Annotated in this window: 49 protein-coding genes (2 of these 49 only partly in view); 34 read left to right on the top strand and 15 right to left on the bottom strand. The window is 75.9% G+C overall.

Translation table 11 applies throughout. The annotated features are described in order from the left end of the window. Positions 1-380, bottom strand: the 5' portion of a protein-coding gene (locus ACI780_RS04390) for a hypothetical protein (protein WP_457001034.1). 67 nt of this gene lie to the left of the window's left edge; 380 of the gene's 447 nt are visible here — the first part of the coding sequence; the start codon lies at positions 378-380; its stop codon lies off the left edge, out of view. Further along, a complete protein-coding gene (locus ACI780_RS04385; RefSeq protein ID WP_457001032.1) occupies positions 373-738 on the bottom strand; it encodes a hypothetical protein in 366 nt (121 codons plus the stop codon). The genes ACI780_RS04390 and ACI780_RS04385 overlap by 8 nt, the downstream gene beginning before the upstream one ends. Positions 739-800: 62 nt before the next feature. Here ACI780_RS04385 and ACI780_RS04380 point away from each other — a divergent pair, with 62 nt between their 5' ends. Continuing rightward, entirely contained in the window at positions 801-1,616 is an 816-nt protein-coding gene (locus ACI780_RS04380; RefSeq protein WP_457001030.1) for a PaaX family transcriptional regulator C-terminal domain-containing protein, read from the top strand. Between the two features lie 71 nt (positions 1,617-1,687). Here ACI780_RS04380 and ACI780_RS04375 read toward each other — a convergent pair whose 3' ends face one another. Beyond that, entirely contained in the window at positions 1,688-2,680 is a 993-nt protein-coding gene (locus ACI780_RS04375) for an aldo/keto reductase (RefSeq protein ID WP_457001028.1), read from the bottom strand. Between the two features lie 293 nt (positions 2,681-2,973). Here ACI780_RS04375 and ACI780_RS04370 point away from each other — a divergent pair, with 293 nt between their 5' ends. Both ACI780_RS04370 and ACI780_RS04365 read left to right on the top strand, forming a co-directional pair. Beyond that, complete coding sequence (locus ACI780_RS04370; RefSeq protein ID WP_457001026.1) at positions 2,974-3,864, top strand: DUF222 domain-containing protein; 891 nt, start codon at positions 2,974-2,976, stop codon at positions 3,862-3,864. 10 nt (positions 3,865-3,874) lie between these two features. Continuing rightward, positions 3,875-4,462 carry an HNH endonuclease signature motif containing protein gene (locus ACI780_RS04365; RefSeq protein WP_457001024.1) on the top strand — a complete coding sequence of 196 codons (588 nt, stop codon included), beginning with the start codon at positions 3,875-3,877 and terminating at the stop codon, positions 4,460-4,462. Positions 4,463-4,520: 58 nt separating this feature from the next. Here the strand turns inward: ACI780_RS04365 and ACI780_RS04360 are convergent, their stop codons facing one another. Continuing rightward, complete coding sequence (locus ACI780_RS04360) at positions 4,521-5,192, bottom strand: hypothetical protein (RefSeq protein ID WP_457001022.1); 672 nt, start codon at positions 5,190-5,192, stop codon at positions 4,521-4,523. Positions 5,193-5,321: 129 nt separating this feature from the next. On the opposite strand from ACI780_RS04360, the gene ACI780_RS04355 reads away from it, so the two are divergent. The 18 genes from ACI780_RS04355 (at position 5,322) to ACI780_RS04270 (ending at position 25,006) form a co-directional block, all read left to right on the top strand. Beyond that, entirely contained in the window at positions 5,322-7,103 is a 1,782-nt protein-coding gene (locus tag ACI780_RS04355) for an N-acetylglutaminylglutamine amidotransferase (protein WP_457001020.1), read from the top strand. A gap of 9 nt (positions 7,104-7,112) precedes the next feature. Then, positions 7,113-8,876 (top strand): N-acetylglutaminylglutamine synthetase, encoded by a 1,764-nt coding sequence (gene ngg / locus ACI780_RS04350; RefSeq protein ID WP_457001018.1) that lies wholly within the window; start codon positions 7,113-7,115, stop codon positions 8,874-8,876. A 159-nt stretch (positions 8,877-9,035) separates the two neighbouring features. Further along, positions 9,036-10,082, top strand: a complete 1,047-nt coding sequence (locus ACI780_RS04345) for a TerC family protein (protein ID WP_457001016.1) — start codon at positions 9,036-9,038, stop codon at positions 10,080-10,082. A gap of 91 nt (positions 10,083-10,173) precedes the next feature. After that, positions 10,174-10,548 (top strand): fluoride efflux transporter CrcB, encoded by a 375-nt coding sequence (gene crcB, locus ACI780_RS04340; RefSeq protein WP_456871245.1) that lies wholly within the window; start codon positions 10,174-10,176, stop codon positions 10,546-10,548. Further along, positions 10,545-10,919, top strand: coding sequence for a fluoride efflux transporter FluC (locus tag ACI780_RS04335; protein ID WP_457001013.1), 375 nt, complete (start codon positions 10,545-10,547; stop codon positions 10,917-10,919). Before crcB ends, ACI780_RS04335 begins: the two co-directional genes overlap by 4 nt. A gap of 37 nt (positions 10,920-10,956) precedes the next feature. Next, positions 10,957-12,348: an alpha,alpha-trehalose-phosphate synthase (UDP-forming) gene (locus tag ACI780_RS04330; RefSeq protein ID WP_456871247.1), complete on the top strand. Its 1,392-nt coding sequence runs from the start codon at positions 10,957-10,959 to the stop codon at positions 12,346-12,348. After that, positions 12,345-13,088, top strand: a complete 744-nt coding sequence (gene otsB / locus ACI780_RS04325; protein WP_456871248.1) for a trehalose-phosphatase — start codon at positions 12,345-12,347, stop codon at positions 13,086-13,088. Before ACI780_RS04330 ends, otsB begins: the two co-directional genes overlap by 4 nt. Before the next feature lie 319 nt (positions 13,089-13,407). Then, positions 13,408-15,009, top strand: a complete 1,602-nt coding sequence (locus ACI780_RS04320) for a methyl-accepting chemotaxis protein (protein ID WP_457001010.1) — start codon at positions 13,408-13,410, stop codon at positions 15,007-15,009. A 373-nt stretch (positions 15,010-15,382) separates the two neighbouring features. Next, positions 15,383-16,984, top strand: a complete 1,602-nt coding sequence (locus tag ACI780_RS04315) for a methyl-accepting chemotaxis protein (protein ID WP_456871251.1) — start codon at positions 15,383-15,385, stop codon at positions 16,982-16,984. A gap of 134 nt (positions 16,985-17,118) precedes the next feature. Continuing rightward, positions 17,119-19,446: a chemotaxis protein CheA gene (locus ACI780_RS04310; RefSeq protein WP_457001008.1), complete on the top strand. Its 2,328-nt coding sequence runs from the start codon at positions 17,119-17,121 to the stop codon at positions 19,444-19,446. A 1-nt stretch (position 19,447) separates the two neighbouring features. Then, complete coding sequence (locus ACI780_RS04305) at positions 19,448-19,900, top strand: chemotaxis protein CheW (protein WP_457001006.1); 453 nt, start codon at positions 19,448-19,450, stop codon at positions 19,898-19,900. A 157-nt stretch (positions 19,901-20,057) separates the two neighbouring features. Then, entirely contained in the window at positions 20,058-20,948 is an 891-nt protein-coding gene (locus ACI780_RS04300) for a hypothetical protein (RefSeq protein ID WP_457001004.1), read from the top strand. Between the two features lie 370 nt (positions 20,949-21,318). Continuing rightward, on the top strand, positions 21,319-22,428 hold the full coding sequence (locus tag ACI780_RS04295; RefSeq protein ID WP_457001002.1) for a protein-glutamate methylesterase/protein-glutamine glutaminase: 1,110 nt from the start codon (positions 21,319-21,321) through the stop codon (positions 22,426-22,428). After that, positions 22,425-23,249: a CheR family methyltransferase gene (locus ACI780_RS04290; RefSeq protein ID WP_456871632.1), complete on the top strand. Its 825-nt coding sequence runs from the start codon at positions 22,425-22,427 to the stop codon at positions 23,247-23,249. Before ACI780_RS04295 ends, ACI780_RS04290 begins: the two co-directional genes overlap by 4 nt. Then, positions 23,246-23,635, top strand: coding sequence for a response regulator (locus tag ACI780_RS04285; RefSeq protein ID WP_456871633.1), 390 nt, complete (start codon positions 23,246-23,248; stop codon positions 23,633-23,635). The genes ACI780_RS04290 and ACI780_RS04285 overlap by 4 nt, the downstream gene beginning before the upstream one ends. Then, on the top strand, positions 23,632-24,159 hold the full coding sequence (locus ACI780_RS04280; protein ID WP_457000999.1) for a chemotaxis protein CheX: 528 nt from the start codon (positions 23,632-23,634) through the stop codon (positions 24,157-24,159). Before ACI780_RS04285 ends, ACI780_RS04280 begins: the two co-directional genes overlap by 4 nt. Further along, positions 24,156-24,518: a response regulator gene (locus ACI780_RS04275; RefSeq protein ID WP_089406307.1), complete on the top strand. Its 363-nt coding sequence runs from the start codon at positions 24,156-24,158 to the stop codon at positions 24,516-24,518. Before ACI780_RS04280 ends, ACI780_RS04275 begins: the two co-directional genes overlap by 4 nt. Further along, the gene (locus ACI780_RS04270; RefSeq protein ID WP_456871635.1) at positions 24,515-25,006 is read left to right on the top strand and encodes a hypothetical protein; all 492 of its coding nucleotides are present in this window, start codon (positions 24,515-24,517) and stop codon (positions 25,004-25,006) included. Before ACI780_RS04275 ends, ACI780_RS04270 begins: the two co-directional genes overlap by 4 nt. 45 nt (positions 25,007-25,051) lie before the next feature. Here the strand turns inward: ACI780_RS04270 and ACI780_RS04265 are convergent, their stop codons facing one another. Both ACI780_RS04265 and ACI780_RS04260 read right to left on the bottom strand, forming a co-directional pair. After that, entirely contained in the window at positions 25,052-25,510 is a 459-nt protein-coding gene (locus ACI780_RS04265) for an ATP-binding protein (protein WP_457000997.1), read from the bottom strand. Positions 25,511-25,595: 85 nt separating this feature from the next. Continuing rightward, positions 25,596-27,275 (bottom strand): SpoIIE family protein phosphatase, encoded by a 1,680-nt coding sequence (locus ACI780_RS04260; protein ID WP_457000995.1) that lies wholly within the window; start codon positions 27,273-27,275, stop codon positions 25,596-25,598. A 176-nt stretch (positions 27,276-27,451) separates the two neighbouring features. Here ACI780_RS04260 and ACI780_RS04255 point away from each other — a divergent pair, with 176 nt between their 5' ends. Beyond that, positions 27,452-29,227: a SpoIIE family protein phosphatase gene (locus tag ACI780_RS04255; RefSeq protein ID WP_456871638.1), complete on the top strand. Its 1,776-nt coding sequence runs from the start codon at positions 27,452-27,454 to the stop codon at positions 29,225-29,227. Here ACI780_RS04255 and ACI780_RS04250 read toward each other — a convergent pair whose 3' ends face one another. Together ACI780_RS04250 and ACI780_RS04245 are read right to left on the bottom strand one after the other, a co-directional pair. Next, positions 29,228-30,142: an alpha/beta fold hydrolase gene (locus tag ACI780_RS04250; RefSeq protein WP_457000992.1), complete on the bottom strand. Its 915-nt coding sequence runs from the start codon at positions 30,140-30,142 to the stop codon at positions 29,228-29,230. A gap of 17 nt (positions 30,143-30,159) precedes the next feature. Beyond that, positions 30,160-30,927 carry a ZIP family metal transporter gene (locus tag ACI780_RS04245; protein ID WP_456871640.1) on the bottom strand — a complete coding sequence of 256 codons (768 nt, stop codon included), beginning with the start codon at positions 30,925-30,927 and terminating at the stop codon, positions 30,160-30,162. Positions 30,928-31,092: 165 nt separating this feature from the next. Between ACI780_RS04245 and ACI780_RS04240 the strand changes: the two genes are divergently transcribed. Together ACI780_RS04240 and ACI780_RS04235 are read left to right on the top strand one after the other, a co-directional pair. After that, positions 31,093-31,704: a TMEM175 family protein gene (locus tag ACI780_RS04240; protein WP_456871641.1), complete on the top strand. Its 612-nt coding sequence runs from the start codon at positions 31,093-31,095 to the stop codon at positions 31,702-31,704. Between the two features lies 1 nt (position 31,705). Beyond that, entirely contained in the window at positions 31,706-32,722 is a 1,017-nt protein-coding gene (locus ACI780_RS04235) for an alcohol dehydrogenase catalytic domain-containing protein (protein WP_457000989.1), read from the top strand. A gap of 85 nt (positions 32,723-32,807) precedes the next feature. Here the strand turns inward: ACI780_RS04235 and ACI780_RS04230 are convergent, their stop codons facing one another. Together ACI780_RS04230 and ACI780_RS04225 are read right to left on the bottom strand one after the other, a co-directional pair. Beyond that, the gene (locus tag ACI780_RS04230; protein ID WP_457000987.1) at positions 32,808-33,995 is read right to left on the bottom strand and encodes an AAA family ATPase; all 1,188 of its coding nucleotides are present in this window, start codon (positions 33,993-33,995) and stop codon (positions 32,808-32,810) included. Positions 33,996-34,049: 54 nt separating this feature from the next. After that, positions 34,050-34,649, bottom strand: coding sequence for a TetR/AcrR family transcriptional regulator (locus ACI780_RS04225; RefSeq protein WP_456871644.1), 600 nt, complete (start codon positions 34,647-34,649; stop codon positions 34,050-34,052). Positions 34,650-34,721: 72 nt separating this feature from the next. On the opposite strand from ACI780_RS04225, the gene ACI780_RS04220 reads away from it, so the two are divergent. From ACI780_RS04220 to ppk2, 5 genes are all read left to right on the top strand, one after another. Then, positions 34,722-35,438: a GAP family protein gene (locus ACI780_RS04220; RefSeq protein WP_456871645.1), complete on the top strand. Its 717-nt coding sequence runs from the start codon at positions 34,722-34,724 to the stop codon at positions 35,436-35,438. Between the two features lie 99 nt (positions 35,439-35,537). Beyond that, positions 35,538-35,906 (top strand): phage holin family protein, encoded by a 369-nt coding sequence (locus ACI780_RS04215; RefSeq protein WP_457000984.1) that lies wholly within the window; start codon positions 35,538-35,540, stop codon positions 35,904-35,906. Positions 35,907-35,975: 69 nt separating this feature from the next. Beyond that, positions 35,976-40,865 carry an NAD-glutamate dehydrogenase gene (locus ACI780_RS04210; protein WP_457000982.1) on the top strand — a complete coding sequence of 1,630 codons (4,890 nt, stop codon included), beginning with the start codon at positions 35,976-35,978 and terminating at the stop codon, positions 40,863-40,865. 172 nt (positions 40,866-41,037) lie between these two features. Then, entirely contained in the window at positions 41,038-41,754 is a 717-nt protein-coding gene (locus ACI780_RS04205; protein ID WP_457000980.1) for a 1-acyl-sn-glycerol-3-phosphate acyltransferase, read from the top strand. Between the two features lie 21 nt (positions 41,755-41,775). After that, positions 41,776-42,792, top strand: a complete 1,017-nt coding sequence (gene ppk2 / locus ACI780_RS04200; protein WP_456871650.1) for a polyphosphate kinase 2 — start codon at positions 41,776-41,778, stop codon at positions 42,790-42,792. 72 nt (positions 42,793-42,864) lie between these two features. On the opposite strand, the gene ACI780_RS04195 is transcribed toward ppk2, so the two are convergent. Beyond that, positions 42,865-44,301 (bottom strand): amidase, encoded by a 1,437-nt coding sequence (locus ACI780_RS04195; protein WP_457000978.1) that lies wholly within the window; start codon positions 44,299-44,301, stop codon positions 42,865-42,867. A gap of 52 nt (positions 44,302-44,353) precedes the next feature. Here ACI780_RS04195 and ACI780_RS04190 point away from each other — a divergent pair, with 52 nt between their 5' ends. Continuing rightward, the gene (locus tag ACI780_RS04190) at positions 44,354-46,042 is read left to right on the top strand and encodes a DEAD/DEAH box helicase (RefSeq protein ID WP_456871652.1); all 1,689 of its coding nucleotides are present in this window, start codon (positions 44,354-44,356) and stop codon (positions 46,040-46,042) included. 15 nt (positions 46,043-46,057) lie between these two features. Here ACI780_RS04190 and ACI780_RS04185 read toward each other — a convergent pair whose 3' ends face one another. The 4 genes from ACI780_RS04185 to ACI780_RS04170 form a co-directional block, all read right to left on the bottom strand. Beyond that, positions 46,058-46,507, bottom strand: coding sequence for an iron chaperone (locus tag ACI780_RS04185; RefSeq protein ID WP_457000975.1), 450 nt, complete (start codon positions 46,505-46,507; stop codon positions 46,058-46,060). A gap of 93 nt (positions 46,508-46,600) precedes the next feature. After that, on the bottom strand, positions 46,601-49,213 hold the full coding sequence (locus ACI780_RS04180) for a SpoIIE family protein phosphatase (protein ID WP_457000973.1): 2,613 nt from the start codon (positions 49,211-49,213) through the stop codon (positions 46,601-46,603). A 150-nt stretch (positions 49,214-49,363) separates the two neighbouring features. Next, on the bottom strand, positions 49,364-50,110 hold the full coding sequence (gene yaaA / locus ACI780_RS04175) for a peroxide stress protein YaaA (RefSeq protein ID WP_457000971.1): 747 nt from the start codon (positions 50,108-50,110) through the stop codon (positions 49,364-49,366). Between the two features lie 70 nt (positions 50,111-50,180). Beyond that, positions 50,181-51,278, bottom strand: coding sequence for a spore photoproduct lyase family protein (locus ACI780_RS04170; RefSeq protein WP_457000969.1), 1,098 nt, complete (start codon positions 51,276-51,278; stop codon positions 50,181-50,183). Positions 51,279-51,562: 284 nt separating this feature from the next. Between ACI780_RS04170 and ACI780_RS04165 the strand changes: the two genes are divergently transcribed. The 4 genes in view from ACI780_RS04165 to ACI780_RS04150 are tightly spaced (each overlapping or abutting the next) and all read left to right on the top strand, a layout consistent with a single transcriptional unit that may run on beyond the window. After that, on the top strand, positions 51,563-53,125 hold the full coding sequence (locus tag ACI780_RS04165) for an MFS transporter (RefSeq protein WP_456871657.1): 1,563 nt from the start codon (positions 51,563-51,565) through the stop codon (positions 53,123-53,125). Further along, complete coding sequence (nhaA, locus tag ACI780_RS04160; RefSeq protein ID WP_457000967.1) at positions 53,122-55,845, top strand: Na+/H+ antiporter NhaA; 2,724 nt, start codon at positions 53,122-53,124, stop codon at positions 55,843-55,845. Before ACI780_RS04165 ends, nhaA begins: the two co-directional genes overlap by 4 nt. Beyond that, positions 55,842-57,536: an FAD-dependent oxidoreductase gene (locus ACI780_RS04155; protein WP_456871659.1), complete on the top strand. Its 1,695-nt coding sequence runs from the start codon at positions 55,842-55,844 to the stop codon at positions 57,534-57,536. Before nhaA ends, ACI780_RS04155 begins: the two co-directional genes overlap by 4 nt. Further along, positions 57,533-57,671 carry the 5' portion of an ATP-binding protein gene (locus ACI780_RS04150; protein WP_457000964.1) on the top strand. 1,316 nt of this gene lie beyond the right edge of the window, so 139 of the gene's 1,455 nt are visible here — the first part of the coding sequence; it begins with the start codon at positions 57,533-57,535; its stop codon lies beyond the right edge, outside the window. The genes ACI780_RS04155 and ACI780_RS04150 overlap by 4 nt, the downstream gene beginning before the upstream one ends.

The raw sequence follows: 57,671 nt of genomic DNA, 5'->3' as shown, positions 1-57,671 counted from the left end.
CGCAGCCAGAGCAGGCCGAGCACGGGGAGCACCAGCGGCACGAAGCCGTAACCGCGCCCGAACGCCGACCACACCGTCTCGTCGGGGAAGGCCGCGCGGTCGAGCAGCGACAGGGCCCCCACCACCAGCACCCCGGCCAGCTCGACGCTGATCGCGACGAGCGCCACCCGGCGGCCACCGCGGGCCAGCGCCACCGTGGCCACGACGTAGACCGCCGCGGCGAACGCGGACAGCAGGTAGGCGACCGGGGCCTCGTCGAAGCGGGTGGCCAGCTGCACGGTCGCGCGGGCGCCGGCGGCGAGGGCGAAGACCGCGTAGACGGCGACCAGCACCCGCCCGGGCCCGGTCGCCGTCCCGCCGGTCGCCGTCGGCTCAGGCACCCGGGGCCTCCCACAGCTGCACCAGCCGCCAGACCATGACCAGGGTGACCAGGGCGGCGACGGCGAGCACGGTCCCCGCCCAGCGGCTGGGCTCGGTGCGCGACCACAGCACCCCGGCCACCGGCAGCAGCACGACGCCGCCGAGGTAGCCGAGGAAGGTGGCCGTCTCCGGCGGCCGCTCACCGCCGGCCAGCGCCACCCCGGCGACGGCGGCCTGCACGAGCAGCACGACCTCGAGCACCGCGGCGCCGGCGAGGTGGAGCAGGCCGATCCGCCGGTGGGCGAGGGTCGAGGCCAGCCCGGCGAGGGCGACGACGACGGCGACCGCCGTGGCCGACCAGACGAGGGTGGCGTTCATCGGACCCATGATCGCGCGTCCGCCGGGAGGGGTGGGTCGAGGGCACGGGGTAGGAGGAGGGCATGACCGTCCGCGACCTGGTGGTGGACCTCTGCGCCGAGCACCTCGACGTCCTCGGCAGCGACCCGGTGTCGCTGCAGACGCTGGTCGGGCTGCTGGCCGCGTGCGGGGTGGCCGAGCCGAGCACGCGCCTGGCCGTGGCGGCGCTGCGGCGGGCCGGGTGGCTGACCGGGTCCCGGCGGGGGCGGGAGACGCTGGTGACCCCGACGGCGGTGCTGCGGGAGGCGGTGGCCGCCCGCGACGAACGCGTCGCGCGCCGGACGGGCCCGTGGGACGGGCAGTGGCGGATGGTCGTCTACGGCGTCCCGGAGACCGACCGGGCCGCCCGCGAGCGGGTGCGCCGCAGCCTGGCCCGCGCGGGGTTCGGCCCGCTCGCGCCGGCCACCTGGGTCTCGCCGCACCGGGCGGCGCTGGAGGAGGTGGGCGCCGAGCTGGCCGGCGAGCGCACCTCGCGGCTGGACCTGCTCACCGCGAGCGTCGCCGACCCGCGGCTGTCCGACGTCGACCTCGCCGCCCGCTGCTGGGACCTCCCCCGGCTGGCCGCCGGGTGGACTCGGGTGCTCGACCGGCTGCGCGCCGTCTCCGGCGCGGTCCCCGAGGGCCCGGCCGCGCTCGCCCTGCACCTGCGGCTGCACGCCGAGCTGCGCGCCGTCGTCACCGGCGACCCGCTGCTCCCCCCGGCGCTGCAGCCGGAGGCCTGGCCCGCCCGCGAGGTCCGCGACGCGTGGGCCGACACCGGCGCCCGGCTGGCGGCCGCGGCCCGCGCGCACGTCGCCGACGTCCTCGGCGCCGTGGGGATCCGCCCCGCCGTCGCGTGACGAAGGACCCTCCTGCCCCCCACCCCTCGCGCGCTCGGGGCGGGACCCTGCAGGAGGGCCGTTCCCTCACCTCACCTGTGGACGGTGGACATGTCGGGGTAGCGGTCGCCGACGGCGGCACCGACGGGCGCGGCCTCGTCGAGGCGGCGCAGGTCGTCGTCGGAGAGTGCGACGTCGGCGGCCGCGGCGTTCTCCTCCAGGTAGCGCACCCGCTTGGTGCCGGGGATGGGGACGACGGCCGGGTTGTCCCCGCGGTCGCTCTGCGCCATCACCCACGCGAGAGCCAGCTGCGACGCCGTCGCCCCTTTCTCGTCGGCGATCTCGCGGACCCGGTCGACCAGGCGCAGGTTCTGCTGGAACGCCTCGCCCTGGAAGCGCGGGTTGTGCCGGCGGAAGTCGTCGGGGGCGAGGTCGTCGACGCTGCGGATCTGCCCGGACAGGAACCCGCGGCCGATCGGCGAGTAGGCGACGAACCCGATGCCGAGCTCGCCGCAGGTGGCCAGCACGCCGTTCTCCTCGGGGTCGCGGCTCCACAGCGAGTACTCGGTCTGCACCGCGGCCACCGGCTGGACGGCGTGGGCGCGGCGGATCGTCTCCGGCGCGGCCTCGGAGATGCCCGCGGCGCGCACCTTGCCCGCCTCGACGAGCTCCCGGATCGCGCCCCACGTCTCCTCGACGGGGACCCGGGTGTCCACCCGGTGCTGGTAGTAGAGGTCGATGACGTCGACGCCGAGCCGCTCCAGCGAGGCGTCACAGGCGCGGCGCACGTAGTCGGGGCGGCCGTTGATGCCGCGGAACGAGCCGTCCTCGCCTCGCTCGTTGCCGAACTTGGTCGCCAGCACCACCTCGTCGCGGCGGCCCGCGATGGCCTTCCCGACCAGCCGCTCGTTGGTGAAGGGGCCGTACATGTCGGCGGTGTCGAGGAAGGTGACGCCGAGGTCGAGGGCGCGCTGGATGGTGCGCTCGGCCTCGGCCTGGTCGCCGGTGCCGTAGAACTCGCTCATCCCCATGCAGCCCAGCCCCATGGCCGGGACGGACAGGGACCCGAGGGTGCGTGTCTGCATGACCCCTCGCTGCCCGCCGGGTGCCCGCTGCAACCGACCGCCGGAGGACCCTTCCGTTCCGGCGTCGACGCCGGCCGGATGGGGCGGACCGCCGGGACCCTGCTCGCGGCGGTCCGGCGCGGACAGGACGGGCGCCGCACGGCGTAGGCCGGCTCCGGGGATGCCGTGGAGTCGCCGACTGCCGGGATGTGGCGTCCGCTGGCGGGGCGACTGCTGGCCTGTCCGTCACGACGACGGGTCATCTGGCTCCTGACCTGCGAAAACTGTCGTACCGCGTCCGTAGGTTCGGGGTCGTGGAGGTCGCGGAGTACGTGTCACAAGTGGAGCGGGCGCTCGCCGGGTGGCTCGTCGAGCGGCCCGTACAGGTGCCGCGGCTGCCGGTGGCGGCGCTCTCCGATGAGCAGGCCGCCGTCGAGCTGCAGCGGCTGCAGGCCCGCAAGGCGATGGAGGCCGCCTACGAAGCCGAGCTGGTGCTGCGGCTGGCCGAGGCCCGCCCCTCCGACGACGACCCCGCACCCGGCACCCCGGGCGCCAGGCGCCGCGGGTCGTGGGCGCCGGACACCGAGCTGCCGGGGGTGTCGGAGTTCTTCACCGCCGAGCTGGCGCTGGTGCTCAACTGCGGCCGGGGCACGGCCAACCACCTGGCCACCCGCGCCTGGACCTACCGCGAGCGGCTGCCCGCCACCTGGGCGGCGCTCGCCGCTGGCGAGCTTGACGAGGCGCGCGCCAGGGCGCTGGCCGACGTGCTGCAGCACACCGCCCCGGCCCTGGCCCGCCGGATCGAGGCGGTGGTGCTGCCCGAGGCCGCCGACCTGACCGTCGGCAAGCTGAAGAAGCGGGCGCTGGAGCTGCTGCTGGAGGTCGACTCAGGCGCGGTCGACGAACGGCGGAAGACCGCCGAACGGCGCTCGGACGTGCGCGTCTATCCGTCCCCCAGCGACGGGATGAGCACGCTGGCCGCCGACCTGCCCACCGACGTGGCCGCGGCCTGCCACGCGACCGTCGACGCGCTGGCCCGGATGCTCAAGGCCGACGGCGATCCGCGGCCGATCGGGCAGCTGCGCACCGCCGTGTTCGCCGACCTGCTGCAGCGCCCCTGGCAGGCCGGGCACGGCGGTCACCGCCCACCTGCACATCGTCGCCACGCTGGCGTCGCTGGCCGGCCGCTCGGACCAGGCCGGTGAGGTGAACGGGTTGCCGATCACCGCCGCGCACCTGCGCGCGCTGCTGCACCAGTTGGACGCCCTCGGCGTGCAGGCCCCCGACGGTGGCACGGTGACCGTCGCGCTGACCGAGGAGGACGGCAGCCTGCGGGCCACCGCCACCCTCGATCGGCTGCGCCGGCTGGCCGCCCGCGGCTGCCCCGACCACCCCGCGGACGCCGAGTGCGGGTGCCCCGTGCTCGACCGGCCGGCGGGCCGGGACGGCTACACCCCCTCGGCGGCGCAGCAGGCGTTCGTGCGCACCCGCGACCGCACCTGCCGGATGCCGACCTGCGGGCAGCGGGTCGGCTGGGCCGACGCCGACCACGTCCTCCCGCACGCCGCCGGTGGGGCCACCGACTGCGCCAACCTGTGCTGCCTGTGCCGCTCGCATCACCGGGTGAAGACCTTCGCCCGCGGCTGGCGCTTCGAGATGGGTCCCGACGGAACGCTGACCGTCACCACCCCGTCCGGCATCACCCGCACGACCCGGCCACCGGGCCTGCGACCACCACCGCCACCTGAACCACCACGAGTGGACGAACCGGCCCAGCCGGACGACGACCCACCGCCCTTCTGACCCAGACGGTGCGGGGGAGGCCGGCTGTCCGGCGGCCCGACACCCGGTCCGTACGGCGCTACGCCCAGCGGGCCAGGGCCGTGCTCGTCCCCGGCGCCACCACCGTGAACCCGGCGTCCACGACCTCCACCGGAGCGCCCCCGCGCAACCGCGACCAGCGCGCGACGTCGGGGTGCTCCACCACCACCGGGAAGCCGGCGCCGGACCAGGCGGCCAGCCGGCCGGCGGGCATCCGCAGCGCGGTCAGCTGGGCGGCGTGACCGCAGGCGGCCGCGGCCTTGCCGAGGGGCAGGAACGGCTCCGGGCAGACCGACACCACCACCGCGCCGCCGGGCTCCGGGTCCACCGCCGGGCACGCGTCCGGGTCGTCGAGCTCGCTGCCCGACAGCTGCAGCCGCGCGACCTCCGGTGGCAGCGCGTCGAGCGCGGTCGGCACCAGCGCCCGGACCTCGGCCCTCCGCGCCGCCACCGTGACCCCGGGCAGGGCCGCGACCCGCTGCCACGCCACGCCCCGAGCGCGCCGGCAGTGCTTGCGGATCGCCCCGTCGGTCCACCGCCGGACCCGGGGCCACCACTCCCCGCCGGGCTGCGCCCGGTCGTCGGCGAGCAGCCGCACGACGGCCACCGCCGCGGCCTCGCAGACGGCGCTGCGGGTCGGGGGCGCGCTCCGCTCCACGCGTGCCACCAGCTGCACGGCCCACGGCGCCTCGCCCTCCGGGTCTGCGTACACGACCCCACCCTGCCGGACCGGCACGGGCGACCCCGCCCCGGTTCCACGTGGAACCGCGGGTGTTGCGCCGGTGTGAACAACCCACCCGACGCGTCGCGTGAGCCTGCCGACTGGGGTTGGATCGAACCCATGTGCGGCCTCTCCGGCGAGATCAGGTTCGACGGCTCCCTGGCCGACACCACCGCGGTCGCGCGGATGGTCGAGGCACTGGTCCCCCGCGGACCGGACGGCCAGGGCCAGTGGAGCGCCGGACGCGTCGCGTTCGGCCACCGGCGGCTGTCGGTCATCGACCTGTCCCCCAGCGGCTCCCAGCCGATGGTCGACAGCGAGCTGGGCCTCGAGGCGGTGTTCAACGGCTGCATCTACGACTACAAGGAGCTGCGCGCCGAGCTCGAGGGCCACGGCTACCGCTTCTTCTCCACCAGCGACACCGAGGTCCTGCTCAAGGGCTACCACCACTGGGGCGTGGACTTCGTCGACCACCTGCACGGCATGTTCGTCGTGGTCATCCACGAGCGCGACACCGGCCGCGTGGTCATGGCCCGCGACCGGCTGGGCATCAAGCCGCTCTACCTCGCCGAGACGCCGGGACGGCTCCGGTTCGCCTCGTCGCTGCCCGCGCTGCTGCGCGCCGGCGACGTCGACACCTCCATCGACCCCGTCGCGCTGCACCACTACCTCACCTGGCACGCCGTCGTCCCCGCGCCGCGCACGCTGCTCAACGGCGTCCGCAAGCTGCCGCCGGCGACCGTGCGGGTGATCGAGGCCGACGGCAGCAGCCGCGAGCACCGCTACTGGGAGCCCACCTACGAGCGCCGCCCGGAGCACGAGCGCTGGTCGGCGCGCGACTGGGAGGACGCGATCGAGGAGGCGCTGCGGGTCGCCGTCCGCCGTCGGCTGGTCTCCGACATCCCGGTCGGCGTCCTGCTCTCCGGCGGCCTGGATTCCAGCCTCATCGTCGGCCTGCTCGCCCAGGAGGGGCAGACGGGGCTGGCCACCTACTCGATCGGCTTCGAGACCGTCGGCGGTCACGCGGGCGACGAGTTCCGCTACTCCGACGTCATCGCCGAGCGGTTCGAGACCGACCACCACCGCATCCGGGTGTCCTCCGACGAGCTCGCCGCGGCGCTGGGCCACGCGATCGGCGCGATGGCCGAGCCGATGGTCAGCCACGACGTCGTCGCGTTCGACCTGCTCTCCGAGCGGGTCAGCCAGACGATCCGGGTGGTGCAGTCCGGCCAGGGCGCCGACGAGGTCTTCGCCGGCTACCACTGGTACCCACCGCTGGCCGACGTCGGCCGCGAGGAGGCCGTCGAGCGGTACGCGAGGGCGTTCTTCGACCGCGGACCGCAGGACATGCGGGCGCTGGTCGGCGAGCGGTACGCCCTCGACGGCGACCCGAGCCTGGAGTTCGTCCGCGACCACATGTCCCGGGCGGGCGCGCAGACCGCCGTCGACGCCGCCCTGCGCCTCGACAGCGAGGTCATGCTCGTCGACGACCCGGTCAAGCGGGTGGACAACATGTCCATGGCCTGGGGCCTGGAGGCCCGGGTGCCCTTCCTCGACCACGACCTGGTGGAGCTGGCCGCCGCCTGCCCGCCGGAGCTCAAGCTCGCCGACGGCGGCAAGGGCGTGCTCAAGGCGCTCGGGCGCCGGATCGTCCCGCCGGAGGTCATCGACCGGCCCAAGGGCTACTTCCCGGTGCCGGCGATCACCCACCTCGAGGGCAAGGTGCTCGGCCTGGTCAGGGACGCCCTGTCCAGCGAGGCCGCCCGCGAGCGGGCGCTGTTCCGGCCCGAGTACGTCTCCCGGCTGCTCGACGACCCCAACGGCGAGCTCACGCCGCTGCGCGGCAACAAGCTCTGGCAGCTCGGGCTGGTGGAGCTCTGGCTGCAGAGCCACGGGGTCTGAGGAGGTCCCGTGGCCCCGCCCCGGCTCGCCGGACTCCGCCGCCGCTCGACCGCGGCGCACCCGACCCCCGACCTGACGCGGCGCAGCTGGCAGAAGCCCTCCGAGCGCGAGCTCGCAGGGATGGACACCGACGTCGTCCTCGACCTCGCGTGGGGCCGGCTGGTGTTCGGCCAGACCTTCGCCGAGATGCGCCGCATCCTCGACGCCCTGCGGGACGAGGGGTCCGGCCGGCGCGACATCTGCATCTACGCGCGCGACCCGCACGTGCTCGTCGGCCTGGCCCCCGACGAGCTGTTCATCGACCCCAGCTACACCTACCGGCTCGACCTCCACCGCTACCGCGCCCGGCCCGAGCTCATCCGCGGCGTCTTCGTCCGCACGGTGACCGCGCTGGAGGAGATGCAGGCGATCAACGAGATCTACGCCCGCAACGGCATGGTGACCGGCGACCCCGAGACCATGTGGGCCAACCACCGGACCCGTTCCTTCACCTACCTGGTCGCCGAGGACCGGCGCACCCGCCAGATCGTCGGCACCGTCACCGGCGTCGACCACGTGCTCGCCTTCGGCGACCCGGAGGGCGGGACCAGCCTGTGGTGCCTGTCCGTGGACGCGCAGACCGCGCCCGCGGGCACCGGCGAGGCGCTGGTGCGGGTGCTCGCGGAGCGCTACGTCGGCCGCGGCCGCTCCTACGTGGACCTCTCGGTCATGCACGACAACGCCGCGGCCATCGCGCTGTACCGCAAGCTCGGCTTCGCCCGCGTGCCGGTCCTCTGCGTCAAGCGCAAGAACCCGATCAACACACCGCTGTTCGCCGCCCGCCCGGCGGGCCTCGAGCAGCTCAACCCCTACGCGCGCATCGTCGCCGACGAGGCGCTGCGCCGCGGCATCCGCGTCGAGGTCACCGACGCCGAGTTCGGCGAGCTGCGGCTGTCGCTGGGCGGGCGGCAGGTCCTCACCCGCGAGTCGCTGTCGGAGTTCACCACCGCCGTCGCGATGAGCCGCTGCGACGACAAGCGGGTGACCCGCCGCATCGTCGAGGACGCCGGCGTGCGCGTGCCCCGCGGCGTCACCGTCCCCGAGGACGACCCCGGCCCGGCCCGCGAGCTGCTCGCCGAGTGCGGGCAGCTGGTGGTCAAGCCCGCCCGCGGCGAGCAGGGCAAGGGCATCACCGTCGGCGTGACGACGTCCGAGGAGCTCGACCGCGCCGTCGCCGCCGCCCGGCTGTTCTGCCCCGACGTGCTCGCCGAGGAGCTCGTCCCGGGCGAGGACCTGCGGGTGGTGGTCATCGACCACGAGGTCGTCGCCGCCGCGGTGCGCCGGCCGGCCGAGGTGGTCGGCGACGGCCGCCGCACCGTCACCGACCTGGTGCGCGCCGCCAGCCGGCGGCGCGAGCGCGCGACCGGCGGCGAGTCGCGCATCCCGCTCGACGACACCACCGCCGACGTCGTCCGCGCCGCCGGCCACGCGATGGACGACGTCCTGCCCGACGGCGCGCGGCTGCAGGTGCGGCGGACGGCGAACCTGCACACCGGCGGCACGATCGAGGACGTCACCGACCGGCTGCACCCCGACGTCGCCGAGGCGGCGGTGCGGGCCAGCCGCGCGATCGGCATCCCGGTCACCGGCATCGACTTCCTGGTGCCCGACGTCGAGGGTCCCGACGCGGTGTTCGTCGAGGCGAACGAGCGCCCCGGCCTGGCCAACCACGAGCCGCAGCCCACCGCCGCCCGCTTCGTCGACCTGCTCTTCCCGGAGACCCGCAGCCGGTAGCGCGGACACCGGAAGTCTGCTTCACTGGTTGGTGGGAGGGGAGTATCCCCGCAGCGCTCCCGTCGTCAGGACGGCCCCGTGGGAGGGGTCCGGCGGAGCGGGCCCCGCGTGGGCCGGGAGAGACCTCCGGTTGGTGCACCACCGACTGGAGGCGTGTCCGTGGACGTCCCCTTCTGGCTCTGGCTCGCCGTGCTCGGCCTCATCGTCGGCATGCTGGCCGTCGACCTCTTCGCCCACCGCCGCGCGCACGTCATCGGCGTGCGCGAGGCCGCCGCGTGGTCGGTCGTGTGGGTGCTCATCGGCGTCGGCTTCGGCGCCTGGGTGTGGGCGACCTACGGCGCCGAGCTCGGCCAGCAGTACTACGCCGGCTACCTGATCGAGAAGTCGCTCGCCGTCGACAACGTGTTCGTGTGGGCGATCGTCTTCACGTTCTTCGCCGTGCCCCGGGAGTACCAGCACCGGGTGCTGTTCTTCGGCGTGCTCGGCGCCCTGGTCCTGCGCGGCGCGTTCATCGCCGGCGGCGCCGCGCTCATCGAGAGCTTCGAGTGGGTGCTCTACCTGTTCGCCGCGTTCCTGCTGGTCACCGGGTACCGGATGCTGCGGCAGCGCGACGAGCACGTCGACCCCTCCCGGTCGCGGACGCTGCGGCTGTTCCGCCGGTTCGTGCCGATGACCGACGCCTACCACGGCCAGCGGTTCCTGGTCCGCCGCGGCGGCGTCCTGCTGGCCACTCCCCTGCTCGCCGTGCTGGTGCTCGTCGAGGTCACCGACGTCGTGTTCGCCGTCGACTCGATCCCGGCGATCTTCGCCGTCACCGACGAGCCGTTCCTCGTCTTCACCGCCAACGCCTTCGCGATCCTGGGCCTGCGGGCGATGTACTTCCTGCTCGCCGACCTGATCCACCGCTTCGTGTACCTCAAGACCGGGTTGGCCCTGGTGCTCGTGTGGGTGGGCGTCAAGATGCTGCTCAAGATCGACGTCTACTACATCCCGACCACCGTGAGCCTCGCGGTGATCGCCACCATCCTCGCCGTCTCGGTGTGGGCCAGCCTGCGCGCCACCCGCGGTGAGGGGCGCCGCGCCGTCGAGGCGCCGGCCACTCCCCCGTTCCGCGTGGCCACCGACGACGAGCTGGCCGAGGTCGAGCCGCTGTGGCGGCGGCGCCGCGCCCGGCGCGACACCCCGGAGCCGGCCGGCACCCCCTGACCGGATCACCGGCCCAGGCATTGGAAGCTCTCCCCACGTCCTCGGCCCCGAGACGTGGGGAGAGCTTCCTATGCCTGCAAGGGGTGGGCGCGTGGGATACCTGCTGGCCGCGGTCGGCGGTGCCGTGGGCGCGCTGGCCCGCTGGGGCGTGTCGGCGGCCCTCCCCGTCCGGGACGGCGGCTGGCCCTGGGCGACGCTGCTGGTCAACCTCACCGGCTGCCTGCTCATCGGCGTGCTGCTCGGCGCCCTCGCCCGCCGCTCCCCCGAGCCGGCGTGGGCCCGGCCGTTCCTCGCCGTCGGCGTCCTCGGCGGCTACACCACCTGGTCGGCCTTCGCCGTCGAGGTCGTGGCGCTCACCGACGCCGGGGCCGTGGCGACGGCGGCCGGCTACCTGCTCGCCTCCGTCCTCGGCGGGGTGCTCGCCGTGGCCGCTGGCGTGCGGGTGGCGCGGCGGGGACGCCCGTGACGCCGCTGCTCGTCGTCGCCGGTGCGCTGGCCGGCGCGCCGCTGCGGCTGCTGGCCACCCGGCTGGCCGCCCGCGCCGGCCGCGACCCCGCGCTCGGCACGCTGGCGGTCAACGTCGCGGGCGGTGCCGTCCTCGGGGTGCTGCTCGGGCTGGGCGGGGTGCCGGGCTGGGTGCTCGCGCTGGTCGGCACCGGGTTCTGCGGCACGCTCACCACCTTCTCCACCCTCGGCGCCGACGTCGTGCGGCTGGTGGAGGAGCGCACGCTCGGCCGCGCGGTGGGCTACCTCGCCGCCACCCTCGTGCTCGGCCTCGCCGCGGCCGCGGCCGGCTGGCTGCTGGCCGGGGGTGCCACCGCGACGCCGTCTGGTTAGGGTCGGAACCGGTATGGCCGGAGCAGACGCGGGAGACGTGCAGGCGGACAGCCCGGTCGTCGTGGTGGCCAACCGGCTGCCGGTCGACCAGGTCACCGACCCCGACGGGACGACGCGCTGGCAGCGCAGTCCCGGCGGGCTGGTGACCGCGCTGGAGCCGTTCGTGGCCGGGCGCGGCGGGGCCTGGGTCGGCTGGTCGGGCACCGCCGGCGAGGCGCCCGAGCCCTTCGAGTCCGGCGGGATCTCGCTGGTCCCGGTCGAGCTCTCCGAGGAGGAGGTCGACCGCTACTACGAGGGCATGTCGAACGCCTCGCTGTGGCCGCTGTACCACGACGTGGTCGAGAAGCCGGAGTACCACCGCACCTGGTGGGACACCTACGTGCAGGTCAACAAGCGCTTCGCCGACCGGACCGCCGAGGTCGCCGCCGAGGGCGCCATCGTCTGGGTGCACGACTACCAGCTGCAGCTGGTCCCGGCGATGCTGCGCCAGCGCCGTCCCGACCTCACGATCGGCTTCTTCCTGCACATCCCGTTCCCGCCCTACGAGCTGTTCACCCAGCTGCCGTGGCGCTCGGCGATCGTCGAGGGGCTGCTCGGCGCCGACCTCGTCGGCTTCCAGCTGCCGAGCGCGGCGGCGAACTTCGTCCAGCTCGCCCGGCGGCTGCACGAGCTGCCCACCCGCGGCGCGACCATCGAGTACGACGGCCGGGTGGTGACCGCGCGGGCGTTCCCCATCTCCATCGACGTCGCCGCCTTCGACCGGCTGGCGAACTCACCGGAGGTCCTGGCCCGGGCCAAGGAGATCCGCACCGAGCTCGGCGACCCGGAGAAGATGATCCTGGGCGTCGACCGGCTCGACTACACCAAGGGCATCAGCGTCCGGCTCAACGCCTTCCAGGAGCTGCTGGAGGACGGCGCGGTCGAGGCGCCCGGCACCGTGCTGGTCCAGGTGGCCACGCCCAGCCGGGAGCGGGTCGAGCACTACGTGCACATGCGGGAGACCATCGAGCAGCAGGTCGGGCACATCAACGGCGTGTTCGGCTCGATCGGCGGGCCGGCGGTGCACTACTTCAACCAGTCGATGCCGCGCGAGGAGCTCGCCGCCCTCTACCGCGCCGCCGACGTCATGCTCGTGACGCCCTACCGCGACGGCATGAACCTGGTCGCCAAGGAGTACGTGGCCGCCCGCAGCGACCTCGGCGGCACGCTGGTCCTGTCGGAGTTCGCCGGCGCCGCCGCCGAGTTCCGGCAGGCCTTCCTGGTCAACCCGCACGACATCACGGGCGTGAAGAACCAGCTGCTGCGGGCGCTGCGCGCCGAGCCGGCCGAGGCCGCCCGCCGGATGCGCGCCATGCGGCGGCACCTGGTCAAGCACGACCTCGACCACTGGGCGTCGTCGTTCTTCGACGCCCTGCGCGCGCAGGCGTGAGCGCCGTCCCGGCCGGTCTCGCCGCGGCGCTGACCGAGCTGGCCGCCCGCCGGCCGCTGCTGGTGGCCACCGACTACGACGGCGTCCTCGCCCCGCTGGTCGACGACCCCTCGGCCGCGGTCCCCTCCCCCGGCGTCGACGAGGCCCTGGCCCGCGTCGCCGCGGCCGCGGGGGTCACCGTCGCGCTGGTGAGCGGGCGCGGCGTCGACGACCTGCGGCGGGTCAGCGGCCTCGCCGGCCCCTACCGGTTCGTCGGCAGCCACGGCGCCGAGTACGGCGGCCCGCTGACCGGCGAGCTGGCCGGCCGCCGCGACGCGGTCGCCGAGCGGATGGCCCCCCTGGTCGCCGCCGTCCCCGGGGCCCGGCTGGAGGTCAAGCCGGCCAGCGTCGCCGTGCACGTGCGGCAGGTCGCCGACCGGGCCGCGGCCGCCGCGCTGCTGGCGGAGGCCGGTGCGGCGGCGGATCCGTCACTGACGCAGAAGCCCGGCAAGGACGTGCTCGAGCTCGCCGTCACCGACGCCGACAAGGGCAGTGCCGTCACCCGGCTGCGGGAGGACCTCGGCGCCGCCGCCGTCGTCTACCTCGGCGACGACGTCACCGACGAGGACGCCTTCCGCCGGCTCGGGCCCGCCGACGTCGGGGTCAAGGTCGGCGACGGCGAGACGGCCGCGGGGCACCGGGTCACCGACCCCGCCGCCGCGGTCGCCGTCCTCCGGCTGCTCGCCGACCTGCTCGGCTGACCCGTACGCGGCGCGTCGCGTCACCCGCCCGGGTGACCGGCGGGCCCTCGCGCCGCCACCGCTCCCCCGCCGGTCGACACGTCGACGGCTCCTCCCCCGCCACCTGCGCGGACACGCCCGCCGCACCCCGCCGCCGGCCGGTCGCCCGAGCCGGCCGGTCGACCTGACGACGGCGACGCGGGCGGTCACCGTCCGCCGCGCAACGATCCGTCCGACCGTGCCCCGCGCGCCGCGGCGGGACGCGGCGCGGGCCCCACCATTCCCCCTGCACGCCAGTCACACCCGTCGCAGCGTGCACAGGAAGCCCAGGAGGCCCCACGTGAACGCCGCGTCCCGCCCGCGCACCGGCCCCGCCGGCTGGTACGCCGACCGCCCGCTGTCGGTCAAGTTCGGCGCCCTGGTCGCCGTCGGCACGCTGTCCCTCGGCGGGCTGCTGGGCTCGACCGTCCTGGGCAACGCCGCCATCCGGGACGCCCAGCACGACGCCGAGGCGCTCGACCGCGCCCAGGTGCTGGTCCTGCAGCTCGACACCCGGGCCAGCGAGCTCAAGGTCGACGGCTTCAAGGCCGTGGTGCGGGAGGACCCGGCCGAGCAGCTCGCCGAGCTCGCCGAGGACGTCGCCACCCCCGAGGCGATGCTCGAGGAGCTCGCCACCGCGGAGCTGACCGGGGACGCCGCCGCGGCCGTGGCCGAGCTGGAGGGGACCTACGGCGAGTACACGGCCGCCATCAGCGCGTTCGTCGACCGCGCCGTCGCCGACCAGGCCGGCGCCCGGGCGGACTGGGAGGGCATCCAGGCCGCCAACGACCTCACCGACGACGCCGTCGGCGCCGCGGTGGACACCCTCGCGACCGAGTCGGCCGCCGCCACCGACGCGATGGAGGCGACCGTCTCGCGGTACGAGCGGATCGGCCTGCTCGTGGCGGTCGCCGGCTTCCTGCTGCTGGCCGGCCTCAGCTGGCTGACCGCCCGCTCGGTCATCCGTCCGGTGCGCAGCGTCCAGGCCTCCCTCGAGGCGCTGGCGGAGGGCGACCTGACCCGGGACAGCGGGGTGTCCTCGCGGGACGAGGTCGGCCGCATGGCCGACGCTCTGCACCGGGCGCAGGCCGGCCTGCGCGAGGTCATGGGCTCGGTCGCGTCCTCGGCGGACGCGGTCGCGGCCAGCTCGGAGGAGCTGAGCGCGTCCTCGGCGCAGATCTCCGCCTCGGCGGAGGAGACCTCCGCGCAGTCCGGGGTGGTGTCCGGTGCCGCCGAGGAGGTGTCCCGGTCGGTGCAGACGGTCGCCGCCGGTGCCGAGCAGATGGGCGCGTCCATCCGGGAGATCGCCACCAACGCCGCCGAGGCCTCCGCCGTCGCCGCCCGCGCCGTCACCGCCGCGGAGACCACCACCGCCACCGTCACCAAGCTCGGTGAGTCCTCCGTGGAGATCGGCAACGTGGTCAAGGTGATCACCTCCATCGCCGAGCAGACCAACCTCCTCGCGCTGAACGCGACCATCGAAGCCGCGCGCGCCGGGGAGGCCGGCAAGGGCTTCGCCGTGGTGGCCAACGAGGTCAAGGAGCTGGCCCAGGAGACGGCCAAGGCGACCGAGGACATCGCCCGCCGCGTGCAGGCCATCCAGGGCGACACCACGGCGGCGGTGACCGCGATCGGCGAGATCAGCTCGATCGTCGCCCAGATCTCGGACCGGCAGACCACCATCGCCAGCGCCGTCGAGGAGCAGACCGCGACGACGAGCGAGATGTCGCGGTCGGTGGCCGAGGCCGCGCAGGGGTCGGGGCAGATCGCGGACAACATCGCCGGGGTCTCCGGTGCCGCCGACGCCACCACCCAGGCGCTCACCCAGACGCGCACCGCCGTCGACGAGCTCGCCCGGATGGCCGCCGACCTGCGCGCCGGCGTCGCCCGCTTCACGTACTGAGCGCACTCCTCCGGTCTCCGGGGACCATTCTCCGGAATGGTCGCCGACCCGGACAGCCGGGGAGAGAGAACGGGCCGGCGTCGTCGCCACGGTGACGGTTCCGGCCCGTTCTCGCGCGGGAAACCGCATGTCGACACGGCGTCCCGGCCTGCCCGGCACCAGGTGGGGCCGTGTCGACAAGGGTAGCTGAATGGCGCTCCGAAATGACCTGCCAGCCATTCTGCTCCGTGCCCGGATCGTTACCGACACACCATTTCCGGACGGAGACGGTCTCCATTCCCGTCCGCCACATTGGATGCACGACGGCGTGACCGACCGCGGCCGTTCCTCCCCGTTCCCCGACGGGCCCCACCTCGAGAGCAGGAGCTGATCCATGAGCACCGCCCGTACCGGCCGTTCCGGCGGCTGGTTCGCCGACCGCCCGGTCGCCGTCAAGATCGGCGCCGCCGTCGCCGTCCTCGCCCTCGTCGCCGTCGCGATGTCCGTCCTGGCCGTCACCCGGCTGTCCGCCGTGCAGGCCGCCGCGGTGCGGATCAACGGGAACGTCGGCACGCTGGCGGACCTCGCCGACATCCAGCGGTCCTGGCAGGGCGACCGCTCGCGCTACAACAGCTACGCCCTGGTCGACCCGCGCACCCGCGCCGAGCTCCGCACCGACCTCGCGGAGCGGCGGGAGACCCTCGAGGGTCAGCTCGACGCCTACGCCGAGGTGACGGTCAACCGGACCGCCTTCGACGAGTTCCGCAGCACCGTCGACGGCTACTACGCGGTGGCCGAGGGGCAGCTGCTGCCCGCCGCCGACGCCGGCGACCTGGCGAGGGCCGGTGCGGTCGTCGCCGGTCCGCTGCAGGACGCCTCTGACTCGATCATGGACCAGTACGCGGCCATGCAGGACCGGCGGGTCGCCGCCGGCCAGGCCGACACCGACGACGCGATCGCCACCGTCTCCTCGGCCACCACCACGCTGTGGCTCGCCCTGGCCGCCGGCATCGTCGTCGCCGGCGGGCTGACCGTCCTGGTCGTCCGGCGCCTGGTGGCCACGGTCCGCTCCGTGCAGCGCTCGGTCGAGGCGCTCGCCGAAGGCGACCTGACCGTCACGCCCGAGGTCCGCGGCCGCGACGAGCTGGGCCGGATGGCCGAGGCGCTCGGCGCCGCCCAGCAGAGCCTGCGTTCGGTGCTGTCGTCGGTGGCGTCCTCGGCCGACGCCGTGGCGGCCAGCTCGGAGGAGCTGAGCGCGTCCTCCGCGCAGATCTCCGCCTCGGCCGAGGAGACCTCCGCGCAGTCCGGGGTGGTGTCCGGTGCCGCCGAGGAGGTGTCCCGGTCGGTGCAGACGGTCGCCGCGGGTGCCGAGCAGATGGGGGCGAGCATCCGGGAGATCGCGACCAACGCCGCCGAGGCGTCGGCGGTGGCCGCCCGCGCCGTCACCGCCGCGGAGACCACCACCGCCACCGTCACCAAGCTCGGTGAGTCCTCCGTGGAGATCGGCAACGTGGTCAAGGTGATCACCTCCATCGCCGAGCAGACCAACCTGCTGGCGCTCAACGCCACCATCGAGGCCGCCCGGGCCGGGGAGGCCGGCAAGGGCTTCGCGGTGGTGGCCAACGAGGTCAAGGAGCTGGCCCAGGAGACGGCCAAGGCGACCGAGGACATCGCCCGGCGGGTGGAGGCGATCCAGAAGGACACCGGTGCGGCGGTGAGCGCGATCGGGGAGATCAGCACGATCGTGGCCCAGATCTCCGACCGGCAGACCACCATCGCCTCGGCGGTGGAGGAGCAGACCGCGACCACCGCGGAGATGTCGCGGTCGGTGGCCGAGGCCGCGCAGGGGTCGGGGCAGATCGCGGACAACATCGCCGGGGTCTCCGGTGCCGCCGACGCCACCACCCAGGCGCTGACCCAGACCCGGGTCGCCGTCGACGAGCTGTCCCGCATGGCGGCCGACCTGCGCACCGGCGTCGCCCGCTTCACCTACTAGGCGACGACCACCAGGCGACGACCGGGCGACACCGCCCCGTGGGGTGGCGGACTCACCTTGAGTCCGCCACCCCACCGCCGAAGACCCATCGGGGACCCCACGGCCCCCCGGCAGCAGCGAGAGAGAAGGCAACGGTGGACGGTCTGGACGACATCGTCGAGGAGTTCCTCGTCGAGAGCCACGAGAACCTCGACCAGCTCGACACGGACCTGGTCGCCCTCGAGCAGGAGCCCGACTCGCGCGAGCGGCTGTCGAGCATCTTCCGCACCATCCACACGATCAAGGGCACCAGCGGCTTCCTCGCCTTCGGCCGGCTCGAGGAGGTCACCCACGTCGGGGAGAACATGCTCTCCCGGCTGCGCGACGGCGTCCTCGCGCTGACCCCCGAGCGCACCAGCGTGCTGCTGCGGATGGTCGACACCGTCCGCTCCCTGCTGGCCTCCATCGAGGCCACCGGCGGCGAGGGCGGCGTGGACGTCTCCGCCGTCGTCGCGGAGATCAGCGCCGCGATGGAGGACCGGCCGGCGCCGGCCGCCGTCACCTCCCCCGCGCCGGCCGAGGTCGTCGAGACCCCCGAGGTCGTCGAGCCGGCGGTCGAGGCCCCCGAGCCCGCCGCCGAGCCCGTCGCCGAGGCCGCCGTCGAGGTGGTGCCGGACGAGCTGCCCGACGAGCACGCCGACGACGAGCACGGTGAGCACGGGGACGAGCACACCGACGGCGGTGCGCCCTCCGGTGCCGCCCGCCCGGAGGGGGCCGGAGGTCCGCAGGGCCGCCGGGGCGTGGCCGACTCGACGATCCGCGTCGACGTCGACCTGCTCGACTCGCTCATGCTGCTGGTCGGCGAGCTGGTGCTCACCCGCAACCAGATCGTCCAGTACGTGGGCCGCTCCACCGACACCGACCTGGTGCGCGCCTCGCAGCGGCTCAACCTCATCGCCAGCGAGCTGCAGGAGGGCGTCATGAAGACGCGCATGCAGCCGATCGACCACATCTGGTCCAAGCTGCCGCGCGTCGTCCGCGACCTCGGCATCCAGTGCGGCAAGACCGTCCGCCTGGAGATGGAGGGCCGGGACACCGAGCTCGACAAGACCCTGCTCGAGGCGGTCAAGGACCCGCTGACCCACCTGGTCCGCAACTCCGTCGACCACGGCATCGAGTCCCCCGACCGCCGCCGCGCCGCCGGCAAGCCCGCCGAGGGCGTGCTCACGCTGCGCGCCCGGCACGAGAGCGGCCAGGTCGTCGTCGAGGTCGCCGACGACGGCGCCGGCATCGACCCGGAGCGGATCGGCGCCAAGGCGCTCGAGCGCGGTCTGGTCACCGCCGAGCAGCTCGCCCGCACCAGCCCGCAGGACGTCCTGCAGCTGATCTTCCTGCCCGGCTTCTCCACCGCCGCCGCGGTCACCAACGTCTCCGGCCGCGGCGTCGGCATGGACGTGGTCAAGACCAACATCGAGGCCATCGGCGGCACCATCGAGGTCGAGTCCGAGCCCGGCCGCGGCACCGTCTGCCGGCTGCGCATCCCGCTGACCCTGGCGATCGTCCCGGCGCTGACCGTCGAGTGCGCCGGCGACCGCTACGCCATCCCGCAGATCAGCCTGCAGGAGCTGGTCAGCCTCGACGCCGAGAAGGCCGCCAACGCCGTCGAGGAGGTCGGCGGCGCACCGGTCTACCGGCTGCGCGGCGAGCTGCTGCCCCTCGTGCGGCTCACCGACGTCCTCGGCCTGGCCTCCGACCGCCACGACGGCCACGTCGTCATCGCGGTGCTGCGCTCCGAGGGCCGGCGCTTCGGCCTCGTCGTCGACCGGGTCATCAACACCGAGGAGATCGTCGTCAAGGCCGTCGGTGGCCAGCTCAAGGCGATCGGCCTCTACTCCGGCGCCACCGTCCTCGGCGACGGCGCCGTGGCGCTGATCCTCGACGTGCAGGCCCTGGCCCGCCGGGCGCTGCGCACCGAGACCACCGAGCGGCAGGAGGCCCGCCAGGCCGCCGCGCGCACCGCCGCCGTCGAGACCGAGCGGCAGCGGATGCTGCTCGCCGCGATCGGCGAGGGCCGGCGGGTGGCCATCCCGCTGGACACCGTCACCCGCCTCGAGCAGGTGCGCGCCGACGCCGTCGAGCGGGTGGGCAACCGCGAGGTGGTGCAGTACCGCGGCGCAATCCTGCCGATCGTGCGCCTCGACCGGCACCTGGGCGCCTACGGCGGCAGCGACCGGGAGGTGCTCGAGGTGATCGTCTACAGCGACCACGGCCGCAGCGTGGCGATCGTCGTCGAGGAGATCCTGGACATCGTCGACGGCGGTGCCGCGGTGCGCAGCGACATCGACGACCTGGGCCTGCTCGGCTCGGCCGTCCTGGGCGACCGGGTGACCGAGCTGCTCGACGTCCGCGCGGCCATCCTCGCCGCCGACCCGGCCTTCTACGCCGCCGACCACCCCTCCCCCACCGCCCTGCTGGAGGCCTGACGTGACGAGCGCGACCGACACCCCGACCCGGGCCGCCAGCGGGCAGCTGGCCACCTTCCGGCTCGACGGCGACCTCTACGGCGTCGAGGTCGAGCACGTGCAGGAGGTGCTGCGCAGCCAGAAGCTGACCCGGGTGCCGCTGGCGCCCCCCGCCGTCGCCGGGCTGATCAACCTGCGCGGGCAGGTGGTGACCGCGATCGAGCTGCGCGAGCGGCTGGGCCGCCCGCCGCGGCCGGCCGGCACCGACGCCGTCGTCATCGTGGTGCGGCTGCACGGTGAGGCGGTGAGCCTGCTGGTCGACTCGATCGCCGACGTCGTCGACGTCGACGCCGCCGACTTCGAGGCCCCGCCGGACACCCTCGACGGGCAGGCCCGGGAGCTGATCCGCGGCGCCTACAAGCTCGACGGCACGCTGCTGCTGGCGCTCGACGTGCAGAAGGCCGTCGGTTCGTAGCGGAGCGTCACCGCCTCCTCACCTGACCGGTCCCGACACGCGGCCGTCACCCTCCGCCTCTCCGGCGATCGGGTGACGGCCGCGTGGCGTCGCGGCGTGATCACCCCCAGCATGGGCGGGCCGTCCGTGTCCGGACGGTGCCGTCGGAGGGGGAGACGTGCCGTACTCGCTGGTCAGTGCCGCGACGCTGGGGTTCGACCTGGTGCGCCTGCCCGGTGGCCGCGCCGCCGCCGACGTGCTCCTCACCGGCCTGACCGCCGGGCCGGGCGGGCTGGCCGCCCTGGCCGACGCCTCCCGCACCGGCCACGCCGACCGCGAGCAGCGCGCCGTGCTGGCCGTGCGCGCCCGGCGGGCCCGCGAGCTGGCCGCCGCCGTCCCGCAGCTGCGCTCGGTCACCCCGGGTGCGGGGGACCGCACCGCGGTCCTCGTCGCCCAGCTCGAGCGCGGCACCATCGGCACGGCCGCCGCCGTCGAGCGGGTGCTGCGCGAGGACGTCCTCGGGCCCGAGCACGCCGCCTTCCTCCAGGCCGACGACGACGTCCGGGAGCTGGCCGCCGAGGTGCTGGCCGACGCCGTGGTGGGGGAGTGGGCCGCCGGGGTGCTGCCGCCGCTGGTCCGCCGCGAGCTCGTCGCGCCGTTCACCGCCGCCGTCCCCGACGCGGCCACCCGCGGCGCCGACGCCGACCTCGGCCCGGCCACGCCCGAGCTCTGCTCGCTGCTGGCGACCTTCGCCGGGCTGGACGCCCGCGGCCGGGAGCGCTGGCGCAGCGCCGTCGACGACGGCCGTGCCGAGCAGCGCCCGTGGGCCACCGCCATGCACGAGGCCTCGTGGGCCGCGCACGTCTCCGGCCGCACCCGCACGCTGGCCACCGCCCAGCTGCTCGCCGTCCGCGCGTTCGCCGACGGCGGCTTCGACGCCCGCGACGGCGCCTCCGGCTCGTGGAACGCCCTCGCCGGCGTCGTCCAGGGGCTGACGATGGGCGACCTGCTCGACGGCGGCGCCCTCGACGTCCTCCTGGCTCCCTGGCACCGCGTCACCTCCCGCTGAGGAGGGGCCGGGGCGCCGGCTCACCGTTGATCATCGGCTCGCTGCCGCCGACACGGGACGACCCGCCGCCGCGAGCGGCAACGAGGCGGTGATCGACCGGCGGCCGCATCGGGTCGGCGCAGGTCAGCCCCCCTGCGGCACTGGACGGGTGCGGCGCGGCGCGGTCGACATGTGCCCGACCGCCCGCCGGTGACCGCCCGGCGCCGTAACGGTTGCGCGCCCCGCGTCAACACGACCGGTGGGACGGCCGACAACTCCTGGGACAGGCGGTGCGCGTGGGACGCCGGGTGACCCCCGGATCCGACCCGCCGCTGCCGAGAACCCGGTGAACGGCCCTCCGCGGCCGGACGCCGCCGGAGCAGGAGGACGTGTGGACCCGACACGGGTGCTGGTGGTCGACGACTCGGTCGTCGTCCGCAAGATCGTGACCGACGTGCTGTCCTCCGACCCCGCCATCGAGGTGGTCGGGACGGCGGTCAACGGGAAGCTCGCGCTGGGCAAGGTCGACCAGCTGCGCCCCGACCTGGTCACGATGGACATCGAGATGCCGGAGATGAACGGCATCGAGGCGGTGCGCGCCCTGCGGGCCGCCCGCAACCGCGTGCCGATCGTCATGTTCAGCACGCTGACCGAGCGCGGCGCCGCGGCCACCCTGGACGCCCTCTCGGCCGGCGCCAACGACTACGTGACCAAGCCGGCCAACGTCGGCAGCGTCGCCGCGTCGATGGAGAGCGTGCGCGAGCAGCTCATCCCCCGGATCAAGGCCCTCACCGGCCGCCCGGTGACGAGCCCGACGCGGCCCGCGGCCGCCCCGGTCGCCCCCCGCACCCCGGCGCCCCGCACCGCCGCGCACAAGGCCCCGGCCGTGCTGGTGATCGGCTCCTCGACCGGTGGCCCGGAGGCCCTCGCGCGGGTGCTGCCGGCGCTGCCGGCGGGCCTGCCGGTGCCGGTCCTGGTGGTGCAGCACATGCCGCCGGTGTTCACCCGCCAGTTCGCCCAGCGCCTCGACCGGCTGTCGGCGCTGCGCGTCGTCGAGGCCGTCGACGGCTCGCCGCTGCTGCCCGGCACCGTCCACCTCGCCCCCGGCGACCACCACCTCACCGTGCGCGGCAGCGGCCGCGGCGCGACGACGGTGCTCTCGCAGGGCCCGCCGGAGAACTTCTGCCGGCCCGCCGTCGACCCGCTGTTCCGCTCGGCCGTCACCGCCTACGACGGCGCGGTCCTGTCGGTGGTGCTCACCGGCATGGGCTCCGACGGGCGGGAGGGCGCGAGCGCCGTCCGCGACGCCGGCGGCACCGTCGTCGTCCAGGACCAGGCCACCTCCGTCGTCTGGGGGATGCCCGGCGCCGTCGCCTCGGCCGGCCTGGCCGACGAGGTGCTGCCCCTCGACCGCATCGCCGAGGCGATCACCCGCCACCTGGCGCGCGCCGTGCCGCACGCCCCGGCGTTGCCCGCCCTCGCGAGGGGAGCCCTCCGATGACCCTGACCGCCACCCGCTTCGACTGGGTGCGCCAGCTGGTGCACCGGGAGAGCGCGATCGTGCTCGCCCCGGGCAAGGAGTACCTCGTCGAGGCCCGGCTGCTGCCGCTGGCCCGCAGGATGGGCCTGTCCGACGTCGACCAGCTCGTCGACGCCGTCCGCAGCCGCCCGCGGCCGGACGACACCCGGCAGATCGTCGAGGCGCTCACCACCAACGAGACGTCGTGGTTCCGCGACGGCGACCCGTTCACCGGACTGACCTCGACCGTGCTGCCCGCGCTGCAGGCCGCCCGCGGCCCGGCCGAGCGGCTGCAGATCTGGTCGGCGGCCTGCTCCAGCGGCCAGGAGCCCTACACGATCGCGATGCTGCTGGAGGACGCGCTGCCCGGCGCGGCCTCGCGGGTCACGATCACCGCCACCGACATCTCCCGCGAGATGGTCGAGCGGACCCGGGCCGGCCGGTTCAGCCAGCTCGAGGTCAACCGCGGCCTGCCCGCCCCGATGCTGGTCCGCCACTTCCAGCGGGCTGGCAGCGAGTGGGAGGTCGCCCCCGGCCTGCGCCGCATGGTCACCGCCCGCGAGTGCAACCTGGCCGCCCCGCTGCCGCGGATGGGCCCGTTCGACGTGGTCTACCTGCGCAACGTCCTCATCTACTTCGACCTGCCCACCAAGCAGGCGATCCTCCGCCGGGTCCGCGAGCTCATGCGCCCCGACGGCTGGCTGTTCCTCGGTGCCGCCGAGACCACCCTCGGCGTCGACGACTCCTGGAGCCGCGTCGTGCTCGGCCGGACCTCCGCCTACCGCCCGCTGAAGGGGGCATGACCGTGCGTGCTCTGGTGATCGACGACTCCCGCGCCATGCGGCGCATCGTGACCGGGATCCTCGAGGGCCTCGGCTACGAGACCCGGCAGGCCGGCCACGGGCAGGAGGCGCTCGACGTCCTGCACGAGGGCTGGACGCCGGACCTGTGCACCATCGACTGGAACATGCCGGTGATGGACGGCCTGCAGTTCGTCAACGCCGTCCGTGCCAACCCGGCCTGGCGCGCGGTGACCCTGGTGATGGTCACCTCCGAGAGCGAGCACGGCCAGATCGTGCGCGCGCTGGCCGCCGGCGCCCACGAGTACGTCATCAAGCCGTTCACCGCCGACGCCATCCGCGACAAGCTCGCGCTGCTCGGCCTGCTCCCGCAGGAGGTCGCGCTGTGAGCGCTCCCCGCGACACCGGGCTGCGCCGCCGCGCGAGCGACCGCCCGCCGGCCGTCGTCGACCTGCTCGACGAGGACACGCTGCTGCAGATCACCGAGCAGGCGTGGCTGGCCCTGGTGGGCGAGGACGAGGTGCTCGTCCCCCTGCCGGCGCCGCTGCCGGCCGACACCAGCAGCTCCTGGGTCGAGATCGTCGGCCCGTGGACCGGCGCCGTCGTGCTCACCTGCGGCCGCGACACCGCCACCGAGCTCACGCGGGCGCTGCTCGGCGAGCACGCCCCGGCGGTGCTCGAGGCCGAGGACGTCGACGACGCCCTCGGCGAGCTCGCCAACGTGGTGGGCGGCAACGTCAAGGCCGTCCTCCCCGGACCGTCCGTCCTCGGCCTGCCCGAGGTCGGCGCCACCCCACCCGCCGGCTCCGATGCCGACACCCGCCGCGTCGCCGTCCTGTGGCGCGGTCAGCCGCTGACCGTCTCCGTGCAGTCCCCCCTGCACACCGAGCGAGAGAACGAGGTGCCCCTGTGAAGATCCTGGTCGCCGACGACAGCCGCGTGATGCGGCAGATCGTCATCCGCACCCTGCGGCAGGCCGGTTACGACGACCACGAGGTCGTCGAGGCCGAGGACGGCCGCGACGGCTACGACAAGGTCCGGTCGGAGAACCCCGACCTGGTCCTGTCGGACTGGAACATGCCGAACATGACCGGCCTGGAGTTCCTGCAGGCGCTGCGCTCCTCCGGCTCGGCGGTGCCCTTCGGGTTCGTCACCTCCGAGGGGTCGGCCGAGATGCGGGAGAAGGCCGCCGACGCCGGCGCGCTGTTCCTCATCGCCAAGCCCTTCACCGAGGAGTCCTTCCGGGAGAACCTCGAGGGGGTGCTGTCGTGACCGCGCCCCTGACCGTCTCGCTGCCCGACGCCAAGGCCGTCAAGGACATGCTGTCGGGGCTGGTCGGCAAGCCGGTGGGCGTGACCCCCGGTGCCCCGGTCACGCCCACGGAGCGCGACCCGGTCTCGGTGGCGGTCTACGTCAGCCCCTCGATGGCCGTCAACGCCCTGTGCGTCATGGACCTGCCGCTGTCGGCCTGGACCGGCGGCGCGCTGGCCCTGCTGCCGCCCGGCGGCGTCCAGGACGCCGTCGAGGAGGACGGCGAGCTCACCGCGATGCTCGCCGAGGCCCTGCACGAGGTCGTCAACGTGCTCTCGGCGCTGTTCAACGTGCCCGGCGCGCCGCACTCGAAGCTCTACCGGCTGTACGTGCCGGGGGAGGACCTGCCCGGCGACGTCGCCGGGATGCTCGCCGCCTTCAACCGGCTCGACCTCGCCGTCGAGGTCCCCGGCTACGGCAGGGGCCGGCTCTCCCTCGTCGTCCCCTGACGACTCCCCGGGGCGGCGAGACCACGGTCCGCCGCCCCGGGTGCGTCACGCCGAGGTGACCGCGCACTCCTCGACGCTCGTCGGCAGGCACGCCCACACGTGCTTGCAGCCGTCGTCGACGTACCAGCCGTGCGCCACCGACAGGCGGGCCACCAGGTAGAGCCCCAGGCCGCCCTTCGACGGGTCCCGCCCGACGGCGGGGGAGGGCATCGTGTCGGCGTCCCGGTCGCTCACGTCGAGCAGCCAGCCGCCGGTGCCGGCGACCACCGTCGCCACCACCGGGGACCGCCCGTGCCGCAGCGCGTTGGAGGCCAGCTCGTCGAAGGCGAGCACCAGTCGGTCCGACGCCGGGTCGTCGGGGTCGCGCGAGAAGCCGAGGGAGCCGAGGTGCTCGCGCAGTCCGGCCCGCGCCCCGGGGAGCTCGGCGACGTCCTCCAGGTCCCATCGCCACAGCTCACCCCGCCCGTCGGGCAGAGGCCGCAGCGGCCACGTGAGTCGGCCCATGTCCTCTCTCCGTCGTGGTCCCGTTCTCGGACGCTCCCGGGGTGCCCAGCCCACCGCCGGCCCAACCGTGTCCCGCGCCGCAGGGTCACTCAGGGGAGGGCAGGCTGACCGTCAGCGCCACCAGCGCGACGTCGTCCTGCGGGGTGCCCTGCAGCAGCCGCGCCAGCAGCTCGTCGCACAGCCGCGGCAGCGGGAGCCCCGCCAGCTCGGCCAGCGTCCGGTGCAGCCGCTCGGTGCCCTCGTCGAGGGTGCTGCCGCGCCGCTCGACCAGCCCGTCGGTGTGCAGCAGCACCGTGGAGCCGGGGGCCAGCGGGACCACGTCCTCCCGCCGCTCCGCGGTCGGGTCGACGCCGAGCAGCAGGTCGGCCTCCTCGTGGGCCAGCGCCGTCACGCCGCCGTCGGGCCGCAGCAGCACCGGCGGCGGGTGGCCGGCGTTCGCCCAGCGCAGCCGCGTGCCCCCGGCCTCCAGCCGGGCGACGGCGGCGGTGGCCAGCGTCCCGGCGTGCATGGCGGCCATCGCCTCGTCCAGGCCGCGCAGCACCTCGGCCGGCCCGCCCCGGCTGGAGTGCGCGATGCCGCGGACCAGGCCGCGCAGCTGGCCCATCGCGGCCGCGGCGGCGGTGTCGTGCCCGACCACGTCGCCGATCACCACCACCGCGTCGCCGTCGGGGTGGGAGAACGCGTCGTACCAGTCCCCGCCGACCCGGGCCGCCTCGGCGGCCGGCACGTAGCGGACCACCAGCTCCACGCCGGGGAAGGCCGGGGGTGCGGTGAGCAGGCTGCGCTGCAGCGCCTCGGCGAGCTGGATCTGGCGGCTCTGCCGGCCCACCCGGTCGATCGCGCGGCCGGCCTGCACGGCCACCGCGCGGGCGGTGGCGTGGTCCTCGGGGGTGGTGAGCCGGCCGGCGTCGAGGTAGAGCGACAGGACGCCGACGGTCCGCGACTCGGCCGGCAGCGGCAGCACCAGCACCGACTCCGCGCGCAGGTCCCGCAGCATCTCCCGCGTCCGCTCGTCGGACATGAGCGCGAGCACCTCGGTCACCGGGGCCGACACCGGTTCCCCCGTGCGCAGCGCCCGCCCCACCGGCGACTCCGGCGGCAGCGTGTCCAGCCGCACCCGCGCGTAGCGGGCCAGCAGGTCGCGGCGCTCGGGGTCGGCGTGCCACGAGCCGACGTCACGCGTGCGGCCCTCCCGGTCGACGACGGTGACCACGCAGCCGTCGGCCAGCACCGGGACGACCAGCCGGGCGAGCCGGCCGAGCGCCGAGACGTCGTCCAGCGCGCCGGACAGCTCCGCGGCGACCCGCACCAGCAACGTCGCGCGGGCCGCGGCCCGGTCGGCGCGCTCCTGCACCGTCCGGCGGCCGGACACGTCGGAGACGGTGAGCGCGAGCCCCTCGGCCGCCCGCGCGGCGCGGACCTCGTACCAGCCGCCGCCGGCCTGCACGGTCACCGGCTCGGCGGAGTCGGCGGCCTCGGCCCCCGCCGAGGCCAGGGCCCGTCCCGCGGTGCCGGGCACCTCGGTGAGCACCTGCCCGAGCAGGTCGGCCTGCGGGTGCCCGAGCAGCCGCTCGGCAGCGGCGTTGAGCCAGGTCAGCCGGCCCTCCGGGTCCAGCGCGAGGACGGCGGCCGGCAGCCGGTCGACGAGCGCGGCCAGCGCCGCCGGGTCGCCGGGCGGGGGCGTGCGGCGGGGGAGGGGGACGGTGGGCTGGGGGCCGGGAGGCACGCCGTACCCGGAGCCGGGGTCGGCGAGCGGATCGGCCATCGTCGGAGGTCCTCCCGGTGCCGTCGGGGCGAGGTCGGCTCCCTCGGACACCACCGTGATCGTGGCGGAGGCGCCCCCGGCTGCCAACCGGCCGACGCGCCGGCGCGTCACCTGTACGGGGCGGTCCGGTACCGGAGGGCGGGTGCGGGTGGGGGCGTGCGGCAGCATGTCCTCCCGTGACCCCGGACGGCCTGGCCCCGCCGCCGAACGACCTGCTGGTGCAGGTCGTCGAGGGCATGCAGCGGCCGCTGTTCGTGCTCGACGAGGACTGGCGCTTCGCCTACGTCAACCCCGCCGGCGCCACCCTGCTCCGGCGCACCGCCGCCGACCTCACCGGCCGCGGCATCTGGGAGGAGTTCCCGGAGGCCGTCGGCGGCCCGTTCGACGAGCTCTACCGGCAGGTCCGCCGCAGCGGGGGGTCGGGCTCCACCGAGGCCTGGTACGCGCCGCTGGACACCTGGTTCCACGCCGACGCCTTCCTCACCGACGCCGGCCTGGTCGTCACCTACGACGACGTCACCGCGCAGCGCCGCGCCGAGGAGGAGCGGGCGGCGGCCACCGCCGCCCGCGAGCAGGCCGCCGCCGCGGCCGCGGAGTCCGCGGCGCGGGCGGAGGACGCGGCCCGCCACCTGGTGCTGCTCGGCGACATCAGCCAGGCCATGACCGCCACCACCGACGTCGACGAGGCCGTGGCCCGGCTCGCCCGCCTCGTCGTCCCGCTGCTGGCCGACTGGTGCCTGGTCAGCGTGGTCGACCCCGACGGCAGCCGCCGCGACGTCGGCCGCGCGCACAGCGACCCCGCGATGGTCGCGGCGATGCACCGCTACGCCGACCTGCGGGTGCGCAGCAACCGGCCCGCGGCGCCGGTGCCCACGGCGCTGGCCAGCGGCCACCCGGTGGTGCTGCGGCACGTCACCGACGACGACGTCCGCGTGATGGTGGCCGACGAGGCCGGCCGCGAGGCGCTGGCGGCGCTGCGGGTCTCCGCCGTCGCCACGTTCCCGCTGCTCGCGCGCGGCGAGCTGTTCGGGGCGTTCACGCTGGTCAACGGCCCGGAGCGGGGACCGCACACCGACGCCGAGCTGCGCACCGCAGAGATCGCCTCGCGCCGGGCGGCGCTGGCCCTCGACAACGCCCGCCTCTCCAGCGCGGCGCAGCAGGTGGCCGAGCGCATGCAGCACAGCCTGCTCTCCCCGCCCGTGCAGCCGGACTCCCTCGAGCTCGCCGTCCGCTACCGGCCGGCCACCCGCGGGGTGTCCATCGGCGGCGACTGGTACGACGCCTTCCTGCAGCCCGACGGCGACACCGTGCTGGTGATCGGCGACGTCATGGGGCACGACATCGAGGCCGCCGCGGCCATGGGGCAGGTCAAGACGCTGGTGCGCGGCATCGCCTTCGACCGGCTGGAGGAGCCGGCCGGGGTGCTGCGCCGGGTCGACCACGCCCTGGTCGGCCTCGCCGTCCCCGCGATGGCCACCGCGCTGGTCTGCCGGGTCGAGCAGGACGCCGCCGAGCGCGCGGCCGGGGTGCGCCGGCTGCGCTGGTCCTCGGCCGGGCACCCGGACCCGATGCTCCTGCTGCCCGACGGCACGGTCCGCGACCTGAGCGCCCCGGTCGGCCCGCCGCTGGGCATCGGCTGGCGCGGCCCGCGCGCCGACGGCGAGGTGCTGGTGCCCGAGGGCGCCACGCTGCTGCTGTTCACCGACGGGCTCTTCGAGCGCCGCGGGGTCCCCCTCGACGAGGGCCGCGACGCGGTGCGCAGGCTGCTGGCCGCCTCCGCCGGCAGGGGACTGTCCGCGCTGTGCGACGACCTGCTGGCCAGCATGCTCGGCGACGGCGTGGAGGACGACGTCGCGGTGCTCGCCGTGCGGGCGCACCCGGTGGGCCGCGAGCGGCCGGCCGAGGCCGGGCCCGAGGTGCTGCCGCCGGTGGTGGGCCGCCCGGCGCGCTGACTAGGTGCGGGCGGCCGCGGCGCGCACCGCGTCGGCGACGGCCGCCACGCCCTGCTCGGCCCACAGGATCGAGTAGTGGTCGGTGCCGGGCACCTCGCGGGCGGTGATGCCCGCCGGCTCCAGACCCAGTCCGGCCAGCCGCACCTCGTCGTAGAACCCGGGCCGCTGGCCGAGCATGCCGGCGGGGGCCCACAGCAGCGTCGCGGGCACCGGCAGGTTCGCCGTCGCCTCGAGCACCCGCTCGTTGAGCAGCACGTCGCCGCCGTCGATGCGCACGGCCGCGGGCACGCAGGCGCTGCGCAGCGGCACCGCGCCGGGGACGAGGTCGCGGGCCAGGTAGGCGGCGACCGCGGGGACGTCGACCCACGGGCCGACGGTGGGGTGCTGCGCCCAGAACGCGCGGACGGCGGCCAGGTCGGGGAACGTCGTCGACAGCCGGTCCAGCGCGGGGCCGAGGACGGCGGCGAGCTTGGCGTCGACGTCGGCGCCGGGCGGCTCGGGCAGCTGCAGGCCGCCGTCGACGAGCACCAGGCCGTGCACCCGGTCGCGGGCGGTGCCGGCGGCGGCCAGGGCCGCGACGAAGGCGCCCATCGAGTGGCCGACGAGGACGGTGGCGTCGGCACCGGCGTCGTCGTCGGCGCCGAAGCGGTCCAGCAGGCCAGCGACGTCCTCGGCGTGCCGCTCCAGGCCGTAGGGGCCGGGCAGCCCGGCCGAGCCGGCGCGGCCGCGCAGGTCCGGCGCCACGACCTCGAACTCCCCGGCCAGCGCCGCGGCCACCGGAGCCCAGGCCAGGGCGTTGGCGGTGATGCCGTGGACGAGGACGGCGATGGGGGAGCCGGGGGCGTCGGCGGCCCAGTGCAGGGCCGCGAGGTCCCCGCCGTCGACCGGGATGCTGATCTGCACGGGCTCGGTCATGCCGCCACCCTGCCCGCTCACACGTCGAGGCGCTCGATCGCGAACGCCAGGAGGAACCCGACGGCGGTGATGACGCCGGTCCAGGTGCGGGTCCGCTCGAAGGCCTCGGGGATCATCGTGTCGGCGACCATGGTCAGGATCGCGCCCGCCGCGACGGCGGTGATGACCGCGACCACCTCGGGCGCGGCGTCGCCGAGGGCCAGGTAGCCGACCAGGGCCGCGACGCCGCTGGCGACCGCGATGCCGCCCCAGACCCCGAAGACGTAGCCCGCCCGCCGACCGCTGGCCTTCATCCCCGCGGCGCTGGAGAGCCCCTCGGGCACGTTGGAGATGACCACCGCGGCCAGCACCGACGGGCTCACCGCACCGCCGCCGAGCAGGCCCAGGCCCAGGACCACGGACTCCGGGACGCCGTCGAGCAGCGCCCCGACGGCGATCGCCGCGCCGCTGCCGGACTGCTCCTCCTCCGAGGGCTGCTTCTGGGACCCCTCGCCGCCGGACCGCTTGCGGTGCTGCGCCCCGCGGCGGGCCAGCAGGGCGTTGGCGCCCAGGTAGGCGAACGCGCCGCCGAGGAACCCGATCGCGGTCGGGCCCAGCCCGCCGGTGTCGGCGGCCTCGGACACGAGGTCGAAGGCGACGGCGGAGATCAGCACCCCGGAGCCGAACGCCATGACCGACGCGATGAGCGTGCGCGGCACCCGCACGAACCAGGCGACCGCCGCGCCCAGCACCAGGGCGGCGCCGCCCAGCAGCCCCCACAGCCCCGCCTCGAGCGCACCCGGCACGGACGGCTGTCTTCCCCCGGTTGCGCTGCTCAACCACCGGGCGGCGGGGCGGGCGGCAGCCGGGCGACGACGGTTCGTGCACCTGCGGTCGTCGCGGGGCCTCCTCGGGCGCGCTGTGTGCACGGACCGCGGTCGCGGCGGCTGCTCCCGCCCTAGCCTCCCCCCGTGCGCACCGACCGAGGGCTGGACCGGTTGACCGCGTTCGTCGACGCCGTGGTGGCCATCGCGATCACCCTGCTGGTCCTGCCGCTGGTCGACGTGCTGCCCTCCGGCGCGCCGCAGGAGTCGCTCGGCGCGCTGCTCGCCGGTGAGTGGCAGCAGTTCCTGGCCTTCGGGCTGAGCTTCTTCGTCATCGCCGAGCTCTGGCTGGCCCACCACCGGCTCGTGGAGCTCGTCGGTGCCTACGACGGCGCGTTCCTCGTGGTGAACCTGCTGTGGGTGCTGAGCATCGTGCTGCTGCCCTTCGCCACCCAGGTGACCGCCGTCTACGGCGCCGACCGGCTCGCGGTCGCCGTCTACGTCGGGACCATGACCCTCACCTCGGCCTGCCAGTCGGCCCTGGCCCTGCTGGTGTCGCGCCGGCCCGCCCTGCGCCGTCCCGGCGTGGACGCCGGCGACGTCGACCCGGCGGCCTCCGCGGTGACCACGGGCCTGTTCGCCGTGGCGCTGCTGCTCGGCGTGCTCTCCCCGGTCCCCAACTACCTGTCCCTGCTGCTGCTGTTCCTGGCCGGCCCCGTCCGGCGGGTGGTGGCGCGCCGTGCGACCGGGGCGGCCTGACGTGCGCGCCCTCGTCTCCACCGGGCCCGGCCGCGTCGCGTGGCAGGAGATGCCCGACCCGCGGGTCGAGCCGCACGGCGCCCTCGTCCGTCCGCTGGCGGTGGCGCGCTGCGACCTCGACGCGCCGATGGCCGCGCTCGGGCTCTTCCCGGGGCCGTACCCGGTCGGCCACGAGGTGGTGGCCGAGGTCGTCGAGGTCGGTGCCGACGTCGCGCTGCGGCCCGGCGTCCGGGTCAGCGTGCCGTTCCAGGTCTCCTGCGGCTCCTGCCGGCCGTGCCGGGCCGGGCGCACCGTGGCGTGCACGACGTACCGGGCCCCGGCCGGCGCGGCGTACGGGTTCGGCGAGCGCGGCGGTGGTCACGGCGGCGCGGTGGCCGACCTGCTCGCCGTCCCGCACGCCGACCACGCGCTGCTCCCCGCGCCGGAGGACCTGCCGGACGCGGCGCTGGCGACGCTGCCGGACAACGCCGTCGACGCCTGGCGCACCGTGGGGCCGCAGCTGCGCGAGCGGCCCGGGGCCAGGGTGCTGGTGCTCGCCGGCGCGGTGCCCTCGATCGGGCTCTACGCCGTCGCGCTCGCCGGTGCCCTCGGTGCCGGGCGGGTGCGCTACGTCGACCGGGACGGGCCGCGGTGCGCGGCGGCGGCCGCGCTGGGCGCCGAGGTGACCCGGCTCGACGGCGACTGGCCGCGCCGGTTCGACCGGGCGGAGGTGGTGGTCGACGGCACCGCCGACCCGGCCGGGCTGGCCTGCGCGGTGCGCTCGACGGAGGACCAGGGGCTGCTGACCGTCGTCGGCATCCTCTTCGGCGACGCCTCGCTGCCGCTGCTGGAGATGTACACCCGCGGGATCACCGTGCACCTGTCCCGCGCCGACTCCCGCCGGCACCTGCCCGAGGTCCTCGCGCTCGCCGCGTCGGGGGTGTTCGACCCGCTCGCCGTCCCCACGACGACCGCGCCGTTCGCCGACGCCGCCGAGGTGTGGCTCCAGCCGGCGACCAAGCTCGTCCTCGTGCGCTGAGCCACCGCCGCCCGCCGAGGCATAGGAAGCTATCCGCACGTCCTGCGCCCGAGAACGTGCGCATAGCTTCCTTTGCCTCGCCCGATCAGTCGGGGTGGCGGAGCAGGTAGCGGCCGAAGTGCGGCACGGTGAAGGCGATCTGGCCGCGCTCGGCGGAGTAGACCAGCCCCTTCTTGATCAGCGAGTCGCGCGCCGGGGACAGCGACGCCGGCTTGCGGCCCAGCGTCGCGGCCACCTCCGACGTCGCCACCGGGGCGCCGGCCGGGCCGCCGAGCTCGGCCATCGCGTGCATGTACTCGCGCTCGGCGGGGGTGGCGCGGTCGTAGCGCGACCCGAAGAACCCGACGGCGAGCTCGGCCTCGGCCACCGGCGCGGCCATCGCGACGTCGGCGGCGGTGATGGGGGAGGCGGCCGCGACGTCCCAGGTGACCTTGCCGTAGGCCTGCACGAAGTACGGGTAGCCGTCGGCGGCGTCGTAGAGGGCGTCGAGCGCGGCCGGCTCGAAGGTGACCTCCTCGCGCTCGGCGGGGGCCAGCAGCGCGCGGTCGGCGGCGGGCCGGTCGAGCCGGTCGATGCGCAGGTAGCGGAAGAGCCGCTCGGAGTAGCTCTTCGACGCCGACAGCACCGCCGGCAGGTGCGGCAGCCCCGCGCCGACGACGATCAGCGGCGCGCCCTGCTGGGACAGCTCGTGGCAGGCGGCGCAGACCGCCGAGACGTCGGCGGGCTGGACGTCCTGCATCTCGTCGACGAACAGCGCGATGCCCCTGCCGACGTCGGCGGCCAGCCCGGCGGCGTCGGTGAGCAGCTCGACGAGGTCGATCTCGATGTCGCCGGAGTCGGCGCGGCCGGTGGCGGCGGGGACGTCGATGCCCGGCTGCCAGCGGTCGCGCACCCTCGCATCGGCCGGGGCCAGCCGCTGGGCGAAGGCCCTGAGCGTGCCGAGGACGGCGTCCATCGACTCCTGGTCGGGGTGGCGCAGCTCGCGCAGCGCCATGTGCAGCGCCGAGGACACCGGCCGGCGCAGCGACTGGTCCGGCCGCGCCTCGATCTTCCCGGTGCCCCACCCGCGGCCGATCGCCGCCGACCGCAGCTGGTTGAGCAGCACGGTCTTGCCGACCCCGCGCAGCCCGGTGAGCACCAGCGAGCGCTCCGGGCGGCCGCGCGCGATCCGCTCCAGGACGACGTCGAAGGCCGACAGCTCGTCGTCGCGGCCGGCCAGCTCGGGCGGCCGCTGGCCGGCGCCCGGGGCGTAGGGGTTCCGCACGGGGTCCACGTCGAGCACCGTATGGCCCCGTCTAGCCGTCGCGGTAGAGATCGGTAGAGCCCGCTACGTCGTGTCGCGGAGCGAGTCCAGGTGTGCCGCGAGCACCGCGCGGGCCCGGTCGGGGGGCAGCGCCGACGGGCGGGTCGCGGAGTGCACGGCCAGCCCGTCGAGGACGGCGTAGAGCCGCTCCCCCTCCAGGTCGGGGTCCAGGCCGGCGCGTGCCTCGCCGCACTCCGTGAGCGCCCGGACGACGGAACCGCAGAACTCCCGCAGCTCGGTGGCCGACCGGTCGCGCAGCCCGGCCAGCCCGGGGTCGACCAGGGCCCGGGCGGTGAGCGCCAGCCAGACCTCGGTCTCGGCCCGCCGCTCCTCGTCGAGGGGGAGGGCCTCCTCGAGCACCCGCAGCAGCCGCGGCACGAGGGGCCCGCCGGCCGTCGCGACCCCCTGCGCCCGCGCCCGGACCCGCTCGATCACCAGGGTCATCGCGAAGTGCAGGAGCTCGTCCTGGGTGGCGAACCAGTGCCGCAGCGAGCCCATCGACGTGCCGGCCTCCCGGGCCACGTTGCGCACCGACGCGCCGGAGACCCCGTCGCGCCGGATCACCCGCCACACCGCCTCGGCGATCTCGCGCCGGCGCTGCTCGGCGTCCACGGTCCTGGGCACGGCCCCGTTCTAGCACGACCGTGCTACCGTCGCCGTACCAGCACAGTCGTGCTGCGAACCGCCGGAGGACCCGTGGACCCCGCCCTGCTGCTGCCGCTGGCCGGCCTGGCCCTCGTGGACAGCACGAGCATCGGCACCCTGGCGCTCCCGCTGTGGCTCATGGCCGCCCCGGGCCGCGTCCGGGTCGGCCGGGTGCTGCTGTTCCTCGGCACCGTCGCCGGGGCCTACCTGCTGCTGGGCGTCGCGCTCGTGCTCGGCGCCGGCGAGCTGCTCGACCCCCTCCGGACCGCGCTCGACAGCACCCCCGGGCGGGCCGTGCTCGTCGGGGTCGGCGTCGTCCTGGTCGTCCTCGGCCTGACCGTCGAGCCGTGGACGCGGGCGGGCAAGGAGCGGCGGCGCGCCGCACGGGCCGCCCGGGGACCGGGCCGGCTGGCGCGCTGGCGCGAGCGCGCCCGCGGCGACGGGCCGCCCGGCGCCGTCGTGGTGCTCGCCGCGACCGCCGTGGGGATCGAGGCGGTCTCCATGGTCCCGTACCTGGCCGCGATCGCCCTGCTCGTCACCGCGGGTACCGGCGCGGGCACCGCCGTCGCGGTCCTGGCCGGCTACTGCCTGGTCATGGTCCTGCCCGCCCTCGTGCTGCTGGGCGCCCGCGTCGCCCTGCACGACCGGCTCACCCCGGCCCTGGCCCGGATGGAGGCGTGGCTGTCGCGCAACGCGGGGGAGGCGACGGCCTGGGTGCTGGTCCTGCTCGGCGTCTACCTCGTCTCCGACGCCCTGCCGCTGCGCTGATCCCCGACCGGCCTCCAGGGCTCTCTGGTGCCGACCCGAGACGGACCTGGAGACGCCGAGAGCGAGGGGACTGCCAGGGAGCGCCGCTAGCGTGGCGCCGTGATCAGGTTCGCGCTCAAGGTCGTCGTCATGGCCCTGGCCTTCTACGGCCTCACGCGGCTGCTGCCGGGCATCGAGGTCGAGGGCAACGAGAACGGCGCCCTGGGGGTGAGCGGCACCTTCCTCTGGGTCGCGCTCGTCTTCGCGGTGGTCAACGCCGTGGTCGGGCCGATCCTGCGGTTCCTGTCCTTCCCCGCGATCCTGCTCAGCCTCGGGCTGTTCCTGCTGGTCGTGAACGCGGCCCTGCTCGGGCTCACCGCCTGGCTGTCGGACCGGCTGTCGGTCGACGGGTTCGGCACCGCGGTCCTCGGGGGCCTGGTGCTCGCCGTCGTCGGGTGGGCCGCCGACCTCGTGCTCGACCGGGGCTGACCGCCGCGGCGCGCCGGTCGGGTGACCTACCGCTGACGCGCGCCCGCAGCCGCAGTAGTTTCGCTGTACATGAGCACCGACGCCGTGGACACCGTCGTCCCCGGTCGACCGGAGGACGAGGTCCCGCCCGGACTGGTCGCCCTCGAGGCGGCCAACGACCGCAAACGGGCACTGCTGACCGAGGCCGCCGGCGTCGCCGCCGACACCCTCGACGAGGGGCCGGGGCTGCCGGCCGGCTGCGGCCGGACCGACCTCCCGGCGCTGCTGCAGCGCTACTACTGGAGCGAGCCGCCCGCCGAGGTCCTCGGCCACGCCCCGGCCGACCTCGCCGCGCTGGCGCTGCGTCACCTGCGGGTGGCCGCCGTCCGCGCGCAGGGCGCCGCCACCGTCGTCGTCGAGCGGCTCGACGACGGCCGCGGCCTGCTGCTCACCGTCACCGACGACATGCCCTTCCTCGTCGACTCGGTCACCGCCGAGGTGGTCCGGCAGGGCGTGGGCCTGCAGCACGTGGTGCACCCGGTGGTGGTGGTCCGCCGCGACGTCTCCGGGGGCCTGCGCGCCTTCTGCAACAGCGGCGGCACCGAGGCCGCCGACTGCGGGCCCGACGCGCTGGCCGAGTCGTGGATGGCCGTCGTCCTCGACGGCCCGCTCGACGACGAGGCCGCCGACGACCTGGTCGCCGGGCTGCGCACCGTGCTGGCCGACGTCCGGGCGGTCGACGAGGACGCGCCGCGCATCGCCGCCCGCGCGCTGGAGCTGGCCACCCGGCTGGAGGAGATCGGCACCCTCGACACCGCCGACCCCGCCGACGACCCCGCCGAGGTCGCCGCCCTGCTGCGCTGGCTGGCCGACGGCAACCTCGTGCTGCTCGGGGCCCGCGAGGTGGAGGTCGGGACGACGACGCGCGCCGTCCCCGGGTCCGGCCTGGGCGTGCTGCGCAGCGACACCGCCGCGGGCCTGCCCGAGGCCGCCGGGCCGCTCGGACCGGCGCTGGTGACCGTCACCAAGGCCGACATCCGCTCCACCGTGCACCGGCGCGCCTGGCTGGACCTCGTCGCGGTCACCCTCCCCGGCCCCGACGGCGGCCCGGCCCGCCAGCACCGCCTGGTCGGGCTGTTCCCGACCACCGCCGCTGCGACCGGCGTGCGCGACGTGCCGCTGGTGCGCCGCCGGGTCGAGGAGGTCGTGACCGGCTCCGGCGTGCCGGCCGACAGCCACACCGGCAAGGAGCTCGTCGGCGTGCTGGAGACCCTGCCGCGCGACGAGCTGTTCCAGGCCTCGGCCGGCGTGCTGCTGCCCGTGGCGATGGCCGTGCTGCACCTGCAGGAGCGCCGCCGGACCCGGCTGTTCCTGCGCCGCGACCCCTACGACCGGTTCTGGTCGGCGCTGGTCTACGTGCCGCGCGACCGCTACACGACCGAGGTCCGGCTGGCGATGCAGCAGATCCTGCTGTCCCGGCTCGGCGGCCGCGAGATCGAGTTCAGCGCCTACTCCACCGAGTCCGTGCTCACCCGGCTGCACTTCGTCGTGCGGGTGCCGGTCGCCCGCGGCGGTGCGCCCACGCTGCCCGGCGTCGACGTCGACCTGCTGCAGCGGGAGCTGGCGGCCGTCGCCCGCAGCTGGACCGACGACCTCTCCGACGCCCTCGGCGAGCGGTACGGCGCCGAGGCCGAGCAGGTGCTGTCCCGGGTGGCCGACGCCTTCCCGGCCGCCTACCAGGACGACTTCCCCGCGACGACGGCCGTGGAGGACCTCGCCCGCCTCCACGCGCTCGCGCCGGGCGAGCTGGGGCTGCGGCTGCGCCGTCCCCGGGGCGCCGACGCCGCCGAGCCGCGGCTGACCGTCTACCGGGTGGGGGAGCGGCTGCTGCTCTCCGACGTGCTGCCGGTGCTGCAGCACATGGGCGTCGACGTCGTCGACGAGCGGCCCTACGAGATCGACCGGATCGGCGCCCGGCCGGCGTGGATCTACGACTTCGGCCTGACCGCGCCCGGCGGGGAGCTGCCGTTCCCGGGCTCGCTGCCCGAGCGGTTCACCGAGGCCGTGGCGGCGGTCTGGCGCGGCGACGCCGAGGACGACGGCCTGGGTGCGCTGGTGCTGCTGGCCGGGCTGAACTGGCGCCAGGTCACCGTGGTGCGCGCCTACGTGCAGTGGCTGCGCCAGGCCGGCCTGCCCTTCGGCATGTCCTACGTCGAGTCGGTGCTGGCCGGGCACCCCGACGTCGTCGCCCGGCTGGTCGCGCTGTTCGAGACCCGCTTCTCGCCCGACCGCGAGGCCGGCCGCGCCGCCCGGCAGGAGGACCTCGCCGCGTCGCTGCGCGAGTCGATCGGCCGGGTCGAGTCCCTCGACGCCGACCGGGTGCTCACCAGCCTGCTGGCCGCCGTGCTCGCCACCCAGCGCACCACCTACTACGCGGGCGGGCCGCTGGCGATCAAGCTCGACCCGCACGCCGTCCCCGACCTGCCCGAGCCGCGGCCGGCCCGCGAGGTGTTCGTCAGCTCGCCGCGGGTGATGGGCGTGCACCTGCGCTTCGGCGCGGTCGCGCGCGGCGGCCTGCGCTGGTCCGACCGCCGCGAGGACCTGCGCACCGAGGTCCTCGGCCTGGTCAAGGCCCAGATGGTGAAGAACACCGTCATCGTCCCGACCGGTGCCAAGGGCGGCTTCGTCGTCCGGAACCCGCCCCCCGAGGGCGCCTCCCGCGAGGAGGTCCAGGCCGAGGGGCAGGCCTGCTACCGGCTGTTCATCGGCGCCCTGCTCTCGCTCACCGACGACATCGTCGGCGGGCGGGTGCAGCCCCCGCCGCGGGTCGTCCGGCACGACGGCGACGACGCCTACCTCGTCGTCGCGGCCGACAAGGGGACGGCGACGTTCTCCGACATCGCCAACGCCGTTGCCGTCGAGCGCGGGTTCTGGCTGGGCGACGCCTTCGCCTCCGGCGGCTCGGTGGGCTACGACCACAAGGCCATGGGCATCACGGCCCGCGGCGCGTGGGAGTCGGTGACCCGCCACTTCCGCGAGCTCGACGTCGACGTGCAGAGCCAGGACTTCACCGTCGTCGGCATCGGGGACATGTCCGGCGACGTGTTCGGCAACGGCATGCTGCTGTCCGAGCACATCCGGCTGGTGGCGGCCTTCGACCACCGGCACGTCTTCGTCGACCCCGACCCGGACGCCGCGACGTCGTTCGCCGAGCGCCGGCGGCTGTTCGACCTGCCGCGCTCCTCGTGGGCCGACTACGACACCGCGCTGATCAGCGCCGGGGGAGGGGTGTGGCCGCGCACGGCGAAGGCGATCCCGGTGAGCGAGCCGATGCGCGCCGCGCTGGGCCTCGACGACGACGTCGACACCCTCACCCCGCCGGAGCTGGTGCGGGCGGTGCTGCTCGCGCCGGTGGACCTGCTGTTCAACGGCGGCATCGGCACCTACGTGAAGGCGGCCACCGAGAGCCACGTCGACGTCGGCGACAAGGCCAACGACGCCGTCCGGGTCGACGGCGGGCAGCTGCGGGTGCGGGTCGTGGGGGAGGGCGGCAACCTCGGCCTCACCCAGCGGGGCCGGGTCGAGTACGCGCTGGCCGGCGGCCGGGTGAACACCGACGCCATCGACAACTCCGCCGGCGTGGACACCTCCGACCACGAGGTGAACATCAAGATCGCCCTCAACGGGGTGGTCGACGCCGGGCAGCTCGACGCCGAGGGCCGGGCGGCGCTGCTGGAGGAGATGACCGACGAGGTCGCCACCGCCGTCCTCACCGACAACCACGCGCAGAACGCCACCCTGGCCGCCGAGGTGGCCGGGGCGCGCAGCCTGCTCGACGCGCACGAGCGGTTCATCCGGCACCTCGAGCGCTCGGGCCGGCTGGTGCGGGCGGTGGAGGCGCTGCCCGACGACCGGGCCCTGGCCCAGCGGCGCCGGGACGGGCACGCGCTGACCAGCCCGGAGCTGTCGGTGCTGCTGGCCTACGCCAAGCTCGAGGTCAACGACGCCGTCCTGGCCTCCGACCTGCCCGACGACCCGGCGCTGGCCCGGCTGCTGCGCGACTACTTCCCCGCGCCGCTGCGCGAGCGGTTCCCCGCGGCGGTCGACGCCCACCCGCTGCGCCGGGAGATCGTCGCCACCGCGCTGACCAACCGGGCGGTGAACACCGCGGGGGTGACGGGGGTCTTCCGGCTGGCCGAGGAGACCGGCCTGGACCTCGCCTCGGTGGTGCGGGCGCACGCGGTGGCCCGGGCGGTGTTCGAGGTCGACCGGCTGTGGGACGCCGTCCGGCCGCTGGACAACCGGGTGCCCGCGCCGGTGCAGGTCGAGCTGCGGGTCGAGGCGACGCGCCTGGCCGAGCGGGCGGCGCGGTGGCTGCTGCGCCTGCCCGAGCTGGCCGGCCGCCCGGCGGTGGGCATCACCGCCGTGACCGAGCGGTTCGCCGCGCCGGTGGCCGCCGTGCGCGCGGGTCTGCCGGGCTGGCTGCTCGGTGACGAGGCGGCCGCCTACGCCGCGCGCGCCGAGGAGCTGCGCGCCGCCGGGGTGCCCACCGACCTGGCCGGGGAGCTGGCCGCGGCGGCGCTGCTGCCCGCGGCGCTGGACCTCGCCGTCGTCGCCGAGCGCACCGGAGCGCCGATCGAGCTCGTCGGGCGGGTGGCGCAGGAGCTGGCCGACCGGCTGTCGCTGGTGCCGCTGCGTGAGCTGGTGATCGCCCTGCCGCGGGACCGGCGCTGGCCGTCGATGGCGCGCGCCGCGCTGCGCGACGACCTCGCCGCCGAGCAGGCCGAGCTGGCCGTGGAGGTGCTGTCCGGGCGGAGCGGCTCCGACGCGGCCCGGCTGGTGGCGGACTGGGTCGGCGGCTGGGACGCCCCGCAGCGCCGCGCGGCCGCGCAGCTCGCCGACATCGCCGCCGGCGACCGGCACGAGCTGCCCGAGCTGGTGGTCGCCGTCCGCACGCTGCGGGGGCTGCGCGGCCGCTGAGGAGTGCCTCCCGCGAGTTGATCATCGGCTGCGTGCCGCTCGCGTCGGCGTGTCCGCGCGTGTCCCGTGCACGTATCCGATGATCAACGGCCGTGCAGGCGCCCGTCACCCGCCGGACACCTGCGCCGCCGACGCTGGCCCCCGGACACACCGGACCACCCGGGAGGCCCCGATGACCACCCCGACCGCCGCCCGCCCCGCCCTGACGCCGGTGCTGGCCCGCACCGCCGTCCGTGCCGCCACCGCGACCTGGGGCGGGGACCGCCGCCGGGAGCGCCTGCGGGTCCGCACCGCGGCGGAGCTGCTGTGCGCCCGGGGGTTGCGGGTGCGGGTCGTCCCCTCACCGGTCGCGTGGCCGCGCGGCCCCCGCCTCGTCGTCGCCAACGCCGCCGGCTGGACCGACGTGCTGGCGCTGGCCACCGTCGTCCCCGGCACGCCGGTGGTCGACGCCGGCCTCGTCGACACCGCGCTGCTGCGCGCGCTGACCCGCCGCGGCGGCCTGCTCGTCGACGACGGCAGCGGCGCCGTGCGCGGCGAGGTCGCCGAGCTGCTGCGCCGCGGCGCCACGGTCACCACCCACCCCGGCGGTACGGCGACCGACGGCGAGCCGGGCCGGTTCCGCGCCCGCGCGCTCGCCGCCGCCGTCGACGCCGGGGCGCCCGTCTGCCCGGTCGCCGTGCGGCACGCCGACGGCGGCCGCGTCGTCGAGGTGCACCTGCTGCCGGCCCTGCAGCCGGGCACCGACCCCCGCCCGCTCGCCGCGCTGGCCGAGTACGCCGTCGCCCACGTGCTGGAGGCCGGCGGGACCGGGTCCCCGGTGCCGGGCGCCGCGCCGCGCCGGCGCAGGACTGTCCGCGCCCGTGCCGGGTACGGCCGCGGACGTCCCTGACCCGACCGGGAGGAGGCTCCCGTGCAGCCCGACACCCTGGTGGATCGCGATGACGACGACGGTGCCGACAGCGGGCCCCCGATCCGGGTACCGGCGAAGGCCGAGGTCGTCGACCTGTCGAAGTGGCGGCTCAACGCGCTCCCCGACGAGAACAGCGACGAGGACTGGGACGACGACCGCGAGCTGTTCGGGCCCGACGGCCTGCGGGTGGAGACCTGGCGCGAGGGCTACCCCTACACCGAGCGCATGGAGCGCCGGGAGTACGAGATCGAGAAGCGCCGGCTGCAGATCGAGCTGCTCAAGCTGCAGGGCTGGGTGAAGGACACCGGCCAGAAGCTGGTCATCGTCTTCGAGGGCCGCGACGCCGCCGGCAAGGGCGGCACGATCAAGCGCTTCACCGAGCACCTCAACCCGCGCGGCGCCCGCGTCGTCGCGCTGGACAAGCCCTCGGAGCGCGAGCAGAACCAGTGGTACTTCCAGCGCTACGTGCAGCACCTGCCGGCGTCCGGCGAGATCGTGCTGTTCGACCGGTCTTGGTACAACCGCGCCGGCGTCGAGCGGGTCATGGGCTACTGCACCGAGGAGCAGTACCAGCAGTTCCTCGTCCAGGCCCCCGAGCTCGAGCGGATGTTCGTCGACAGCGGTGTGCTGCTGTTCAAGCTGTGGTTCTCGGTCTCCCGCGGCGAGCAGCGCTCCCGGTTCATCGTGCGTCAGATCGACCCGGTGCGGCAGTGGAAGCTCTCGCCCACCGACCTCGCCAGCCTCGACAAGTGGGACGCCTACACCGAGGCCAAGGAGGCGATGTTCCTGCACACCGACACCGCGCACGCGCCGTGGACGGTGATCAAGAGCAACGACAAGAAGCGGGCCCGCCTCGAGGCGATGCGCCACGTGCTGTGCCGGCTGGACTACGACGGCAAGGACTGCGACGTCGTCGGCGACCCCGACCCGCTCATCGTGGGCTCGGCCGCCGACGTGCTGGAGGAGTCCTCCGACACCCCGGTGGCCCCGCCGCTGCCGCGGTACGCGCGCCGCTGACGACGCCGCCCAGCCGCTCGATGCCGCCGTCTGCGGCTCTCTAGCCGGGGAACTAGAGAGCCGCAGACGGCCTCAGAGGACCGGACGACGGCGGCCGAAGCCGGTGGCCTGCTCGATCGCGTGGGCGATCTCCAGCAGCCGCCGGTCCGCGCGGGGGGCGGCGACCAGCTGCAGGCCCACCGGCAGCCCGTCGGCCGTGAACCCGCCGGGGAGTGACAGCGCGGGGCAGCCGGTGGCCGACACCAGCGTGCAGGAGCGCATCCAGCCCAGGTAGTCCGCCTGCGGCACGCCGGCCACCTCCGCGGGGTACTCCTGCTCGACGGGGAACGGCAGCACCTGCGTCGTCGGGGCGAGCAGCACGTCGTACTCCCCGAAGAAGCGCACGACCTCCTCGTACAGCCGGGTGTGCGCCGTCTCCGCGCGGGCGACGTCGGCACCGGTGAGCGCCGCCCCGACCGCGGCGTTGCCGCGGATGGCCGCCTTGACCTGGTCCGGCGAGCGGCGGACGGCCTCACCGAAGGTGGCCTCGAACAGCCAGCCGCGCAGGGTGCCGAACACCTCGTCGGCCTCGCGCAGGTCGGGACAGGCCTCGGTGACGACGCCGCCGAGCGACTCGACCACCGGCAGCACCTCGCGCAGCACCGCGGGGATGGCCGGGTCGACCGGGACCAGGCCGCCGAGGTCGGGGGTCCAGGCCACCCGCAGGCCGCGCAGGTCCTCCGGCAGCGGCGCCGCGAAGCCCGCCGGGTCGTCGGCCAGCGCGATCGGCACCCGCGGGTCGGGCCCGGCGATCGCGGAGAGGACCAGGGCGACGTCGGCCACCGTGCGGCCCATCGGCCCCTGCACCGACAGCGTCGACCAGCCCATCGCGGCCGGCCAGGTCGGCACCCGGCCGGGGGTGGGCCGCAGCCCCACCACGTTGCAGAAGGCGGCCGGGTTGCGCAGCGAGCCGCCCATGTCGCTGCCCTCGGCCACCGGCACCAGCCCGGCGGCCAGCGCCGCGGCCGCCCCGCCGCTGGAGCCCCCCGCCGACAGCCCGTGCCGGTAGGGGTTGTGGGTGGCGCCGAAGAGCGGGTTGAAGGTGTGCGAGCCGGCGGCGAACTCGGGCACGTTGGTCTTGCCCACCCGGACCGCCCCGGCCCGCCGCAGCCGCTCGACGACGAGCTCGTCGCGCGCGGGCACCGTCTCCGCGTGCAGCGGCGAGCCCCAGGTGGTGCGCATGCCGCCGGTGGCGTGGGTGTCCTTGTGCGCCGCGGGCAGCCCGTGCAGCGGGCCGACCTGCTCGCCGGCGGCCAGCGCGGCGTCGGCGGCGTCGGCGGCGGCCCGGGCGCCCTCGGCGTCGAGGGTGACGATCGCGTTGACCTGCGGGTCGACCCGCTCGATGCGTGCCAGGTGGGCCTCGAGCAGCTCGCGCGCCGAGACCTCGCGCGTGCGGACGAGGGCGGCCAGCTCGGTGGCCGGGCGCAGGCAGAGGTCGTCGCCGGGAGGGGCCGGGGTGTCGCGGGTCACCCGGGGAGGGTGCCACGTCGGTGCAGCGGGGGACATGGCCGACACTGGTCGGGTGGACGGCGAGACGACGCAGGTGGACGCACCCGACGAGACCAGCGCCTTCGCCGACCTCGGCCTGCGCCCGGAGCTGCTGGCGGCGCTGTCCCGGCTCGGCTACGAGGAGCCGACGCCGATCCAGCGCGAGGCCGTCCCGCCGATGGTCGCCGGCCGCGACCTGCTCGGCCAGGCCGCCACCGGCACCGGCAAGACCGCCGCCTACGCGCTGCCGGTGCTGCAGCGGCTGCCCGACGACCGCCCCGGCGGCGACCCGCTGGCTCTGGTGCTCGTGCCGACCCGCGAGCTGGCCATCCAGGTGTCGGAGGCGCTGCACCGCTACGGCCGTGACCTCGGCGCCCGGGTCGTGCCGGTCTACGGCGGCCAGCCGATCCCGCGGCAGCTGCGCGCGCTGGCCGCCGGGGTCGACGTCGTGGTCGCCACCCCCGGGCGGGCGCTGGACCTGCTCCAGCGGGGCAGCCTGCACCTCGGCGCCGTGACCACCGTGGTGCTCGACGAGGCCGACGAGATGCTCGACATGGGCTTCGCCGAGGACCTCGAGGCGCTGCTGGACGAGGTGCCCGAGGAGCGCCAGACGGTGCTGTTCAGCGCCACCATGCCGCGCCGGCTCGACAGCATGGCCCGCCGGCACCTGCGCGACCCGCTGCGCATCCAGGTCGCCCGCGAGGTGCCCAGCGAGGGTGAGGCCCCGCGGGTCCGGCAGACGGCGTTCGTCGTCGCCCGGGCCGCCAAGCCCGCGGCGCTCGGCCGCGTCCTCGACGTCGAGAGCCCGACGGCGGCGATCGTCTTCTGCCGCACCCGCGACGAGGTCGACGACCTCACCGAGACCCTCAACGGCCGCGGCTACCGCGCCGAGGCGCTGCACGGCGGGATGAGCCAGGAGCAGCGCGACCGGGTGATGGGCCGGCTGCGCAGCGGCACCGCCGAGCTGCTGGTGGCCACCGACGTCGCCGCCCGCGGGCTGGACGTCGAGCAGCTCACCCACGTCGTCAACTACGACGTGCCGGCCGCGGCCGAGACCTACGTGCACCGCATCGGCCGGGTGGGCCGGGCCGGGCGCGAGGGCGTGGCCATCACGCTGGTCGAGCCGCGCGCGCACCGCATGCTCAAGACGATCGAGCGGGTCACCGGCGCGCCGATCAAGGTGGAGCGGGTGCCCACCGTGGCCGACCTGCGCGCCCGCCGGCTCGAGCTCACCCGCGCCGCGCTGCGGGAGAGCCTGCTCGGCGACGACCTCGAGCGGTTCCGCGCCGTCGTCGAGACGCTCACCGACGAGTTCGACGTCGTGGAGGTGGCCCTCGCCGCGGTCAAGCTCGCGCACGAGGCGACCGGCGGCCCGGACGACGAGGAGGAGATCCCCGAGGTCACGCTGCGGCCCGAGCGGCCGCGGCGCGACGCCGACCGCGGCGACCGCGGCCAGGGGCGGCCGCCGCGGTCCCGCTCGGCCGGCGGTGACACCGAGCGGCTGTTCATCGGCGCCGGCCGCAGCGCCGGGGTCCGCCCCGGGGACCTGGTCGGCGCGATCGCGGGGGAGACCGGGCTGCGGGGCCGCGACGTCGGGGCGATCGAGATCGCCGAGCGGTTCAGCCTGGTGGAGGTGCCCGCCGCGGCCGCCGAGGAGGTCATCGCGGCGCTGCGGGCCAGCAGCGTCAAGGGCCGCAAGGTCACCGTCCGCCGGGAGCGCTGAGCCCGGCGGGCCGGGTCAGGACGTCGCGGTCCGGACCAGGTCGACGACCCGGGCCTCCACCGCGGGGCTCCAGGCCCGCAGGGCGAACGACGTCGGCCAGAGGTCGCCGTCGTCGAGCCGCGCGGCGTCGTTGAAGCCGAGGGTGGAGTACCGGGCCTTGAACTTGCCCGAGTCCTGGAAGAAGACGACCACCTTGCCGTCGGCGTCGGCGTAGGCCGGCATGCCGTACCAGGTCTTCGGGGACAGGTCGGGGGCGGTCGTGGTGACCGCGACGTGCACCCGCTCGGCGAGGGCGCGGTCCTCGGGTGCCATGCCCGCGATCGCGTCCAGGACCGCCTGCAGCCCGTCGGCCCGCTTGGCGCCCTTCCTCCCCTCGGCGCGCAGCTCCTCGGCGCGCTGCTTCATCGCGGCCCGCTCCTCGGCGGTGAAGCCGCCGGACTCCTGAGTGGCGTCCCTCGTGGGCATCTCCAGCTCCCTCTCGTCATCCGGTGCCTGTGCCGACGACGCTAGGGGCGCGGGGACCCCCGGAGCTTCTCGATTCCTGACCGGTCCGGCCGGTCAGCGGCGGAGCGGGCCGGCGGGGTCCTCGGGGACGACGTCGGGCACCCGGTTGGGCCCGGCGACCGCGGGCCGCGGGCGGTCCTGCCGGTGCAGCCGCACCGCGACGAGGGCGACGTCGTCCTCCGGGCGGCCGTCGACCAGCCGCTCGAGCACCTCGTCGAGCAGCTCCTGCAGCGGCCGGTCGGCCAGCTCGCGCAGCGCCTCGCGCAGCCGGGCCATGCCGGCGTCGAGGTCGGCGTCGCGCCGCTCGATGAGGCCGTCGGTGAACAGCAGCACGGTCGCCCCGCGGTCGAGGGTCACCACCGACTCCTCGCGGCGGGCCTCCGGGTCGACCCCCAGCAGCAGGTCCCCGCGCCAGGACGCCAGCTCGGCCACGCTGCCGTCGGGGTTGGTGACCAGCGGCGGCAGGTGACCGGCGTTGGCCCAGCGCATCCGGGTGACGCCGCGGCGGAGCTCGTCGTCGGTCTGCTCGAAGCGGGCCACGGTCGCCGTCGCGAGGACCCGGGTCTGCAGCAGCGCCATCGAGGCGTCCAGCCCGCGCAGCACCTCGCCCGGGCCGGCGTCGCTGTAGGTGGCGATGCCGCGCAGCAGCCCGCGCAGCTGCCCCATGGCCGCGGCGGCCTCGGTGTCGTGGCCGACGACGTCGCCGATGACCAGCATCGTCGCCCCGCCGGGCTGCAGGAACGCGTCGTACCAGTCACCGCCGACCCGGGCGGCCTCGGCGGCCGGCAGGTAGCGCACGGCGATCTCGGCGTGGTCGGGCTCGGGCGGCTCGGTGAGCAGGCTGCGCTGCAGGCCCTCGGCCAGCGCCTGCTGCTGTCCGTAGAGGCGGGCGTTGTCCAGCGCCAGGCCCGCCCGGTCGGCGACGTCCTGGGCGGTGGCGAGGTCCTCCTCCCGCGGGGTCCAGCCCCGGCGGAAGTACAGCGTCATGACGCCGAGGGTGCGGTCGCGGCCGCGCAGCGGCAGCGAGACGGCCGACTCGGGCGCCAGTGCGCCGAGCAGGTCGCCGGCCTCGCCGTCGCCGAGCAGGTCGAGCACCGACTCGGCGCGCTCCATGACCGCCTCGCCGGTGAGCAGCGCCCGCATGAGCGGGGCGGTGGCCGGCAGGGCGTCCAGCCGCAGGTCCACGTAGCGCTCCAGCAGCGGGCGCGCGGCCGGGTCGGCGTGCCAGTGGCCGACGTCGCGGGGCCGGCCGTCGGGGTCGACGACGGTGACGATGCACCAGTCGGCCAGCGCGGGGACCACCAGCCGGGGCAGGTGCGCCGTCGCGGTCTGCGCGTCGAGGGCGCCGGCCAGCTCGGCGCTGACCTGGGCCAGCAGCGCCAGCCGCTGCGCGCCGCGCTCGGCGCGGTCCTGCACCCGGCGGCGCTCGGTGACCTCGAGGAAGTAGACCGACAGGCCCTCGGGGCTGGGCCAGGCGCGCAGCTCGTACCACCCGTCGAGCGGCGCGGGGTAGTAGGCGTCGAACTGCACCGGCGTCCCGGTGCGGACGGCCGCGCGGTAGCTCTCCTCGAAGGCGCTGTCGAGCGCCGCGGGGAACGCCGTCCACAGCTCCTGGCCGAGCAGCTCCTCGCGGCTGCGGCCCAGCAGCCGCTCGGCCTCGGCGTTGACGTGGGTGAACCGCCACGCGCGGTCGAGGGAGTAGAAGCCGGCCGGCATGGCCTCCAGCACGCGGGTGACGCGCATGCCCGCGGCCCGCTCGGCGGTGGTGTCGTAGGCGGCGCCGAGCACGCGGGCGGCCGCGCCGTCGTCGTCGCTGAGCGTGCGCCCGCGGGCCTGCACCCAGCGGGTCTCCCCGCCGGGCCACACGACGCGGTACTCGGCCTGGTAGTCGCCGCGGGTGGCGATGCTGGCCTGCAGCGCGTCGGTCACCCGCGGCAGGTCGTCGGGGTGCACGCGGTCGTTGAAGGCCTCGATGGTGCCGCCGAAGCCGTCGGCGTCGTAGCCGAACATCTCGATCAGCCGGGCGTCCCAGGCCAGCTCGCCGGTGCGCAGGTCCCAGTCGAAGGTGCCGATGCCGGCCGCGTCGATGGCCAGCCCCCAGCGCAGCCGGTCGCTCTCGTACTCGGTGCGCAGCGCGGCGAGCTCCAGCTCGGTCATCGCCGCCGCGGCGAGCTGGCGCAGGGTGGCGACGTCGGTGTCCGACCACGGCCGCGGCGCCGGCGCCACCACGCAGAGGACGCCGACGACCTGGCCCCCGGGGTCGATCAGCGGTGCGCCGAGGTAGGCGCCGACCACGCCGGCCGTGACGGGCGGGAGGTCGGACACCCGGGGGTCGGCGTGCGCGTCGGGCACGGCGTAGGGCACGCGGTCGGCGGCGGCGATGGTGCAGGCGCTGGCCTCCAGCGGCTGCTCGGCGCCGACGGTCCCGGGAGGCAGCCCGGTGCCCGAGACGATGACCTGGACGTCGTCGACCAGGGACAGCTGGGCGACGGGGGCCGCGAGCAGCCGCGCGGCCAGCTCGGTGAGCCGGTCGAGCGCGGAGCTGGCGTCGCGCAGCCGCAGCCGGCGGGCCGCCCGCGTCCGGGGGCGGTCGGCCTGCAGCACCTGCGCGGCGGCGCGCCGGTCGGCGGCCCGACCCCCCTCGCGGAGTCGCGACGTGTCGTCCACCGAACCTCTCCGCCCGGCTCGTGGCCGACTCGACATCGCCGCAACGGCCGTTGCTCGGCGCGGGCGGTGTACATCGTAAGCGACGCCGGTTGCGGCCAACAGGCCTGACGAGGGGTGCGCCTCGTCTCACCGCACGTGAGGACCGGCCGCTCAGGACGGCGGCAGCACGAGGGTCAGCGCCGTCCCGCCGTCGTGTTCCACGTGCAACCCCGCGCGCCGCAGCAGCGCCCGGAGGCGCACCACGCCGTCGGGCTCTGCGGTGGTGGTGGCCAGCAGCCGGGCGACGCGGCCCTTGTGCGCCTTGTTGGCGTGGCTGACCACCGTGCGGCGGCCGTCGGCGCGCTCGCTGAGCACGTCGACGGTCACCGCGCCGGGCACCGGTGCCAGTGCCTGGTAGGCGCCGCTGCGCAGGTCGACGACGAGCTCGCCGGCCCCGGTGAGGGCGGGGCCGAGGACCGGCCGCCACTGCGCGCGCAGCCCCGGCAGCCCGGGCAGCGCCGAGCCGGCCGACAGGCGGTACGCGGGGATTCGGTCGCCGGCGCGGACCACGCCGAACAGCGCCGAGCCGACGGCGAGCCGGCGGTCGGCGCGGGCCCGCTGGGCGCGGGTCATCGTGCGGACGCCGAGGGCGTCGTAGAGGACGCCGGTGTAGCGCTCGACCGCCGGCGCGGTGGAGCTGGTGCGCAGCGCGGCGTTGCGGGCGAGCTCGGCGTCCTGGCCGGGGGAGAGGCCGAGCGCGGCGCGGGCGGCGGGTGCGTCGGCGGCCAGGGTGACCAGCGCGTCGACCAGCCGCTCGCGGACCGGCGTCAGCTCCGGGGCCGACAGCGCGGTCAGGTCCAGCGGGCCGCCGTCGCCGTCGGGGGACTTGGTCTCCGAGGGCGGCAGGAGCACGAGCACGACGAGCCAGGCTACGTGGCGGTCGGACTCGGGTCCGTGCACTTCCGCGGACGTGCACGGGGGTCCTCCCTCACGTCCAGTAGAGGAGGCGGGCGCCGGGCAGCCGCTCGGCCACCTCGCGCTCGAACCAGGTGCGCAGCTCGGCCATCGTCTCCTTCCGGTAGACGTGCTTGACCGAGCCGAACCTCCCCCGCTTGGTGGTGCGGCGGGACTCGTCCATCTCCAGCCTGGTCCGCGGGTACCAGTCGAGCAGCGTCTCCTTGCTGCCCGGCGTGAACCGGTGGGTGATGCACTCGACGGTGAGGTCGTGCCCGGCCGGGACGGCGGCGGCGATGCCGTCGAGCAGCTCGGCGTACTGCTCGCGCCAGCCCTCCACCGGCATGATCGGGGCGATGGTGGCGCCGACCGGGTAGCCGGCCGCGGCCACCGCCGACATCGCCCGCAGCCGCGCCGGCACCTTGGCCGTCGCGCCCTCGAAGCGGCGGTCCACCGACGTCGCGTTGACCGAGAACCGCAGCCGGGTGCGCCCGCCGTGGGGGAGGGACAGCAGGCCGGCGACGTCGTCGAACTTGGTGGTGGCGCGCAGCTGCACGGGGCCCGGCCACGCGTGGGTGCCGAAGTGCTCGACCATCCGCGACAGGCCGCCGGTCAGGTGCTCGATCGCCAGCGGGTCGGTGTAGCAGGAGGCCTCGAACGTCGTCCCCTCGCCGCCGCGCTCGACCGTGCCGGAGGTGACGGCACCGCGGCCGACGTAGCCGTCGAGGGTCTCGAGCACCTCGTCGAGGTCGGCCCACACGCGGGTGATCGGCGGGCCGCCCAGCGACCCGGCCAGGTAGCAGTACTGGCAGTGCGCGGGGCAGCCCTCGGCGAGGTCGAGCCGGAAGTCCGCCGACGGCGGGATGGGCTGCAGCTTGCGCTTCGACGGCGGCGGCACGACGAGGGCCATCGTGTCCTTGGCGGCCATGAAGGCGGCGCGGTCGTCGTCCCCCCGCAGCGACGGCAGCCGGTCGCCGGGCAGCAGCTCGATCGCGTCGACGCCGGCGACCTCGAGGCGGGCGAGCACCCGCTGCCCGTGCGGGCGCTCGGCGGCCGACCGGGTGACGAGGACCCGCTTCGGGGTCCACAGCCGGGAGGGGGTGGGGGTCTCGGGGAGAGCGGGCGCGGTCATCGCCGGGTACAACACCGCCGGCGCCGCGCCGATGCCCTGCCGGAGGACGTCCGTGCAGGTCAGGCGGTGAGGTGGGCCACCACGGGCGGGCCTCTCGCGGCGTGTGCCGCGGGCGCTCCGGACGCCGGGCATGGACCTGGGGCGGGTCGGCGCGCGACGATGCCTCACCGCTATCGGTCCCGCTATTGGACAGCCCCCGGCCCGCGTCCACAGGCTCCGGAGGCAACCCGAGGAGGCTCGAGTGCCGCGACGAGCTCGCCGGTGTCGGATCCGCACGGTCCCCGGTGTCGGCTGACCACCGGCCGGCCGCGGCCGCGCGTCCGGCGGTGCCGGAGTCCGCCGGGCTGCGCATGGGGACCCGCCGGGCGCGGTGGGTGCTGCTGACGACGGTGCTCGGCTCCAGCCTGGCGATGCTCGACGCCACCGTCGTCAACGTGGCGCTGGAGCGGATCGGTGCCGACCTCGGCGCCGGCTTCGGCGGCCTGCAGTGGACGGTGAACGCCTACACGCTCACCCTCGCCTCGCTGATCCTGCTCGGCGGCTCCCTCAGCGACCGGCTGGGCCGCCGGCGGGTGTTCGTCGTCGGCGTGGTGTGGTTCGCCGCGGCGTCGCTGCTGTGCGGGCTGGCGGTGAACGTGGAGATGCTGATCGCCGCCCGGGCGCTGCAGGGCGTGGGGGGAGCGCTGCTGACCCCCGGCAGCCTGGCGATCATCTCGGCGTCCTTCGCCGGTGAGGACCGCGCTGCCGCGGTCGGCGCCTGGTCCGGGCTCGGCGGGGTCGCCGGGGCGGTCGGGCCGTTCCTCGGCGGTTGGCTGGTGGAGTGGAGCTGGCGGGCGGTCTTCCTCGTCAACCTGCCGGTCGCCGTCGTCATCGTCGCGGTCGCCGCCCGGCACGTGCCCGAGACCCGCGACCCCGACGCCGCGCCGCGCCTGGACTGGGCGGGGACGGCGCTGGTCGTCGTCGGGCTCGGCGGGCTGACCTACGCGCTGACCGCCGCGGGCGGGACCGGCCGCGAGGTCGAGGTCGCCGTCTGGGGCGCCGTCGGTGTGCTCGCGCTGGTGGCCTTCGCCGTCGTCCAGCGGCGCTCGGCGTACCCGCTCGTGCCGCCGGCGCTGTTCGGCAACCCCCAGTTCACCGCGGCCAACGTGGTCACGCTGCTGGTCTACGCACCGCTCGGGGTGGTGTTCGTGCTGCTGGTCCTGCAGCTGCAGGTCGTGTCCGGCTACAGCCCGCTGCTCGCGGGGACCGCGCTGCTCCCGGTCACCGTGCTGATGCTGCTGTTCTCGGCCCGCGTCGGGGCGCTCGCCCAGCGGATCGGGCCGCGGCTGCTCATGACGGTCGGGCCCCTGCTGTCGGCGGGCGGGCTGCTGCTGCTGCGGGAGGTCGGGCCGACGGCGGACTACGTCCTCGACGTGCTCCCGGGTGCCCTGCTGTTCGGCGCCGGCCTGACCCTGCTGGTCGCGCCGCTCACCGCGACCGTGCTCGACTCCGCCGAGAACCGCTTCGCCGGCGTCGCCTCGGGCGTCAACAACGCCGTCGCCCGCGCCGCCGGCCTGCTGGCCGTCGCGGTGGTCCCCGTCGCGGCGGGGATCTCCGGGGACGACTGGACCGACCCGGCGGCGTTCGACTCCGGCTTCCGGACGGCGATGCTCATCTGCGCGGGCCTGCTGGTCGTCGGCGCGCTGGTGGCCGTGCTGACCATCCGCCGGCCGCTGGGCCGTGCCGGCGGGGGGCCGGAGCCGGGCGCCGGGCGGTTGCCCGTGGAGGAGTGCCTGCACTGCGACCTCGACGGCCCGCGGCTGCACCCGCGCGGGCCGGTCGCCGTCCCCGGGGACGGTGCCCGGTGAGCGCGGGCAGCGTCCCGGGCGTGGCCGCCGACGCGCGGGAGCCGATGGGGCAGTCGGCCGCCGGCGGGCGCGGGCTGCTCGCCCGCGTCGCGCCGCTGCGCCGCTCGCTGCGCACCGAGGCGGGCAGCGCCGGGCTCCTGCTCCTGGCCACCCTCGCCGCGCTCGCGTGGGCCAACTCCCCGATGGGGGACAGCTACGCGACCTTCTGGCACACCGAGTTCGCCGTCCGGGTGGGCGACACCGAGCTGTCCCTGAGCCTGCAGCACTGGGTCAACGACGGGCTCATGGTGTTCTTCTTCTTCGTCGTCGGCCTGGAGATCAAGCGCGAGCTGGTCATCGGCGACCTCACCGACCGTCGGCGCGCCGCGGTGCCGGCGCTGGCCGCCGTGACCGGGCTGGTGGTGCCGGCGCTGGTCTACGTCGTGTTCAACCTCGACGGCGAGGCGGCCGCGGCGTGGGGGGTGGTCATCTCCACCGACACCGCCTTCCTGCTCGGCGTGCTGGCGCTGGTGGGCCCGGCCTGCCCGGCCCAGCTGCGGCTGTTCCTGCTGACGCTGGCCATCGCCGACGACGTCGGGGCGCTCAGCGTGATCGCGCTCTTCTACACCGAGGACCTGCGGCTGGGGCCGCTGGCCGTCGCGGTGGTCGGGCTGGGCCTGATGGTCATGCTGCGGTACCTGCACGTGTGGCGCGGGCCGGCCTACCTCGTGCTCGGCCTGGCCGTGTGGGTGGCGATGTACGAGTCCGGGGTGCACCCCACCCTCGCCGGGGTCGTCATCGCGCTGTTCACCCCCGCCTACGCGGCCCGGCGCGAGGAGGTCGCCGACGCCGCGCGGCTGATGCGGGCCTACCAGCAGTCGCCCAACCCCCAGTTCGCCCGGGCGGCGCGGCTGTCGATCGACCGGTCGGTGTCGGCCAGCGAGCGGCTGCAGGCGCTGTGGCAGCCGTGGACCAGCTTCGTCATCGTGCCGGTGTTCGCGCTGGCCAACGCCGGCGTCTCCCTCAGCGGGGAGACGCTGCGCGACGCCGCGTCCTCCCCGGTGACCATCGGCGTCGTCGCGGGCCTGGTGCTCGGCAAACTGGTCGGGATCCTGCTCGGCACCGGCCTGGCGGTCCGGCTGGGGCTCGGCCGGCTCGCCCCGGGACTCACCGGGATGCAGCTGGCCGGCGGCGCCGCGCTGTCGGGCATCGGCTTCACCATCTCGCTGTTCATCGTCGACCTGGCCTTCGACGAGGGGCAGGAGCGCACCGCCGACCAGGCCCGCGTCGGGGTGCTGGCGGCGTCGGTGCTCGCCGCGCTGCTCGGCTGGGCGCTGTTCCGCCTCGCCGACCGCCGCCGCCCGTCCGGCACCGGCCGGCCGGTGCTGCTCGACCCGCCGGTCGACCCGGCCCGCGACCACGTGCGGGGACCGGTCGACGCCCCGCTCACCCTGGTCGAGTACGGCGACTTCGAGTGCCCGTTCTGCGGGCGGGCCACCGGCGCGGTCGAGGAGCTGCGGGAGCGGTTCGGCGACCGGCTGCGCTACGTCTTCCGGCACGTGCCGCTGACCGACGTCCACCCCCACGCCCGGCTGGCCGCCGAGGCCGCCGAGGCGGCCGCCGCCCAGGGCCGCTTCTGGGAGATGCACGACCGGCTCTTCGCCGAGCAGGACCGGCTGGACCCCGGCGACCTGCTCGAGCACGCCGCCGCCGTCGGCCTCGACGTCGTGCGCTTCTCCCGCGACCTCGGCTCGGGCCAGTACGCCCGGCGGGTGGAGCAGGACGTCGAGTCCGCCGAGGCCAGCGGGGTCGAGGGCACCCCGACCTTCTTCGTCGGCGGGCGCCGGCACACCGGGCCCTACGACGCCGACTCGCTGGCCGCCGCGCTGCTGGCCGACGTCGGCGGGGAGGACGCGCTGCCGATGGCGCCGCGGGGGGAGCCCGGCAGCCCGGTGCTGCCGGTGCTGGGCCCGCGGCGCCGGGAACCGGACGTGGTGTCCCTGACGCGGGCGGCGCCGCTGCCGGCCGACCTCGAGGAGACGCCCGACCGGCAGGGCGCCTACCCGCTGCTGACCGACGAGCAGCTGGCCCTCCTGGAGCGGCACGGGACCCGCCGCACGTGGGCGCCGGGGGAGACGCTGTTCCGCGAGGGCGACCCCGGCTACGACTTCCAGGTCCTCCTGTCGGGCACCGTCGCCGTCGTCGAGCACCACGGCCACCCCGACCAGCGGGTCGTCTCGGTGCACGGCGCGCGGCGCTTCCTCGGCGAGCTGGACCTGTTCAGCGACCGCCCGGTGTTCCTCACCGCCGTCGTCCTGCAGCCGGCCGAGGTGGTCACCGTCCCCGACGCGCAGGTGCGCGCGGCGTTCGCCGAGGACCACGCGCTCAAGGAGACGGTGCTGCGCGCGTTCCTCATCCGCCGCTCCCTCCTGCTCGCCCTCGCCGCCGACGTGCGCATCGTCGGCAGCGGCTCGTCGCCGGAGACCGAGCGGCTGCGCCGCGTCGCCGAGGAGCGGGGGCTCAGCGCCGTCGTCGTCGACGTCGAGGACGAGGACGACGTCGCCGAGCTGCTGGCCGACCTCGACGTCACCGAGGACGATCTGCCCGTGGTCGTGTGGCGCTCCGAGCGCGTCCTGCGCCACCCCACCGAGGCCGACCTCGAAGCGCTCGCCGCGTCCCCAGGCGCGGGCGCGACCGCCGCGTCGGCCGACGCGCGACCAGCAGCCCAGGAGGGCACATGACCGAGCCAGCCGGCACCCCCGCCCGGACCGCCGGCAAGGCCCTGCCGGTCCTGCTCACCGTCGACGACGACCCCGGGGTCTCCCGCGCCGTCGCCCGGGACCTGCGCCGGGAGTTCGGCGGCGAGTGCCGCATCGTGCGCGCCTCCTCCGGCGACGAGGCGCTGGCCGCGCTGCGCGAGCTGAAGCTGCGCGGGGACCCGGTGGCGGTGCTGCTGGCCGACTACCGGATGCCGCAGATGAACGGCATCGAGTTCCTCGAGCAGGCGATGGACCTGTTCCCCTCGGCCCGTCGGGCGCTGCTGACCGCCTACGCCGACACCGACGCCGCCATCCAGGCGATCAACCTCGTCGACGTCGACCAGTACCTGCTCAAGCCGTGGGACCCGCCGGACGAGAAGCTCTACCCGGTCGTCCGGGCCATGCTCGAGACCTGGCGGGCCAGCCCGGACGCGCCGGTGCTCGACGTGCGGATCGTGGGGCACCGCTGGTCGGCGCCGTCCTTCGCCGCCCGCGACTTCCTCGCCCGCAACGCCGTGCCCTACCAGTGGTACAGCGTCGAGGAGCCCGAGGGGCGCCGGCTGCTGGAGGCCGCGGGGGCCGGGCCCGACGACCTGCCGGTCGTGGTGCCGCCGGACGGGGACCCGCTGCTGGCGCCCTCCCAGGCCGAGCTCGCCGCCGCCGTCGGGCTCACCGTCGAGCCGAGCACCGACTTCTTCGACCTGGTCGTCATCGGTGGCGGTCCGGCCGGCCTGGGCGCGGCGGTCTACGGCGCCTCCGAGGGGCTGCACACCGTGCTGGTGGAGCGGCAGGCCACCGGTGGCCAGGCCGGGCAGAGCAGCCGGATCGAGAACTACCTCGGCTTCCCCGACGGCGTCTCCGGCGGGGCGCTGGCCGACCGGGCGCGGCGGCAGGCGGCCAAGTTCGGCGCCGAGGTGCTCACCACCCGCAAGGTCGTCCGGCTGGAGGCCCAGGGCTCGGCGCGGGTCGTGCACTTCGCCGACGGCGGCAGCGTCGCCGCGCACGCCGTCGTGCTGGCCACCGGGGTCGCCTACCGGCAGCTGGAGGCCGACGGCGCCGAGGAGTTCACCGGGCGCGGCGTCTACTACGGCTCGGCGCTCACCGAGGCGGCCGCCTGCGCGGGCAAGCACGTCTACATCGTGGGCGGGGCCAACTCCGCCGGGCAGTCGGCGGTGTTCTTCTCCCGGCACGCCAGCTGCGTGACGCTGCTGGTCCGCGGGCCGTCGCTGGAGGCCTCGATGTCGCACTACCTGATCCAGCAGCTGGCCGGCATCCCCAACGTCGTCGTGCGCACCGGCACCACCGTGGCCGCCGTCCGGGGCGGGGAGCACGTGGAGGAGCTGGACCTGCGCGAGGCCTCGGGGCGGGTGGAGACCGTCCCGGCCGAGCACCTGTTCGTCTTCATCGGCGCGGCGCCCCGGACCGAGTGGCTCGACGGCGTGCTCGCCCGCGACGCCCGGGGCTTCGTGTGCACCGGCCCCGACCTGCTCCTCGACGGCGCCCGGCCCGCCGGCTGGCGGCTGCACCGCGACCCCTACTTCCTCGAGTCCAGCGTGCCCGGGGTGTTCGTGGCCGGTGACGTCCGCGCCCAGTCGGTCAAGCGGGTGGCCTCCGCGGTGGGGGAGGGCGCCATGGCCGTCACCCTGGTGCACCGGTACCTGGAGGAGAGATGACCACCACCGTCGGGACGCCGACCCCCGGCGTCGCGCTGACCCGCGAGCGGCTGCGCGAGCTGTTCCTCTTCGCCGACCTCGACGACGACCAGCTGGACTGGGTGGCGCGCACCGGTGACGTGGTCAGCCACCCGG

This window comes from Geodermatophilus sp. SYSU D00814, from assembly GCF_054050055.1.
The sequence above is the reverse complement of the archived record's forward strand: the minus strand, read 5'-3'. Positions and strand labels throughout refer to the sequence as shown.

Excerpts from the sequence above, each read along its gene's own strand:
- ACI780_RS04185 (WP_457000975.1), bottom strand. The coding sequence starts at position 46,507 with ATGCCCACGAGGGACGCCACTCAGGAGTCCGGCGGCTTCACCGCCGAG.
- ACI780_RS04265 (WP_457000997.1), bottom strand. The coding sequence starts at position 25,510 with ATGGGCCGACTCACGTGGCCGCTGCGGCCTCTGCCCGACGGGCGGGGT.
- ACI780_RS04375 (WP_457001028.1), bottom strand. The coding sequence starts at position 2,680 with ATGCAGACACGCACCCTCGGGTCCCTGTCCGTCCCGGCCATGGGGCTG.
- ACI780_RS04355 (WP_457001020.1), top strand. The coding sequence starts at position 5,322 with ATGTGCGGCCTCTCCGGCGAGATCAGGTTCGACGGCTCCCTGGCCGAC.
- ACI780_RS04250 (WP_457000992.1), bottom strand. The coding sequence starts at position 30,142 with ATGACCGAGCCCGTGCAGATCAGCATCCCGGTCGACGGCGGGGACCTC.
- ACI780_RS04285 (WP_456871633.1), top strand. The coding sequence starts at position 23,246 with ATGACCGTGCGTGCTCTGGTGATCGACGACTCCCGCGCCATGCGGCGC.
- ACI780_RS04385 (WP_457001032.1), bottom strand. The coding sequence starts at position 738 with ATGAACGCCACCCTCGTCTGGTCGGCCACGGCGGTCGCCGTCGTCGTC.
- ACI780_RS04290 (WP_456871632.1), top strand. The coding sequence starts at position 22,425 with ATGACCCTGACCGCCACCCGCTTCGACTGGGTGCGCCAGCTGGTGCAC.
- ACI780_RS04205 (WP_457000980.1), top strand. The coding sequence starts at position 41,038 with ATGACCACCCCGACCGCCGCCCGCCCCGCCCTGACGCCGGTGCTGGCC.
- ACI780_RS04210 (WP_457000982.1), top strand. The coding sequence starts at position 35,976 with ATGAGCACCGACGCCGTGGACACCGTCGTCCCCGGTCGACCGGAGGAC.
- ACI780_RS04260 (WP_457000995.1), bottom strand. The coding sequence starts at position 27,275 with ATGGCCGATCCGCTCGCCGACCCCGGCTCCGGGTACGGCGTGCCTCCC.
- ACI780_RS04170 (WP_457000969.1), bottom strand. The coding sequence starts at position 51,278 with ATGACCGCGCCCGCTCTCCCCGAGACCCCCACCCCCTCCCGGCTGTGG.
- ACI780_RS04315 (WP_456871251.1), top strand. The coding sequence starts at position 15,383 with ATGAGCACCGCCCGTACCGGCCGTTCCGGCGGCTGGTTCGCCGACCGC.
- ACI780_RS04155 (WP_456871659.1), top strand. The coding sequence starts at position 55,842 with ATGACCGAGCCAGCCGGCACCCCCGCCCGGACCGCCGGCAAGGCCCTG.
- ACI780_RS04380 (WP_457001030.1), top strand. The coding sequence starts at position 801 with ATGACCGTCCGCGACCTGGTGGTGGACCTCTGCGCCGAGCACCTCGAC.